This window comes from Paractinoplanes aksuensis (assembly GCF_024137025.1).
GTDB classification, from domain to species: Bacteria; Actinomycetota; Actinomycetes; order Mycobacteriales; family Micromonosporaceae; genus Actinoplanes; species Actinoplanes aksuensis.
On the sequence record NZ_JAMYJR010000001.1, the window covers coordinates 1 to 57671 of the forward strand.

The following is a 57671-nucleotide window of genomic DNA, read 5'->3' on the forward strand; positions in this document are numbered from 1 at the left end:
CGCCGCCGTCGCGCCCGCAGCCACCCCGGCCGACGCCGCCGCCCGGACGCCCCGAGCCGATCGAGCCCGACCCGGTGCCGGCCCCGCCGACGCCCGGCCCGTTCCCGGGGCCCACTCCGGGTCCCTTCCCGACTCCCGGCCCGACGCCGTCGCCCAGCCCCGCGCCGCCCGGCCCGGTGCCGCCCGGTCCCGGCCCCTCGCCCGTACCCCCCGGTCCGGGTCCTTCGCCCGTGCCGCCGGGCCCCGACCCGTTCCCGGTTCCGCCTGGTCCTGGTCCCAGCTCAGTTCCGCCCGGCCCCGGCCCGAGCCCAGTGCCCGGCCCGCCGTCGCCGGTCGTCCCGCCGCCGCCGATGATCGCTACTGGCGGCACCGGGCTACCCTCCTACACCGTGCCGCCTTCCACCTCGGGTCGACCCGCGCCCGCCACCACCCCGTTCGGGGTCGGCGAGCCGCACGGAAACCAGCCGCCGTTCGGCGCGAGATCACCTCAGCCGTTCGGTTCCTCGAGCCCGCAGGCCGAGCCCACCCAGGTCGTCAGCAAGGCCGCCGACGCCACTCAGGTCGTGCCGCCCACCCGGGCGACCGACGTGCCCGCGTACCCACCCGGTTTCGACCCTGAGCCGACGATGGCCGTGCCCACGCAGCGCCCGCAACCAGGCACTGTCTATGGCACCGGTGGTTACGAGACCATCGACGCCACCATGCCCGTGTCGACCAACCCGGTGGAGAATTCCGGGTCGTTAACCGGACACATCCTGGCCCAGGGCTGGCGTGACGAGGTCGTCGACCGGCGCCGCGGCAACCTCAAGGTCGCGGTGGCCATGCTGGTGGTGTTGGGCCTGCTGGTGACCGTCAGCGTGGTGTTCCTGCTGACCGCCGGCAACTCGTTCAGCGACTGGATCGGCGGCGTCTTCTCGTGATGCGCCGGCGACCGGCCGCACCGGTCGCCGGATTTGGCGTCGGGCCTAGCGCGACCTAAGCTGGCTTGGTTTGTGCGCTGGGCTCGGTTCCGTGCGGCCCGCGTGCGCCAGGTCAGGGGTGAGCCTGCCCACTACCAGCGCGGAATGCGGTCGGCGTACCAAACGTTGAGCCGTACACTTATGACAGTTATTGAGCGGCGTGCCCCCCTGGCACGCCACGGGCGTTCTTGCGGGCATTTCAGCGGTCGGCTCTCAGCAGCCGCGGCGGGCCACTTGCGAGCATGCGCCCCCGTAGAGAGGTTCTCTTGACCACTTTCGCTGATCCCAGCACGTTCCCGTCCGTCTTCGAAACCCGTTCCGCCGACGAGCAGCCCACCGTCGAGACCACCGAGACCGTGATCATCGAGGCTCCGGCCGACGAGACCTCCGTCACGGCCGAGCCGGTCGCCGACGAGACCCCGGTCGCCGACGAGGCCCCGGTCGTCGTTCCGAGCTTCGCCGAGCTGGGCCTGCCGGCCGAGCTCGTGCGGGTCCTCACCCGTGAGGGCATCACCACCCCGTTCGAGATCCAGGCCGCGACGATGCCCGACGCCCTGGCCGGCCGGGACGTCCTCGGCCGCGGCCAGACCGGCTCCGGCAAGACCCTGGCCTTCGGCCTGCCGCTGCTGGCCCGGGTCGCCCAGGGCGGCCGCGCCCGCCCCCACCACCCCAAGGCCCTGATCCTGGTGCCGACGCGTGAGCTGGCCATGCAGGTCGCCGACGCGCTGATGCCGCTGGGCCGTTCGGTCGGCGTCTTCCTCAAGACCGCCGTCGGCGGGGTGCCCTACGACCGCCAGATGGACGCGCTGCGCCGCGGCGTCGAGGTCATGGTGGCCACGCCGGGCCGCCTCGGCGACCTGATCGAGCGGGGCGCCTGCAAGCTCGACGACATCGAGATCACCGTTCTCGACGAGGCCGACCAGATGGCCGACATGGGCTTCCTGCCCGAGGTCACCGAGCTGCTGAGCAAGACCCCCGAGAACGCGCAGCGCCTGCTCTTCTCGGCCACTCTCGACGGTGACGTCGACGCGCTGGTCAAGCGGTTCATGCACGACCCGGTCACGCACTCCACGGCTCCGGCCGAGGCCAGCGTGTCCACCATGGACCACCACCTGCTGCTGATCCCGCCGCACGACAAGTTCCCGATCGCCGCGTCGATCGCCAACCGGGCCGGCAAGACCATCGTCTTCGCCCGCACCCAGATGGGCGTCGACCGGCTCCAGGAGCAGCTGCGCCAGGTCGGCGTCCGGGCCGGCGCCCTGCACGGCGGCAAGACGCAGCGGGTCCGCACCCGCACGCTGGCCGACTTCAAGGAGGGCCGCACCAACGTCCTCGTGGCGACGGACGTGGCCGCCCGCGGCATTCACGTCGACGGCATCTCGCTGGTCATGCACGTGGACCCGCCCAAGGACCCGAAGGACTACCTGCACCGCGCGGGTCGCACCGCCCGGGCCGGCGAGTCCGGCGCGGTCGTCACGCTGGTGCTGCCCAAGCAGCGCCGCACCACCCAGGCCATGATGTCGAAGGCCGGTGTCTCGCCGACCGAGACGCGGGTGCGCCTGGGTGACGAGCAGCTGGCCAAGATCACTGGCGCCACCGAGCCCAGCGGCGTTCCCGTGGTCGAGGAGCCGGAGCCCCGTCGCGAGCGCGGCGACCGTCCGCGCGGCCGCTTCGGCGACCGCCCGCAGCGGTCGTACGGTGACCGCCCGCGTGGTGACCGTCCGCAGCGTTCGTATGGTGACCGTCCGCAACGGTCCTACGACGACCGTCCCGGCAGTGACCGTCCGCAACGGTCGTACGGCGACCGGCCGGCCGGCGAGCGCGGCTCGTTCGGCGACCGCCCCCGTGGTGACCGTCCGCAGCGTTCGTACGGCGACCGTCCCGAGCGGGGCGGCTACGGCGAGCGCTCCGGCGGCGACCGTGGCGGCTACGCCGGTGGAGACCGTGGCGGCTACAGCGGCGGCGACCGCGGTGGTTTCAGCGGCGGCGACCGTTCGCGCGGCGAGGGCGGCTACGGCCGCAACGGCGAGCGGGCCGGCAACTTCCGGCGCGACAACAACCAGCGCAACGACCGCCGTGAGGGCCCCGCGGGCCGCTTCGGCAGCCCGCGCCCGGCACGCAGCTACTGAACAACCCCATAAGCACCACCCGTGACGCCCGGCACCTCGATGTGCCGGGCGTCCGGCTTTTCCCGGGCCACCGGGCCGGGTACACAGAAGACATGTCGCTGCTGCCCGCTTCCCTGTTCTGGCACCGCAAGGACACCGCCGGTTCCGAGCACACCCTGCTCGACGCCAAGGACGGCCTCTACGCCCGCGGCACCGCGCTCGCGGTCGATCCCATTCCCTACACCTGCCGCTACGAGCTGCGGACGGATCCCGGCTGGGTCACCGCGCACTTCGACGTGGCCACCGAGGGCGCCGGCTGGGCCCGCACGCTCCGTCTCGAGCTGGCCGCCGGCACGTGGCGGGCCACCACTGCCGAGCAGGGCCACCTCGACGCGGTGCTCTCGGCCGCGGGCCACGCCGGGGCCGGGCTGCCCGGCCTCGAGGACCCGGATCTGCTGTACGGCGCGTTCGACGTCGACCTGACTGGTTCGCCGCTGACCAACACCCTTCCCGTACGCCGCCTCGGGCTGCACCGGCCGGCCGCCGACGACATCGGCGTCGCGCACCGGCTCAGCGTGGCCTGGGTGCTGCTGCCCAGCCTCGAGGTGGTGCAAGCCGATCAGATCTACACCGCGCTGGGCGAGGGCCGGGTCCGCTTCGCGAGCGAGACGTTCAGCGCCGACCTGACCATCGACGAGGACGGCTTTGTCGTCGACTATCCGGGCCTGGCCGGCCGGGCGGGGTGACGCCACCCCAAGCGGGCATCGTGAGCGGCGCAGGCGCGCGCTGAGAGGCCGCGCGAGGGTGGTCAGCCGAGATGCGGCTGGGGCCGGTTCTCCCATTTGGTCGACAGGGCGATGGCCGTACGCGTGGAAGCCACCCCGGGGGTGCGGTTGATCCGCACGATGAGCTGCTCGAGCTCGGCGATCGAGCCGACCCGCACAGTCAGCTGGTACGACTCCACCCCGGCCATGAAGTAGCAGCTCTCGACCTCGGGCATCGCGCGCAGGGCGGCCAGCACGTCGTCGGTGTCGGCCCCCGAGTCCTCGATGATGCCGATCAGCGCGGTCACGCCCAGGCCCAGCGCCTCGTGGTCGACCTCGGCCCGGTAGCCCTGGATCGTGCCCGCCGCCTCGAGCTTGCCGACCCGCTCGTGCACCGCCGGCGCGGACAGCCCGACCTTGCGCGCGAGCTCGGCGTACGACGATCGGGCATTCTCCCGTAGCAGCTCGATCAGGCGCAGGTCGATGGAGTCCATACTGAAGACCCTAAACGGGTGGCACTTCGTCACTCACGCCCGGTAGCAGCGCAAACGGCGGCAGGATAACGATCACTGTCGCAATTAGGGCTTTTTCCGCATTCCAGGGACTCGGTTCCGGGGCAATGCTCTAATGGCTTTACGTCCCGATCGAGCACGCCGACACTCACCGTGATCACGGCCGCTCCAAAAGACCGACGCGAGGAGGGGGCTGTGGACACTGGAGATCGCTTGCTCACACCAGGCGAGGTGGCCGCGCTGTTCCGCGTCGACCCGAAAACGGTGACCCGCTGGGCCGCCGCCGGGCGCATCGGCAGCATTCGTACTCCCGGCGGTCACCGCCGATTCCGTGAATCCGAGGTCCGTGCGTTGCTCGAGGGCGACGGCGTGGTCGAGGAAATGCGTGAGGACGACGCCGCCAATCGACCCCGTAATGCCGGCCCGAGCAATCCGGGTCTGGGTTACGGGCCGCCCAACGGGTTGCGCTGAGCATTCAATTCACCCCTCCACCGGGTCAGGAGCGTGTGGGGTACGCCCAGAGCGTCCAGCGCTTTGCCCGCTACGAAGTCGACCAACTGTTGTGCGGTGGCCTGCGCCCCGGCGCCATAGAAGCCCGGGCTCGCAGGCAGAACGACCGCCCCGGCGTCGTGCAGCGCGATCAGGTGCTCGAGGTGACTGCGTGTCACCGGCGTCTCGCGCGGAACGATTACGGTGCGTCGCCGTTCCTTGAGGTTCACCTCGGCCGCCCGCTGTAACAGGTCTTTCGAGAGACCGATCGCGATGCCCGCGCACGCGGCCGTGCTGGCCGGCACCACGATCATGCCCTTGGCCGGGTACGACCCGCTGCTGGGCCCGGCGGCCAGGTCGCCGGCGGGCCAGTACGTCAGGTCGCCCAGCTCCCGCCCCAGCCAGGCGCCGACGTCGTCCTTCCAGTGCGCGTCCCGCACAGTGGACCCGGTCTCGTCGAGGATCGTCAGCCGGGCCGCCTTCGAGATGACTAGATCGACGGATTCCCCCGCGTCGAACAACGCCGACAGCACCGCCCGGGCGTAGGGCGTCCCCGAAGCGCCGGAAACACCCACGACCCATGGTTCACGCATGCCTCAAGTGTGCCCGCTGGTCCCGTGGCAACTGGGCCGAAGTGGGGAAAGACTCCGTCACCGCTCGACCCAGGCCGAGGTGGGAAAGGCCTCGCGCGCGGTCGGCCAAGTGGCGGGATCGACGGCTGAGCTCACCAGCCGGGCCGCTGTGGCCACTCGCTCGAGGTCGGTCACCGGCACGTCGTAACCGGCCCGGGCCACCACGTTGCTTGTCGCGTCCGGTGCCGCCACGCATTGCCTGACGTGGAACTGCTGGGTGAACTCCGTGCAGTCGGGCTTGGGCTCGGTTCCGGGCACGAAGCCGCGCTGGGCCCCGATCACGATGCCGCCGCTGGGGGCGGTGGCGTTGCCCGGAGTGCTCCGCGGGAACGACAAGCCGATCGGTCGCGGCGCCGAGTTCAGGCCCGGGTCGGACCAGGCGTTGACGAACGCCGCCTGCTCGAAGACCGGTTCGAGCTCGAATCCGATGCCGTCCCGCGCGGGCGTCACCAACGCCGTGGCGGCTTCGGGCCGGCTGACGTCGACCGCGACCAGTCGCATGTCGGGCGGCACCCACGAGATGGCGAAGGGCAGCCGGGCCGGGCGTGGTGCGGTCACGCGGAAGGCGGTGGCCAGCCGCACCATCTCGGCCCGGCTGAGGCGGTTCTCGTGCGAGGCCATCAGGACCATCGAACCGTCGGCATTTTTCCAGGTGAGCAAGCTCGTGCTCTTGACCATCGCGTTGTTCCTCACCGACAGGAAACTCGCCTCGTGCCCGTGGATGGATCCGGCGGGCTCCCGCGGGAGCGTCAACCACATGGTGTACGGGACGGCTCCGGCGGGATAGAGGGCGAGTCGGCCGACCGGCTGGTACTCGCCCGGCGCCACCTCCCGGCCGATCGAGGCGAGTTGGTTAGTGAGGCTCACCCATTCCGGGTCGCCGACCCGCAGGTCGCCGCTCCGGTAGCCCGAGAAGAGCAGGTCGAGGGAGCCGGCCCTGGGCGGGGGCGGGGTGGCCGGCGGAACCGAGGGCCGGGCGACCAGCTGCGGCACCCCGACCGCGGCGAACACGGCCAGCAGGGCCGCGATCGCCCACCCGGTGTTCCGCCGCCGGCGGCGCCGCCGGCCCGCCGCCACGACGTCGTCGACGGTGTAGCGCGCGGCCGGAGCGTCCTCGCGGACCGTCTCCAACAGGTCAGACAACTTCATGACGGGCCTCCAGACGCTCTTCGATGCTCACTTCGGCGCCGAGGATCCGCCGCAGGGTGTCGAGACCACGGGACGTGTACGCCTTGACCGTGCCCTCGGGGCAGCGCAGCGCGGCCGCCGTCTGCGGCACGCTCAGGCCTTCCAGGAAGCGCAGCACGAGCACGGCCCGGTGCTTGACCGGCACTTGCAGCAACGCCTGGCGCAGGTGCACACGGTCGTCGATGGTCAGGATCTCGTCGGGCGCGACCGTCTCGGGCAATGCGTCGCCGTGTGACTGCTCACGGCGCCACCACGGTCTTCGCGTCTCGTCGATGGCGGCCCGCACGACGGCGCTGCGGGCGTACGCCTGAGGGTTCTCGACCCGCCCCCACTTCCCGTAGAGGCGGGCCAGAGCACCGAGCACGGCATCTTCGGCCACCTGCCAGTCGCCGCACGTCAGGTAGGCGAGCCCTCGCAGCGCCTCCATCTGACCGCCGACGAACTCGCGGAACTCGGCCTCTTTGTCGCTCACGGGGGTTAGACGGAAGCCGGGGCTCGAACGGTTACAGCAACAACAGATCGAGGAGGGCGAACAGGAACAGCGCGATGCCGACGAAGCCGTTGGCCGTGAAGAACGCCCGGTTGACCTTCGACAGGTCGGTCGGCGTGACGACGACGTGCTGGTAGATGAACGCGGCCGCGGTGAGGCCCAGCCCGATCCACCACAGCCAGCCCAGCCCGACGACCTGACCGAACCAGACGAACAGCGCGAACGTCACCACGTGGGTCGCGGTCGAGATGTGCAGCGCCGTGCGCACGCCGAACCGGGCCGGGGTGGAGTGCACGCCGATCCGGCGGTCGACCTCGACGTCCTGGCAGGCGTAGATGATGTCGAAGCCGCCGATCCACAGGCCGACCGCGAGGCCGAGCAGCCAGGCCGGGCCGGAGCCGTCGAACGTGCCGGTGATCCCCAGCCAGGCCCCGACCGGCGCGACGGCCTGGGCCAGCGCGAGCACGTAGTGCGGGAAGTTGGTGAAGCGCTTGGCGTACGGATAGACGACCAACGGGATCACCGCGAGCGGGAACAGCACGAGGCACAGCCAGTTGAGCAGCCCGGCCGCGAGCGCCATGACGACCAGCGACACGACGGCCCCGGTCCACGCCGTGCGCAGGGAGACCGCGCCGGTGACGAGCTCACGGTTGCGCGTACGCGGATTGAGCGCATCGATCTTGCGGTCGAGGATGCGGTTGGCGGCCATGGCGAAGGTGCGCCCACTGACCATCGCGATGGTGATCAGCAGCAGGTCGAGCCAGTGGACGCCCGAGTCGAGCCGGTCGAGCGCGACGGCGGCCGAGAGGTAGGCGAACGGGAGCGCGAACACCGAGTGCTCGATGGCGACCAGGCGCAGGAACGCCTTGACCTTGCCCGGTTTCTCTCCGACTGCCGCGACCGCCGTCATAAGCCGTACTCCTTCCAGCGCTTCTCCACCAGGCTGATCACCTCGGGAGACATCGTCATCTCTTCGGGCCAGCCTCGTGAGTAGCCCTCGGACGGCAGCTTACGGGTGGCGTCGATGCCCGCCTTGCCACCCCAGAACTGCTGGTAGGAGGCGTGGTCGAGGTGGTCGACGGGGCCCTCGGTGAGCAACAGGTCGCGGCTGTAGTCGACGTTGCCGAGCGCGCGGAAGGCGACCTCGTTGTAGTCGTGGACGTTGCAGTCCTCATCCACGATCACGATCAGCTTGGTGAAGGCCATCGAGTGCGCGCCCCAGATGGCGTTCATCACCTTTTGCGCGTGCTTGGGGTAGCGCTTGCGGATCGAGACGATGGCGCAGTTGTGGAAGACGCCGGCCGACGGCAGGTCGTAGTCGACGATGTCGGGGATCATCATCTTGAGCAGCGGGCGGAAGATGCGCTCGGTCGCCTTGCCCAGGCCGTGGTCTTCCTGCGGGGGCTGCGACGTGATGATCGAGTGGTAGATCGGCTTCTTGCGCATGGTCATCGTCTCGATGTGCAGCACCGGGAACGGCTCGACCGGGGTGTAGAAGCCGGTGTGGTCGCCGAACGGGCCCTCGGGCAGCCGCTCGCCGGGCTCGAGATAGCCCTCGAGGATGATCTGGGCCTCGGCCGGCACCTGGAGCGGGACGGTCAGGCAGTCGACCATCTCGACCCGCTCGCCCCGCAGGAAGCCGGCGAACAGGTATTCGTCGATGTCGGAGGGCAGCGGCGCGCTGGCCGAGTAGCTGACCACCGGGTCGCAGCCGATCGCGATGGCCACCGGCAGGCGCTGGCCGAGCCGCTCGGCCACCGCGTGGTGGGCGGTCGAATCCTTGTGGATCTGCCAGTGCATGCCGAGCGTGTTCTTGGAGTGCTGTTGCAGGCGGTAGAGCCCCAGGTTGCGCTTGCCCGTCTCGGGGTGCTTGGTGTGGGTGAGCCCGAAGTTGTGGAAGATGCCGCCGTCACCCGGCCAGACCTGCAGGCCGGGCAGCAGGCCGAGGTCGACCTCGTCGCCCTTGAGCACCACCTCTTGGCAAGGGGCGGTCTTGACCTTGCGCGGCGGCAGCGACTTGAGCTGGAGCACCTTGCCGATGCCCTCGCGGATGCCGGACCAGCCGACCGGCAGCTCGGGCTTGATCATCCCCCCGATGCGGTCGCCCACTTCGTCAAGACTTTCGACCCCGAGGGCCATCGCCATGCGCTTCTCGGTGCCGAACAGATTGATGGCCAGGGGCATGGAGCCGCGGGTGGGCCGCTCGAACAGCAGGGCCGGGCCGCCGGCCCGCACCGTGCGGGTCACCACCTCGCTGACCTCTAACGTCGGGTCGACCGGGACGGTCACCCGCCGCAGTTCGCCGGCCGCCTCGAGGGCGTCGAGGAAGCTCTGCAGATCTTGATAGGGGAATCCACGCGGCGCCATGACAACCAGTCTCGCTCACGGGTCCGACAGTTCCGCGCGCGGGCGATCACCGTCACTCACACTGTCCGATACGCGTTGAGTGGGCGATTGGTCCGCGACGACAGGCGAGGTGCGGGTGAAGGTCCGGAAAACGGCGTTGTGGTGCGCCATGGCCGGTCTGGCCGCCGCCCTGGCCGGGGCGACACCGGCCGTTTCCGCCGACCGGACCGCCCAGCCGCAGGCGCGCGGGGCCACGTCGCTACCGGCCTGCCCGCCGGCCCGGGCCTCGAAACGCGCGCCGGTCGGCCCGGCCGGCCCGTCCGCTCCGGGGGCCTGTCGTGCCACCGGTCACATCCTCGAATCGGGCGTACGCCTGCCCCGCCGCGGCGAGCCCGGTTTCACCCCGAGCGGCTACCACCACCTGGGCGCCAACACCAGCGGCCAGTGGTCCGGGGTCTCCGGGCGCATGTCGGTCGTCGACGGTTCGGTGCGTCCTCGCACGTACGACTTCGTAGCCGGCCGCTTCATGGTCAAGCGGAACCTGGGCCGGGGCAGCGTCGTCTGGCTCGAGGCGGGCTGGGCCGAGACCGGCTGGGCCCAACCCGGCCGCCAGCAGATCTACACGTTCAACACCAACACCAAGACCTGGCAGTTCTACAACCAGTACACGCTGCGGCCGGGTGACAAGGCCTGGATCGACCTGCACTCCGACCCGAGCGGCGGGTGGAGCGCCTGGCTGTGGTGGGGCGAGCGGTGGAACCTGCTGACTTCCCAGCTGTTGCCGCTCGGCCCGACCGCGACCATCGAGCAGTACGTCGAGGTGCACGTCGACGTCAACCGGCCGGGCCGGATCGAGGTGCCGCCGGTGACCGTCGACAACGTGCGGCTGCGACCCGGGGAGGGCGGCGAGGCCCGGCTGTGGCGCGAGGACGTGCCCACGCTGACCGGCACCGACCCGGCCCAGCGCCGGCACAACGGCGGATACTGCCTGGACTGGCTGACCCGCTACGACACGTGGACGGCCGGCGGCTGCGGCGGCTGAGAAGTCAGCCCGCGTTGGCGTACGAGTGCAGGCCCTCGAAGAACAGGTTGACGCCGAACAGGTTCATCAGCATGGTCAGGAAGCCGAGCAGCGCGATCCAGGTCGCCACCGTTCGCTTGACGCTGGGCGTGGCCCGGGCGTGCAGGTAGCCGGCATAGACGACCCACGAGATGAACGCCCAGACCTCTTTGGGGTCCCAGCCCCAGTAGCGGCCCCACGACGCCTCGGCCCAGATCGGGCCCGCGATCAGCGCGCCAAAGGTGAACAGCGGGAAGGCGAAGGCGTGCAACCGGAACGTCAGCCGCTCGAGCGTCACCGCGGCCGGCACGTGCTTGCCCAGCGTGTACGGGAACTTGCGCTTGCCCTCTTCGTACCCGTTGCGGATCAGGAACATCACGGCCGGCACGGCGCCGATCAGGAAGATGCCGGAGCCGATGATGATCGTCGAGACGTGGATGATGAACCAGTACGAGTTGAGCGCCGGGACCAGCGGGCCGACCGGCGTGTAGGCGATCATGGTGGCCGCGCCGAGCATCACGACCAGCGCCAGCGAGGCGAACAGGCCGAGGTGGCGGACGGCCGGGCGGGCCAGCACGACGCCGATCCAGACGGCCGACGCGATGAACGTGGTCGACAGGATGTACTCGTACATGTTGCCCCAGGGCATCCGGTCGGCCGCGACCCCGCGGGTGACCAGACCACCGAGGTGCAGCAGCACGGCGAGCACGTTGATGCCGACCGCGATCATGCCGATCAGTTCGCCGCGGCCGCGCTTGACCGGCGGAACCGGGACGTCATCGGGGACAGGCGGAACAGCGGCGACGGGACCCCCGGCGCCGACGAGTTGCTTCGCCTCGACCGGCCGGACGGCGGCGCGGCCGACCCGGCTGCGCTTGCCGAACGCGTACTCCCCGGCGTAGGCGACCATCGCGAACAGGTACGCGAGGACGGCCGCCGCCATCAACTGATTCGACAACTCCGCCATCAGGGTTTCCCTTCTTCGGCGGCCTTCACCAGAGCCTTGAATTCCTCCGGGAAACCCGGATAGTCGGTGCGCGGCAGGCCACCGGCCGTCACCACGCTACCGCCGCCGGCCGGGGGCGAACCCGGCAGGTCGGCCTGCGGGCGGACACGGAACCACACGCGTCGCCGGTGCCCGGCCAGCGAGAGCATCAGACCGAGCAGGCCGAGCACCGCGCCCACCAGCAGCAGCCCCTGAGCGGGGTCGTGCCGGATCGAGAGCGTCGCGAACTCGCGGGTGCCGACGAACTCGAGCTTGGTGCCGTCGTCCAGGGTCCAGGTGTCGCCGAGCTTGAGCGCGTGCGGGCGGGTGCCGCTGACGTTCTTGAGCTCGCCCGAGGCGATCTGGCCCTGATCGAGCGAGTACACCGAGCCCGGCGTGCCGACGTCGAGGCCCAGATCACCACGGTAGGCGGTGAGATAGAGCATCGGGTTGTTCTCGGCCGGGAAGGCCGAGGTCGCGCTGCCGTCGGTGGGCGAGGTCGGCAGGTATCGACCCTCGAAGCCCACCTGGAGCGCCGGGTCCCGTTTGTCGGTCTTGGGGTCGATGTTGGCGTCGGGGAACTGCGCCACGCCCTCGCTGGTCTGCATGCCGTCGATCGGCAGGAACGGCACGACCTTGGTCTGCGAGACGCCGTGCCGGTCGGTGAACTTCAGGATCGGGGCGTAGCCGTGACCGAGCAGATAAACGTTGGCGTCATCGAGCCGCAGCGGGTCGTTGACCGTGAACTTGCGGGTCTCGGCCGGGCCGTTGTCCTGGGTGACCTGCACGGTCGCCATGAACGTCTTGGGCTGGCCGGTGCTCTGGAAGGTGGCGTCGAAGTCGCTCAGTTCGAGGCAGAAGATCGGCAGGTCGGCCGCGTGGACCCGGGGGCCGAGGGTCGAGTCGTCGTACTGCGTGAGCGTGTTGCAGAAGCCCTGGTCGGCCCCGCCGACCAGCAGCCGGTTGGCGTGCCAGCCGTACCAGTGCCCGAAGCCCACCCCGATCAGCACGGCGAGCAGCGAGAAGTGGAAGAGCAGGTTGCCGGTCTCTTTGAGGAAGCCCTTCTCGGCCGAGACCGTCCAGACCCCGTCCTCGCGCTCGCGCACCTTGGTGCGGAACCGGCGGCGGCGCAGATCGGCGGCCAGGCCGGCCGCCACCTCGGCCGGTGCACCCGTACGAGCCAGGTCCTCGGCGTGCTGCGGCAGGCGTTCCATCCGCTTCGGCGCGTCCGGCGGGGCCATCCGCAGCGCGCGCACGTGGTCGATCAGCCGGGGCACCACACAGCCGATCAGCGACGTGAACAGCAGCAGGTAGATAGAGGCGAACCAGGGCGAGGCGTAGACCTCGAAGCCACCCAGGCGTTCGAGCACGGGCGCCAGGTCGGGGTGTTCCTGGTAGTAGCGCGTGACGCGCTCGGCGTTGACCGAGCGCTGCGGGAAGACCGACCCTGGAATGGCCGCGACGGCCAGCAGGAAGAGCAGGACCAACGCCGTACGCATGGAGGTGAGCTGCCGCCACGAGTTGCGCAGCAGGGCCCACACCCGGTTGGTGCGACGCGGCGGCGGCGAAGCCGGCGGCGCGGGACGTTCCTCGACGACGGTCACAGCAGCGTACCCGCGCCGAAGTCGAACGTGGTCATCAGCCACACCAGGAAGTGGTTCCAGCCGCCGGTCACGAGCATGATCCCGACCAGGATGAGCAGCACGCCGCCGATCCGGGTGACCCACTGGCTGTTGCGGCGGATGAACCGGAAGACGCCGAGCAGCTTGCGGAAGAAGAGGCCGAAGACGATGAACGGAATGCCCAGGCCCAGGCTGTAGGCCAGGGCGAGCACCACGGCTCGGTTCGTCTCGCCGCTGGTCGTGGCCAGGGCCAGCACGGCGGCCAGGGTGGGACCGGTGCACGGCAGCCACGAGAAGGCGAAGACCGCGCCGAAGATGGGCGCGCCGACCAGACCGGCCGCGGGCAGCTTGGTGATCCGGGCCTCGCGCTGCAGGCCGGGGATCCAGCCCAGATAGCCCAGGCCCAGCACGATGACCAGCACGCCCAGGCCGATGTTGAGCGCGTCCTTGTGGACCAGCAGGAAACCCAGGTTGGCGACCAGGGTGGCCAGCAGGGTGAAGACCACCGCGAAGCCGAGCACGAAGAGGCTGGTGCCGGCCAGCACCCGGCCGCGGCGGGCGGTGGCCGGGCGGGTGAGGGTGGCGACGCCGCCGCCCTCTTCGGCGGCCGGACGGGAGTCGTCCAGGTCGGAGCCGGCCAGACCGGTGACGTACGAGAGGTAGCCCGGCAGCAGCGGCAGGACGCACGGCGACAGGATGCTCACCAGCCCGGCCAGCGCGGACACCAGCACCGCCAGGACCAGCGGGCCGCCGCTGGCGATCTCGGCGAAGGTCGAGGCCATCAGCCCTGCCCCTCGGCCGCGACCTTTTCGACCAGCGGCTTGAGCTGGGTCTCGGTCGTGGCGCCGCGCAGGGCGACGGCGATGCGGCCTTGGCGGTCGATGACCAGCGTGGCCGGCATGGTCACGTTGGTCACGTCGAACTGGATGCCGACCTTGCCCGGGAAGTCGTAGAGGCTGGGGTAGGTGACCCGGCCCCGCTCGAACTCGCGGGCGGCGTCCCGGTCGTCCCGCGAGTTGACCCCGAGGAAGCTGACGTCTTTGTCCTTCGTGGCCTGGTACGTGTTCTCGAGGTCGTCGGCCTCGGCCCGGCACGGCGCGCACCACGAGCCCCAGAAGTTGACCACGACGACCTTGCCCTTCTGCTGGGCCATGTCGTATGCCGTGCCGTCGAGCAGTTCGCCCGTGATCGGTTCGACCGTCGGCCGCTTGTCGGGCGCGCACTCGACCACTGTGCCGGTGGTGGTGCACTTCTTGGCCCAGTTGCTGTCCTCCCCTCCGCATCCGGCAAGGACACCGGCCGTCACGGCGGCGGTGGCCAGGACTGCGGCGAGGCGGCGCATGGTCAAGCTCCCTTGGCGGTCTTGGCTGTCGCGGAGAGCGCCACCAGGTGCGCGGCGGGCTCGGTGTAGTCGATGCCGACGACCTTCGAGTCTTCGAAGCGGAACGACGTGATGCTGGCCAGCCCGCACTGCCGGCGGCGCGGGTCGTGCCACAGACGCTTCTTTTCTATATAGCGCCGCAGCGTCCAGATCGGAAGCTGGTGCGAGACACAGACCGCCTCGTGCCCCTCGGCGGCCACCCGCGCGGCCTGCACCGCGGCGAACATGCGCTGGGCGATGACCAGGTAGGCCTCGCCCCACGAGGGGGTGATCGGGTCGCGCAGCACCCACCAGTGCCGCGGGTTGGTCAGCGCGCCGTCGCCGACCGAGACCTTCTTGCCCTCGAAGTAGTTCGAGCTCTCGATCAGCCGGCTGTCGCTGGCGATCTCGAGGTCGAACTCGGCCGCGATGGGCACGGCGGTCTCTTGCGCCCGGTCGAGCGGGCTGGCCACGACGTGCGTGACGTCGCGCTTGGCCAGCGACTCGGCCGCCGCCACGGCCATCTGCTTCCCGAGCTCGGACAGGTGGAAGTCGGGCAACCGCCCGTACAGAACCTTGTTGGGGTTGAAGACCTCGCCGTGCCGCATGACGTGGACGGTGGTTTTCGTCGGCTCGCTCATGACTGTGCTCCCCCCGCGGCGGCGGCGCGTGCCGCATACGGCAACGCCGACGCGATCTGCTCCAGCGCTTCCTCGTCGATCGCGGTCGAGACGAACCACGATTCGAAGGCGCTCGGCGGCAGGTAGACGCCGCGCGCCAGCATCTCGTGGAAGAACGCCTTGAACGCACCCGCGTCCTGGGTCTTGGCCGACTCGTAGTCGACCACCTCGGTCGCGGTGAAGAAGATCGAGAACATGTTTCCCGCGTACGCGAGCCGGTGCGGCACCCCGGCCGTGCTCAGGGCGTCCGCCGCGAGCGCGCCCACGGTCGCCGACAGCTCGTCGAGGCGCTTGTAGACCGCGTCGTCGGCCAGCCGCAGCGAGGCCAGACCGGCCGCGCAGGCCAGCGGGTTACCCGACAGCGTGCCGGCCTGATAGACCGGGCCGGCCGGGGCGAGGCGCGACATGATCTCGCGCCGCCCGCCGAACGCGGCCGCGGGCAGGCCGCCGCCCATCACCTTGCCGAAGGTGAACAGGTCGGCGTCGACCGGGTCGAGCCCGGCCCAGCCGCCGGCCGAGACGCGGAAGCCGGTCATCACCTCGTCGACGATCAGCAGTGCCCCGGCCGCGTGGGCGATCTCGGCCAGCCGCTGGTTGAAGCCGTCGCGCGGGGCGATCACGCCCATGTTGCCGGCCGCGGCCTCGGTGATGATCGCGGCGATGTCGGCACCGTCGGCGCGGAAGGCCTCTTCGACCGCGGCCACGTCGTTGTAGGGCAGCACGATCGTCTCGCTCGCGGCGGCGCCGGTGACCCCGGGCGAATCGGGCAGGCCCAGCGTGGCCACCCCGGAGCCGGCCGCGGCCAGCAGCGCGTCGACGTGCCCGTGGTAGCAGCCGGCGAACTTCACGATCTTGGTGCGGCCGGTGAAGCCGCGGGCCAGCCGGATGGCCGACATGGTGGCCTCGGTGCCGGAGTTGACCAGGCGGACCTCGTCGACCGACGTGCGGCGGACGATCTCTTCGGCCAGGTCGACCTCGCCCGCCGTGGGGGTGCCGAAGCTGGTGCCCCGCCTCGCGGCGGCCTGGATGGCCGCGATGACCTCGGGGTGGGCGTGGCCGTGGATGAGCGGGCCCCACGAGCAGACCAGGTCGACGTAGCGCCGGCTATCGGCGTCGGTGAGCCACGGGCCGCTGCCGTGGGCCATGAAGCGGGGCGTGCCACCGACCGCTCGGAACGCACGCACGGGTGAATTGACCCCGCCGGGCACAACGGCCTGGGCGCGGTCGAAAAGGGCCTGGGATACCGGGGCGTCCTCCGGGTAGGGGAGGCCCTCGGGGCGGTATGAGGTGGTCACAGCGGCTCCCATTGTGTCAGCGCGGTTCGGCAAGAATCTCAAGAGGGTTCCTCACATCACCCGAGGATGACCGAATGCGTCATGCCCTGATGTCGGGATCGCCCCGATACGGTCGCGCCCAACAGGCCGAACCAGCGCACAGGCGATAGGCTGGCCCGGTGGAACGACCCGAGCTGTCGATCACGGTTGAGCACGCACCCGACGAGGTCATCTTCCACCTCGCCGGGGAGATCGACGTGCTCACGGTCACCAACCTGTCGACCCTGGTCAACGAGACTTTGGCCGAGCCGCCGGCCCGCATCGTGCTCGACATGGCCGGCGTGACCTTCTGCGATTCCCAGGGGCTCGGCACGCTCGTCGTGCTCAGCCGCAAGGCCCAACATGCCCGTTCTGTCCTGGCTCTCGCGAATGTGGGCGACTTCCTGCTGCGAGTGCTCGATATCACCGGCCTGCGCAGCGCCCTGATGATTTCCAGCACGGCGTAGCCAGCCTTTAGTCCGGTCTTGGGTGGCGGGTGGGGCGGTCGGATGGAGGTTGCCTTGACACCGGCGTGAAGCTTTAGCGTCGGCTTCGACGAGGGGGCATCGGGATGTTGATCGGGGAGCTGGCGACGCGGGCCGGGACGAGCACGCGGACCCTGCGCTACTACGAGGAGCACGGACTCGTGCGGGCCGGCCGGGATGCCAACGGCTACCGCCAGTACGAGGACGGCGAACTGCGCGTGGTGCACGAGATCCGGTCGCTGCTGGCGGCCGGGTTCGGCCTCGAGGACATCCGGCCCTTCGTCGCGTGCCTGCGAGCCGGGAACGAGTCGGGGCACGTCTGCCCCGACTCGGTGCTGGTGCTGCGCCGCAAGCTGGCCGAAGTGGACGGCTTCATCGGGCAGCTGACCGACCTCCGGCAGCAGTTGCGCGCCCAGTTGGACGAGGCCGTCGCACACCGGGAGTCGCCATGTCACACCCAGATCTGCCCGCCCTGACCGATGCCACCATCGGCGCCTACCTGGCCGGGGCCGGGGTTCCGGTCGCCGTCGACGTGTGGGCGCAGTGGTGCCCGCCATGCGGACCCATGGCCCGTACGCTGGCCGAACTCCAACCCGAGTTCGCCGGGCGGCTGGTCGTCACGGCGCTGAACGCCGACGAGAACCCGGAGACTGCCCGCGCGTACGGGATCATGTCGCTGCCGACGCTGCTGATCTTTCAGAACGGAATCGTGACGCAGCGGCTGGTCGGCGCCCGGCCCAAGTCGGTGCTCCGGCCTTGGCTGTCGGGCGCCCTCACCCCGTACGCAAATGTCTAATTGCCCCAGCGGGCCTTTTCGAGCAAAGCCAGCGCCTCGGCCGCCGCATCTTCGCCGCCGCCGCGCAGCACCCGGGCCGCTTCGTCGACCGTGTCGGTGAGCCGCTGCCATTGCGCCTCACGCTCGCGGGTCGCCTCGGCCTGGGCCTTGAGCTGCTGGGTCTTGTTCCACAGATCCACGAAGATCGAGACCTTGGCCCGCAGCACCCATGGGTCGAACGGCTTGGTGAGATAGTCCACCGCGCCGACCGCGTAGCCGCGCAGCGCGAGCTGAGCGTCGCGGTCGGCCGCGGTGAGGAAGAGGATCGGCACGTGCCGGGTGCGTTCGCGCCGCTTGATGTGGCCGGCCGTCTCGAAACCGTCCATGTTGGGCATCTGCGCGTCGAGCAGGATCACCGCGAAGTCGTCGGTGAGCAACTGCTTGAGCGCGGCCTCGCCGCTCTCGACGGCGACCGCGGTCACCGGCAGGCCTTGGAGAATCGCCTCCAGGGCCAGCAGGTTGTCCTTGCGGTCGTCGACCAGCAGGGCCTTCGCGCGCTCGGCCACACCCCATCCTCTCCGTGGGCCTGATCAGCCCAGGTCCGGCTCCGTCGTCTTGTCGGCGTTCACCCAGCGGGCCATCAGTTCGATCAGCTCGTCGAGGTCGACGGGCTTGGTGATGTAGTCGCTGGCGCCGGCCGCGAGGGCCGACTCCCGGTCACCGGGCATGGCCTTCGCCGTGAGAAACACTACCGGCAGATCCTGGAAGCGCTGGTTGCGCCGGATGCCGCGGGTGGTCTCGTAGCCGTCCTGATCGGGCATCATCGCGTCCATCAGCACGATGTCGACCTCCGGGTGCTCGGCCAGCAGACGTACCCCGTCGACCCCGTTGTCGGAGTACAGGACGTTGAGCCCGTGCATCTCGAGCGCGCTGGTCAGCGCGAAGACGTTGCGCACGTCGTCGTCGACGATCAGCACGGTCGCGCCGTCGAGCTGGCGGCTGGCCGGGCTCACCACGTGGCCCTCGAGCACCGGGCCCTGATGCATGACCGGCATCTCCATGAGCGGGATGTCGATCGGCGTCGGGGCCGGCTGCACGACCACCGTGGCCGAGGGCAGCGTGGGCAGGCTCACCGGCGGGATGGCCTCGGCACTCAGCGCGTCGGGCATGTAGAGCGTGAACGTCGATCCCTCACCGGGCCGGGACGAGACCACGATCGTGCCGCCGAGCAGGGCGGCCAGGTCGCGGCTGATCGACAGGCCCAGGCCGGTGCCGCCGTACTTGCGGGTCGTCGTGCCATCGGCCTGCTGGAACGGCTCGAAGATGATCGCCAGCTTCTCGTCGCTGATGCCGATGCCGGTGTCGGTCACCGCGAACGCGATCACCTGCCGGGCCGCGGCCAGGGCCGGGATCTCGAAGTCGGTCTCGGGCGGGGCGCCGAAGATGCTCAGCGTGACCGAGCCGCCGTCGGTGAACTTGACCGCGTTGGACAGCATGTTGCGCAGGATCTGGTGGAGGCGCTGGGCGTCGGTCAGGATCGACTCGGGCAGTCCCGGCTGCAGCCAGACCCGGAACTCCAGGCCCTTCTCGTTGGCCTGCGGCGCGAAGGCCTGCTCGACGTAGCTGCGGACACCCTCGAAGTCGACCTGGTCGGGCTCGACGTCCATCCGCCCGGCCTCGATCTTGGCCAGGTCGAGGATGTCGTCGATCAGCGACAGCAGGTCGGTGCCGGCGCTGTGGATCGTGCGCGCGAACTCGATCTGCTTGTCGGTCAGGTTGGTGTCGGGGTTGTCGGCCAGCAGCCGCGCCAGCAGCAGCAACGAGTTGAGCGGGGTACGCAGCTCGTGGCTCATGTTGGCCAGGAACTCGGACTTGTAGGCGCTGGCCCGGCTGAGCTGCTGCGCCTTCTCCTCCAGGCCGCGGCGGGCCTGTTCGATCTCGCGGTTCTTGGTCTCGATGTTGGCCTTCTGCTCGCTGAGCAGCTGGGCCTTGTCTTCCAGTTCGGCGTTGGTGCGCTGCAGTTCGGCCGACTGGTCCTGCATCTCGCGGGCCAGCCGCTGCGACTGGGAGAGCAGTTCTTCCGTACGCCGGTTGGCCTGGATGGTGTTGAGGGCGACGCCGATGGTCGAGACGAGCCGTTCGAGGAACGTCAGGTGCAGCCCCGAGAAGGTGGCCACCGAGGCGAACTCGATCACGCCGAGCATCTCGCCCTCGAACAGCACCGGCAGCACGACCAGGTCGTTCGGCGGCATCGACATCAGCCCGGAACGCATGGTCAGGATGCCGTCGTGGGTGGCCCGGACCCGGATCGTGCGGCGCGAGACGGCGGCCTGGCCGACCAGCCCCTCGCCGGGGCCGAACGTCACCTCGTGGTTGCGGGCGACATAGCCGTACGACGCCGCGAGCCGCAGCCGCATGACCGCCTGCTCGTTGTCGACCAGGAAGAACGCGCCGAGCTGGGCGTCGACCAGCGGGGTCACCTCGGTCATGATCATGCGGCACACCTCGCCGAGATCACGCTGGCCCTGCAGCAGGCCGCCGATGCGGGCCAGGTTGGAGTCGAGCCAGCCCTGCTCGGCGTTGGCCTTGGTCGTCTCGCGGAGCGTGACGATCATCTGGTTGATGTTGTCCTTGAGCTCGGCCACCTCGCCCTGGGCCTCGACCGCGATGCTCTGGGTGAGGTCACCCCGGGTCACGGCCGTGGACACCTCGGCGATGGCGCGCAGCTGGATGGTCAGCGTCGAGGCGAGCTGGTTGACGTTGTCGGTGAGGTCTTGCCAAGTGCCGGAGACGCCCTTGACCTGGGCCTGACCACCGAGCTTGCCCTCGACGCCGACCTCGCGGCCGACCCGGGTGACCTCGGTGGCGAAGCTGGAGAGCTGGTCGACCATCGTGTTGACGGTGTCCTTGAGCTCCAGGATCTCGCCGCGGGCGTCGACCGTGATCTTCTGCGACAGGTCGCCCTTGGCCACGGCCGTGGTGACGCTCGCGATGTTGCGGACCTGGGCCGTCAGGTTCGAGGCCATGTAGTTCACGTTGTCGGTGAGGTCGCGCCACGTGCCGGCCACCCCGCGCACCTGCGCCTGACCACCCAGCTTGCCCTCGGAACCCACCTCGCGGGCCACGCGCGTGACCTCGTCGGCGAAGCTCGACAGCTGGTCGACCATGGTGTTCACGGTGTTCTTGAGCTCGAGGATCTCGCCCTGGGCGTCGACCGTGATCTTCTGCGACAGGTCACCCTTGGCCACCGCCGTCGACACCTGGGCGATGTTCCGCACCTGGCCGGTCAGGTTGGAGGCCATCGAGTTCACGTTGTCGGTGAGGTCGCGCCACGTGCCGGCCACCCCGCGCACCTGCGCCTGACCACCCAGCTTGCCCTCCGAGCCCACCTCGCGGGCCACGCGGGTCACCTCGTCGGCGAAGCTCGACAACTGGTCGACCATCGTGTTGACCGTCGACTTCAGCTCGAGGATCTCGCCGCGGGCGTCGACCGTGATCTTCTGCGACAGGTCACCCTTGGCCACCGCGGTGGTGACCGAGGAGATGTTGCGGACCTGGCTCGTCAGGTTGGACGCCATGTAGTTCACGTTGTCGGTGAGGTCGCGCCAGGTGCCCGAGACGCCCTTGACCTGCGCCTGACCACCCAGCTTGCCCTCCGAGCCGACCTCGCGGGCCACGCGGGTCACCTCGTCGGCGAAGGACGACAGCTGGTCGACCATCGTGTTCACGGTCGACTTGAGCTCGAAGACCTCGCCCTGGGCGTCGACCGTGATCTTCTGCGACAGGTCGCCCTTGGCCACCGCCGTCGACACCTGGGCGATGTTGCGGACCTGGGCCGTGAGGTTGGCCGCGAGCTGGTTCACGTTCTCGGTGAGGTCACGCCAGGTGCCGGAGACCCCGCGGACCTGGGCCTGACCGCCCAGCTGGCCCTCGGTGCCGACCTCGCGGGCCACGCGGGTGACCTCGTCGGCGAACGACGACAGCTGGTCGACCATCGTGTTGACCGTGTCCTTGAGCTCCAGGATCTCGCCCTGGGCGGCCACCGTGATCTTCTGCGACAGGTCGCCCTTGGCCACCGCCGTCGAGACCTGGGCGATGTTGCGGACCTGGCTGGTCAGGTTGGAGGCCATCGAGTTCACCGAGTCGGTGAGGTCTTTCCAGGTGCCGGCGACGTTGGGTACTTCGGCCTGGCCGCCCAGCTTGCCCTCGGTGCCCACCTCGCGAGCGACCCGGGTCACCTGCTCGGCGAACAGGCGCAGCGTGTCGGTCAGGCCGTTCATGGTGTCGGAGAGCTCCGCCACCTCACCGCGCGCGGAAACCGTGATCTTCTGGGACAGATCACCCCGGGCCATGGCCGTCGCGACCTGTGAAATTGATCGCACCTGGTGGGTCAGGTTGGAGGCCATCGTGTTCACCGAGTCGGTCAGGTCCTTCCAGGTGCCGGCCACGCCGCGGACGTCGGCCTGGCCCCCCAGCTCACCCTCGGTGCCCACCTCGCGGGCGACCCGCGTCACCTCGTCGGCGAACGACGAGAGCTGGTCGACCATCGTGTTGACCGTGCGGCCGATGCGCAGGAATTCACCCCGTAGGGGTCGCCCGTCCATCTCGAGCGCCATGTGCTGAGACAGGTCGCCCTCGGCGACGGCCACGATGACCCGGGAGATCTCCGTGGTCGGGCGGCCCAGATCGTCGATCAGAGCGTTCACTGATCGGACGCTGTCGGCCCAGGCCCCGTCGAGGCCCTCGTCGTCGAGACGCTCGGTGAGCCGGCCGTCGCGGCCGACGATGCGACTGATCCGTCTCAGGTCGAGATTCTGCCGCTCCTGAAGCGAGACCACCTCGTTGAACGCGTCGGCGACCTCGCCCGGTAAACCGCTGCGGCGGGGCAGCCGAACCTTGAGATCGCCACGGCGAACGCGCCGCAGGGCCTCGGCGAGTTCACCGAGCACTGCGGTGTCGTCGGGCATGCCGACGCTGGCTTCTTTGGCCGCGGTCATGCTGTCCTCACTCGCTGTCCATCCTTGGTGGGCCCCCTATCCTCTCTCGCCCGACCGGGTCAATGCGAGAGACGACTTTGTGCACAGGCCCACCGGCAGGAGAGGATGCATGCGTGTCAGTGGAGGCCGATGCGATCTCGGACACCCCGGCGGGTGGGCTGCTCCGGCGTGTCCGGCTGCCCAACGACCGGCGCACACCGGCGGCGGCGCGGGCCCTCGTGCGCTCCGTCCTCGAGGAGGCGGGGCTCGAGTCCCTGCTCAACGAGGCGCTGCTGCTGACCACCGAGCTGTCCACCAACGCGGTGGTGCACGCCAACACCGAGCTCGACATCGAGGTGCGGGCCGACGGCACCGGGCTCACGGTGACCGTCACCGACTTCGCGCCCGGCCCGGTCGAGCAGCTCGCGATCGGCCCGCGCAACGAGAGCGTCGACATCGGCGAGGTGGCCGAACGCGGCCGCGGCCTGCTGCTGGTCGACCATTTCGCCAGCCGCTGGGGCACGGTGCACGAGGGAACGGGCAAGGGTGTCTGGTTCCGCCTCGAGCGCGAGCCGACCGGTGAGGTCACCGCGGTGGTGCCCGCCACGGTCAACACGGCCGAGGCCGGCACCCCGAGCGTCGGCTCGCTCTCCGCGCTGCTCCAGGTCAACCCCGAGCGGCCGTCCGAGGAAGGGGTGGCCGAATTCGCGGCCAACCTGCTGGCCGAGCTGGCCCGGCTGACCGGCGCCGCGGGCGGGGTGATCAGGCTCGACCGCGGTGACGGCGGCGGGCGGCAGCTGCTGGCCCGCTACGGCCGGGCCCCACGCGACGACGCCGACACGATCCGGGTGCCGCTGAGTGTGCAACGGCCCTATTCGGGTGAGCTCGAACTCGACGCCTCCCCCATCGGCTATGCCCAGCCGCTGGCCACGCTGGTCGCCGAGCGCTTCTCGCTGCACCTCGAGAATGACCGCCTGCGCCGGGCCGACCTGCGCCGGCAGACCTGGCTGACCTTCCTGGCCGAGGCCAGCGAGCTGCTCGCCCAGTCGCTCGACGTCAACCTCACGATGGCGCTGATCCCGCAGCTCGTGGTGCCGCGCCTGGGCCAGTGGTGCGCGGTGCACACCACCGACGCCTGGGGCCGGCTCCAACTGGCCGCGGCCACCCACGCCGACGAGAGCATGCTGGCCCAGCTGCACGAGATCCTGGCCGAGACCGGGCCCGACGCGATCCTGACCCGGCTCGAGGAGGCGTCCCGGCTCGGCACCCAGGTCATGCTGGGCGCCCCGACCGAGGGCTTCGCGGTGCCGCTGGTGGCCCGGGGCACCCGCCTGGGCACGCTGGCCGTGGGCCGGCACCACCGGCTGCGGCACGACGCCGACGAGGTGGCCGTGCTCGAGGACGTCGCCCGCCGGGCCGCCCTGGCCATCGACAACGCCCGCATCCACGACGAAAGGCACAAGGTCGCCCGTACGCTGCAGGCCTCGCTCCTGCCCCCGGCGCTCCCCCGCGTCGAGGGCATCGGGTTCGCCGCCGAGTACGTGCCGACCGGCTCCGAGGTCGGCGGCGACTTCTACGACGTGGTGCCCTCCGGCGACGACACGTGGCTGGTCGTGGTGGGCGACGTGTCCGGCAAGGGTGTGCAGGCGGCCACGGTGACCGGCCTGGTCCGCGACGTGATCCGGATCCTGGTCGACGACGGCAAGCCGATGGGCGAGATCCTCTGCCGGGTCAACAAGACGCTGGTCCAGCGGGGTGGCGGGCGCTACTGCACGCTGGCCATGGCCTCGGTCAGCCGCGCGGCCGACAACGTGCTCGCGGTCCAGCTGCACCTGGCCGGGCACGACCGGGCGGTGCTGGTGCACGCGGACGGCAAGACGTCATTCGTGGGCGAGGGCGGCACGGCGCTGGGCCTGCTCGAGTCGATCACCTCGCCCGACGTCGAGGTGCGGCTGCAGCCCGGCGACTCGCTGATCTTCTACACCGACGGCGTGACCGAGCGGCGGCGCGGGCGCGAGTTGTTCGGCACGGCCCGGCTGCGTGACGCGGCGGGCCCGCTGGCCGGGTACCCGGCCGAGGTGATGGCGGCCCGGCTGCGCTCCACCACGATCAACTTCTCGGTCGAGGAGCCGCGGGACGACATCGCGATCCTGGTTCTGCGCAACGACGCCTGACGTCAGACGTTCCTCTGCGCGGCCTGCTCAAGGCCACCGATTCGCCCCTTTTCTGCGTTTATTTCGTGGCATGGTGTTTGTCATGGCGAAAACGCAGTACTACACGGCGACGAGCATCGACGGCTATATCGCCGACGAGAACAACTCGCTGGAGTGGCTCTTCGACGTCGACGGGGGCAACGAGAACCCCTTCGGCGGCTTCTTCGCGGGTGTCGGCGCGTTCGCCATGGGCGCGACCACCTACGAGTGGGTGCTCGCGAACGACAATGTGCTGGCCGAGCCCCAGAACTGGCACGACCTGTACGGCGACGCCCCGTGCTGGGTCTTCGCCAACCGTGAGCTGCCGCTCGTGCCCGACGCCAACATCTTCATGGTCAGCGGCGACGTGAAGCGCGTGCACGAGGCGATGCTGGTCGCGGCCAAGGGCAAGAACGTGTGGCTGGTCGGCGGCGGCGACCTGGTCGGCCAGTTCGTCGACCAGGGCCTGCTCGACGAGATCATCCTCGGCATCGCGCCGGTCGTGCTCGGTGGCGGCGCCCCGCTGCTGCCCCGGCACCTGACCGCGCAGCACCTGGCCCTCACCGGGACGGCACAGATCGGCCGCTTCGCCTACCTGACCTACGCCGTAGGCAGCGAGCCCCTGCCCGAACGTCACGAAGCGGCCGCCGAGCACCGCTACGCCGTCCTGCACTGAGTCACGACTCGATCTTGCCGGAGAGCCACCGCCTCCCCCGCCCACCCAAGGGACATCGGGGGAGACGTTAGCGCCTTGTCAAGCGCTGCCAGCCGAGTTATCCACAGGCGGCGTCAGAAGAAATCGAGGCGGCCGGCCATCTCGAGTTCGGGGGCCAGCTCGGGGGGCGCCGACACGATCGCCGCGCGCCCGCTGCGGGCCAGCAGGACGTGTCGCACGCTCTCGACGATCGTGGTGATCTGGGCCGGCGCCGACCGGCCCGGCAGCACGGCATGCACCCGCCCCAGCCCGGCCGACCCGCGCACCGGCACCGCGAACCCGGCCGCGTCACCCAGCGCATACAGCGTCGCCGGCAGATCGGCCGCCGACACCGAGAGCTGCAGCGCCACATCATCCCGGCGGAACGGATAAGCGCCCCACCACGGCGGCGCGATCGGTGTGACCACAGCCCCGGCACCCCACTCGGCGGCCAGCCGCTCGGCCTGATCGACCACAGCCGCCTCGGAACCCTCGAACAGCACGGCCAGCGCGCCGCCTTGACCACCGGCGGGCAGGTTGACCTCGATCGCGCTCGGCTCGAGCTCGGCGGCCACGCCGACCAGCTGACCCAGCTTCAACGGGGTGGGCACCGCGACACCGGCCCAGCGCCGGGCCGCGGGCAGCGGTTCGAGGCGCAGCGACGCCGCCGTGATGACACCGTTGATCTCGGCCAGGCCGGGTCGGCCGTCCTCACCGTCGGAATCGGCGGCCTCGCCCGCGCGGTCGACGTAGGCCACGCTCGTCACGTACTCGGCCGGGGTGCCGTGGCGGTAGCGCAGCGGGCCCGACTCGTTGACCGCGAGCATGCCGCCGACCGTGGCCGTGCGGGACGGCGGGTCGACCGGCAGCCGTTGACCTTGCAGGGCCAGGGCCGCTTGCAGGGCTCGGACGGGGGTGCCGGTGGCCACCTCGACCGTGGCGCCCTCGACGTGGTGGCTCCACAACCCGCTCAGGCGGCCCGTGTCGATCAGGACGTCGACGTGCTCGCGGGGCGTACCCCAATTGATCTTGGAACCACTGCCTCGGGGCAGGACGCTGAGCCCGCGCCCGGCGGCCAGGCTCAGCACATCGGCGACGGCCTGGGCGGTGGCGGGCACCGCGACGAAGCCGGCCCGGCGGCCACCGACCGTGTCGATCGACCGGGCGACACGGGCGTAGTCGGGACCGCAGATGTCCACAAGCGCGCTCAGCACTTGATCTTCCGGTGGCTCACTCACGTCCCGGTTCCCCACACCCTCGAACCCCATGTCCTCGAAGATCGTCCACTCTGGCATATCGTACACGTGTTCGAATAGCCGCGGTCGCGAGCGCAAGAAGTAAAGAAGACGGGGAAACCGGACCGCCCGGTAACGTAGGGCCGGTGACGAACCCGACTGCCGACAGCCCGCCCACCGCCCACCAGGCGACCCACGAGCGCACCTTTCACGGCGACACCGTCACCGACGAGTACGCGTGGCTGATCGACAAGGAAAACCCGCAGACCGTGGCCTATCTGGAGGCTGAGAACGCCTTCACCGAGCGGGCCACGGCCCACCTGGGCGGGCTGCGGGAAACGATCTTCAACGAGATCAAGGGCCGCACGCAGGAGACCGACCTGTCGGTGCCCGCCCGCAAGGGCGGCTACTGGTATTACACCCGCACCGAAGAGGGCAAGCAGTACGGCATCCAGTGCCGCGTGCCGGTCCAGCCGGGCGAGACCGATCCGCCGTCGGCCACCGGTGAGGTGCCCGGCGAGCAGGTGCTGCTCGACGGCAACGCCCTGGCCGAGGGCAGCGACTTCTTCGCGCTGGGCACCTTCGACGTCAGCGTCGACGGCAACCTGCTCGCCTATTCGACCGACTTCTCCGGCGACGAGCGGTTCACGCTGCGCGTCAAGGATTTGCGTACGGGCGAGGTGCTGGCCGACGAGGTGCCGGGCACCCACTACGGCAGCGCCTGGTCGGCCGACGCCGGCACGCTGTTCTACACCACGGTCGACGAGGCCTGGCGCCCCCACCGCGTGTGGCGCCACACGATCGGCCGCCCGGCGACCGACGACGTGATCGTCTTCGAGGAGCCGGACGAGCGCTTCTGGGTCGGCGTCGGGCTCACCCGCAGCGAGAAGTTCCTGGTCATCGAGGCGTCGAGCAAGATCACATCCGAGGTCCGGGTGCTGCCGGCCGACGCCCCCGAGAGTGAGCCGCTGGTGATCGCCCCGCGCGAGCACGGCGTCGAGTACTCGATCGAGCACCACGGCCACCGCTTCCTCGTGCTGCACAACAAGAACGCGGAAGACTTCGCCCTGTCCTACACCTCGGCCGACGCCCCCGGCGACTGGGTCGACATGATCCCGCACGAGCCCGGCACCCGCCTCGAGTCGGTCGACGCGTTCGCCCGGCACATCGTCATCTCGCAGCGGCGCGACGGGCTGACCGGCCTGCGCGTGATGGGCGACGGCAGCACCGACTTCTACGACATGGAGTTCCCCGAGCCGATCTACAACGTCGGGCTCACGGGCAACCCCGAGTACGACACCACGTCCGTACGCATCAGCTACGCCTCGATGATCACGCCCGACTCGGTGTACGACGTCGACCTGGTCACCCGCTCGATGGTGCTGCGCAAGCGCCGGCCGGTGCTGGGCGGCTACGAGCCCGCCGACTACGAGCAGTTCCGCGAGTGGGCGACCGCGCCCGACGGCACCCGGGTGCCGATCTCGATCGTGGCCCGCAAGGACGCGCCGCGCGACGGCTCCGCGCCCGCGCTGCTGTACGGCTACGGCTCGTACGAGGCCAGCATCGACCCGTACTTCTCGATCGCCCGCCTGTCGCTGCTCGACCGCGGCGTCGTCTACGCCATCGCCCACATCCGTGGCGGCGGCGAGATGGGCCGCCGGTGGTACGAGGAGGGCAAGCTGCTGGCCAAGCGCAACACGTTCACCGACTTCGTGGCGTGTGCCCAGGCCCTGGTGCGCGAGGGGTGGACGTCGCCCGAGCGCCTGGTCGCCCGCGGCGGTTCGGCCGGTGGCCTGCTGATGGGCGCGATCGCCAACCTGGCCCCCGAGGCGTTCGCCGGCATCGTGGCCGAGGTGCCCTTCGTCGACCCGCTCAACACGATCCTCGACCCGTCGCTGCCGCTCACGGTCACCGAGTGGGAGGAGTGGGGCAACCCGATCGAATCGGCCGACGTCTACGCGTACATGAAGTCGTACAGCCCGTACGAGAACGTCGCCAAGCTCGCCTACCCCAAGATCTTGGCCATGAGCAGCCTGAACGACACCCGCGTGCTCTACCACGAGCCGGCCAAGTGGATCGCCCGCCTGCGCGCGGTCGCCCCCGACGGCAACTACCTGCTCAAGACCGAGATGGGCGCCGGCCACGCGGGCCCGAGCGGCCGCTACGACGCCTGGAAGGAAGAGGCCTTCGTCCTCGCCTGGACCCTCGAGGTGCTCGGCCTCGCCTGAGGCCTATCGGCGGCGCAGGGCGACGACGGCGATGTCGTCGGCCTGTTGCCCGGCGTCGCCGAGCTCGGTCATCAGGCGGCGCGAGAACGCGTCCAGGTTGGACTCGACCGTCGACGCGGCCTCGGCCAGCGCGGCCAGGCCGACGTCGATGTCGGCGTCGCGCCGCTCGACCAGGCCGTCGGTATAGAGCACGAGCGTTCCGCCCGGTGGCAGCACGAACTCGAAGTCGTCGGGGCGGGGCGCGTTGATGCCCAGCAGCGGGCCGTGCGGTTCGAGGAACTGCCGGCCGTCGGCCGTGACCAGCAGCGGCGGCAGGTGGCCGGCGCTGGCCATCCGCACCCGGCCGGTCGCCGGCTCGAGGGTGAGCAGGCAGATGGTGGCCGAGTCGGCCGGCAGCACCGCGCGCATGAAGCTGTTGACCAGCCGGAGCACCTCGCCCGGCGGGTGACCTTCGACCGCGTACGCCCGCACCGCGTGCCGCACCTCGGCCATCACCGTGGCCGCGTGCAGCGAGTGACCGGCGACGTCGCCGATGGCCACCAGCAGCCGGCCGTCGAGCATCGTGAGCTCGTAGAAGTCGCCGCCGACCTCGGTCTGCGCAGCCGCCGGCTCGTACCGCATGGTCAGTTCCAGACCGGGCACGTCGGGCAGCCGCGACTGCAGCAGGCTGCGCTGCAGCGTGACCGCGATGCGGTGCTCCTCGTCGTACGAGCGTTGCGCCTCGACCGCCGCCGCGACCGTCTGGGAGAGCTGGCGCAGCACCGGGAAACCGGGGTTCTGGCTGCTCGTGGGCACGGCCAGCCACACCGGCGGGCGGTCGTGGCGCAGGCGGGCGGCGGCCACCGTCACCGATTCACCCTCGGGCCAGCGGACCACGTCCCAGGCGGTGGCGTCGTCGGTGCGGACGACCGATCCGACGGCCACGTCGTCGTCCGGCAGGGCCCAGGGGCGTACGACCGGGGGTGAGCCCACCGCGGCCATGCCCTCGCCGTCCACCCCCTCGGTGAGGACGACCACCGGGCCCCCGAAGATCTCGTGCGCTCCGGCCGCGGCCGCCTCGATCAAGCCGCTCAGCGTGGTCGACGTGTTGATCGCCAGCGTGGCCTCGGCCAGTCGCACCATGCGCTCGGCCAGCGACTCGGCGCGCCGCCGGGCCGAGTAGTAGCGCAGCACGGCCTGGGCGGTGGCGATCAGCTCGTCGGGTTCGATCGGCTCGACCAGGTAGGCGTCGGCCCCCCGGTTCAGGCCCTGGGTGCGGTCTACGACGTCGACCGCGTGGGCCGACACGTGGATGACGGGCATGGTCCCGTACGCCGGATCGGTCTTGATCTTTTCGCAGACGTCGAACCCGCTCATGTCGGGCAGCTTGACGTCGAGCACCACCAGATCGACGTCGGAGCCGGGCAGCACCCGGAGCGCTTCGCCCCCGGTCTCGGCCTGGCGGACCGTGAAGCCGGCCCGGGTCAGCCAGCTGACCAGCAGATAGCGCTTGGGTGCGCTGTCATCGACGACGAGGACGGTGGTCGGCTTCATGACGCCGGCAGCCGTAACGTGAAGGTGCTCCCCTCGCCCGGCGTGGAGTCGGCCCGCAAGCCGCCACCGAGGATTCCGGCCAGCCGGCGGGCGTAGGGCAGGCCCAGACCGGTGCCCTTGCCGCTGAGCGCCTTGCTGCCGGGCACCTGATAGAACTCTTCGAAGATGCGTTCGTGCAGCTCGGGCGGGATTCCGGTGCCCGTGTCGGTGACCGTGAACTCGAGGTCACCGCCGGTTTCGCGTACGGCCAGGCGCACCTCGCCCTCGGCCGTGAACTTGAGCGCGTTGGTGAGCAGGTTGCGCAGCACCCGGGTCAGCAGGACCTCGTCGGTGCGCATCGACCCCACGGCCGGCTCGTCGATGCGGAAATCGACCTCGGGCCGGGTCGCCAGCGGCCGCAGCGTGCCGCGGAGCTGGCCGAACATCGTCCGCAGGTCGACCTGTTCCCAGTTCGGCTCGAGCCGGCCGGCTTCGGCCTTGGCCAGGTCGAGCAGGTCGTTGACCAGCGTGAGCAGGTCGCCGGCGGTGGTGCGGATCAGCCCGACCTGCTCGCCCTGCTCGTCGGTGAGCGGGTCGGAGGCGCCGTCGGCCAGCAGCCGGCTGAGCCCGATGACCGCGGTGACCGGGGCCCGCAGCTCGTGGCTGACGTTGGCCAGGAACCGGCTCTTGGCCTCGCTGGCCGCGGCCAGCTGCTCGGACTTCTCGTCGAGCTCGGCATACAGCGCCACCACGCCGCGGTTGGTCTCTTCCAGCTCTTCGGAGAGCTGGTGATAGAGCGCCATCACGCCGCGGTTGGTCTCTTCCAGTTCGGCGTTGAGCCGGGCCAGGTCGTCACGCTGCGAACGCACCTCGTCGAGGGCGGCGATGAGCTGCTGGTTCTGCACGTGCAGCTCGTCGATCGGGCTGCTCGGGACGTGCCGGCTCAGCCCGGCGCGGATCTCGTCCATCCGATCCGGGGTCAACGGCGGCGCACTGGCCGGGAGACGTCGGGCCATCCACACGACCGTACCGGTCTCACCGTGCTCGACCTCCAATTTGTCCACCAGGCGGCCGACATGGGCCAGCTCTTCGGAGAGCCTGGGCCCGCGGTCGGACAACGGTCGGGTGACCGCCACCTGGATGGCGGTGCTTACCCCGTCCAGCCGCACGTCGAACGTCACATCGGCATCGGATCCATCAGCCATGACCACGCGCCCCACCTCGCTCAGCGCGGTGGCCAGCCGGGTCTGGTCCTGCTGGTCGAGGCCGACCTCGCGGGCCACCTCGCGGCCGAGCTGGCGGACCACGAAGATGTCCTGCTCCACGCGCAGCCGCATGCGCATCAGCGGCTCCGGGCCGACAGTCATGGCAGCCGGGCCACGAGCACGCCGGCGTCGTCCCGGCGCGTCCCGGCGTCCCGCAGCACGGTCGCCGCGATCACCAACGGCGAGCGGGTGAACAGACCGGGGTACTCGGCCGTGTTCCAGCGGTCGACCACGCCGTCGGAGTGCATCAGCACTATCGCGTCGGGGGTGATCGGGTAGTCGTACTCCCGGACCTGGCGACGCTGGTGACCGGCGATGCCGGGCAGAGAGATCATGCCCCGGCGCGGGCCTACCGGGGGAATGATGGTGCCGGAGATGTTGCCGAGGCCGGCGTAGCGGACCAGGCCGGCGTCCGGATCGAGCTCGGCGATGGCCACGGCCGCGCCCCGGGTGTGGTTCATCCGGCGGTGCAAGTGCTCCAGCACGGTGGCCGGCGGCGCGACGGGGGCATCGTGGAACGCCCGGATCGCCTCGTGCGAGGCGGCCGCGGCCAACCCGCCGTGACCCAGACCGTCACACATCATCACCTGGCGGCGGCCCTCCGCGTCGCGCACGGCGAAGGCGTCGCCGCTGACCGGCTCCCCGGTCAGCGGGCGGGTCAGCCCGGCCGCCCAGGCATCCCGCGGCGGATCTGCGGACCAGACCTGCGCGGTGAGAACAGTGCCCTTCCCCGGTACGGAGTGCACGTCGTACCAGGAGGCTTGGCGCACGATCGCTCCGAGCCCGATGCCGAGCGTCCCGGACGTGGAATGTCCGTCGCCGACGGAGTGGACCAGGTCGGCCATGCCCGGCCCGCGGTCGACCGCGACCAGCTCGACGCCGGCCTCCTCAGCCGTGCGTACCGCGCGTACCAGCAGGACACCCTCGTCGGCGTGCTTGACCAGGTTACCGGCCAGTTCGGCGGCCACTATCGAAAGGTCAGCGACCCGGCGCTCGGGCAGGCCCAGCTCGACGGCGAGTCGCTCGGCCGATCGGCGTACGGCGGCGGCGGTCGGGGCGGCCTCGACCCGGAACCAGACTCCCCCGTCGAGAAGTCCCTCGGGTAACGACGCCACCGCGTCTCCGCTCATCGGCACCACTTGGTCACAGTAATAGTCGTGCCTTCACCCGCCGCGGTGACGATGTCGAATTCGTCGACGAGTCGCCGCGCACCGCTCAGACCGAGACCGAGGCCGCCGCCGGAGGTGTACCCGTCGGTGAAAGCCAGGTCGAGGTCGGCGATACCCGGCCCCTGGTCGCTGAAAACAATGCGAATGCCCTTGCGCCGGCCGTTGTCGGTCTGGGCCACCTCGACCCAGCCGCCCCCGCCGTAGACCAGCGTGTTGCGGGCCAGTTCACTGGCCGCGGTGACGAGCTTGGTCTGGTCGACCAGCGACAGCTTCACCGCCACGGCGAGCGTTCGGACGAGCTGGCGGACCCGGACGACATCCTGGTCGGAGGCGACCTCGATCCGCTGGGCCGGCTCGTTCACGGTGCCGGAACCACAGGTGTCTCGGCGTTGTCGGGACCGTCCTCGTCCTCGTCCTCGTCCTGGAAACGCTCGCGGGCCAGCAGGTCCATGCCGAGCTCGACGTTGAGCGCCGTCCGGATGCCGGGCAGCGACAGGCCCAGCTCGACCAGTGTGATCGCGACCGCGGGCCGCATGCCGACCACCACGGTGTCGGCGTCGAGCACCTTGGAGATCCCGGCGATCGTGGCCAGGGTGCGGCCCACGAACGAATCGACGATGTCCAGGGCGCTGATGTCGATGATCACGCCGTGGCAGCCGGTGGCGACGATCCGGTCGGCCAGGTCCTCCTGCAACTGGAGGGCGACCTGGTCCTCCATGTCGATCTGGATCGAGACGAGAAGGATGGCGCCGATCTTGAGGATCGGAACACGCTCCACGTCAGCGGCCCTTCTTGCTGGTCTGGGCCAGCACGTACCGCAGCGCGTCGGCCAGCGTCGCCTTGGTCGCGATGTCGCCGAACTCGATACCGAGCGCGACGATCGTCTGCGCGATCTGCGGGCGGATGCCGGAGATGATGCAGTCGGCGCCCATCAGCCGGGCCGCCACCACGGTCTTCAGGATGTGCTGGGCGACCTGGGTGTCGACGGCGGGCACGCCGGTGATGTCGATGATCGCGTACGGCGAGCTGGTGTCGACCAGGGTCTGCAGCAGCCGTTCCATGACCACCTGGGCGCGTGCCGAGTCGAGCGTGCCGACCAGCGGGACTGCGACCACACCCTCCCACAGCTTCACCACAGGGGTGGAGAGCTCGAGCAACTGCTCGGTCTGGTCGGCGATCAGCTCCTCGCGCACCCGCACATAGCTGTCGAAGGTGAACAGCGCCGCCTCGTCGACAAGGGCCGAGAGGGCCACATAGTCACGCAGGGTGGAGGCGTTCGTGCTGTCCTGCGCGTCGAGGGTGGCCAGCACTGCCTCTTTGAAGGCGAAGATGCTGACGGCCGTCTCGGTGGCGCTGAAACCCTGCCGGGCCCGGGTCGACGAGAGCTCGGACAGCTGGGCCCGCAGCTCGGCCGCCGACTCACCGCTCAGGTCTTGGGCCGCGCCGGCCAGCGCCTGCTGGAAGCCACGGCGCAGCTCGGTGTTCTGCCGCTGGAGCTCGGCCTGACTCAGCCGGCCGCGCAGGGTGGACGCCACCCGTTCGGTCCAGACCGTGACCAGAGCTTCCTGGTGGTCCTCCAGCACAACGGCGAAGCGGGCCGCCTCATCCGCACTCAGCGCCACGCTGCCTCCCGACTCGAGTCCTGCCTGCAACGGGCGGGACTTTACCATCGCCGGGACTGATGCTTGCTGTCAGCCAAATAAACCCCGTTCTGCGCGCGGCATACCTCTTGGAGTACCGTTCAGCCCATAACTGGAGGTCCTGAATGTCTCTGACGGTACAAACGGAACAACGCGCCGACATGGTCGTCGTGTCGGTCGCGGGCGAGCTGGACATGGCGACCGCGCCCCAGCTTCAGGACCAGATCAGCGACCTGCTGGAGAAGGGGCGCACCCGTCTGGTCTTCGACTTGGCCGAGGTGTCGTTCTGCGACTCCACCGGCCTGTCGGTCTTCGTCCGGGCCAAGAACAGCACCGACGACGCCGGCGGCACGGTCCGCCTGGCCGCCCCCCAGCGCGGGGTGCTGCGCATCCTCGAGGTCAGCGGCCTGGTCGAGGTGCTGCGCACCTATCCCACGGTCGACGAGGCGGTCACCGCTCAAGAGCCGGCTCTCGACTGATCAAGGCCCTTCCCGGGTCGTCCAGTTCGGCGATAGTTTGTCGCCGAGCGGTCGTGGGAACCTGCGGCCGGACTGATACTTCGGCGCGCGGGAGAGCTTCGTGGGCAAGATGCTTCAAGGCTTCAAAGACTTCATCATGCGGGGCAACGTCGTCGACCTCGCGGTCGGCGTCGTCATCGGCGCCGCGTTCACCGGGGTCGTCACCGGCTTCACCAACGGCTTCATCAAGCCGCTGATCCAGCTCATGGGCGGCGGCAAGGGCTTGGACGCCGGCAAGTTCAAGGTCAACGGCGTCGAGTTCGACTACGCCACGTTCATCAACTCGCTGATCACGTTCCTGATCACCGCGGCCGTGCTGTACTTCTTCGTCGTTCTGCCGCTCAACATCCTGGCCGAGCGCCGGCGCCGTGGCGAGGAGCCGCCGCCGAAGGCCCCCGCCGAGGACATCGTGCTGCTCACCCAGATCCGCGACGCTCTCGTGTCATCGTCGTCGCAGACGCGTGGTTACGGCGACACTCCGGGCCGTCACCAGCAGGAACCGCCCCGCTGACTTCCGTCAAAAAGATCATCCCCACTCGGCGCGTATCGAACAGATGTTCGATACGCTGCCGGAATGGAGCAGCGCAAACACTGGTGGAACGGTAAGTGGGGCCGCGCCGCCCGCAAAGATGTCTACCTGCGGGTGAGTGGCGACCAGTGGTATGTCGAGCAGCGCGCGGGCGGCACCGACGGCGTCTCCCACTTCTTCGAGTACGAGTCGGAAGAGGCGGCGCTGGACACCGTCCGCGCGCTTCTAGCTGCTCCGGGTGACTGGCGGGAGCTCTCCGTCCGCCCACCCACCCGCTGACCCACCCTCACCGGCCCGCTCCAGGCCGATCGCCACCACCGTACGAACGACCCGCTCGCGACCAGGCCGAGCGCTGCCTCAATCCCCAGCGTCGGCGAACCGCTCAGCCAACCCGGCACCCGGGGACCGCTCTCCAGTTCAGCACCCTAGGAACCGCTCTCGCAGTTCAGCGCCCGGGGACAGCTCAGGCGATCTGGCGTTCCGGGGATGGCTCGGCGCACCGGCAGCCGGGGCTGCAGGTTGCCTGCACCACGGTGAGCTGGGCGGTCATCGGCCCCGGCGGCACCAGGCGCAGCCCGGGCCGGAACGGCTCGGCGATCGACTCGTCCTCGCCGCTGTCGCCATCACCGAAGCGGGCACGCCACGCACCCCCGCCGGTGGCCCGCGCGCCGGGCGGCGAGGTGACGAACCCACCCGGGATCCGCGACAGCGCGACGATCAAAAGGTAGCCCAGGATCACGAAGCCGTGGCTGACCAACCGGGCCAGATCCACCCGGGCCGCGGTGAGGTCGTTGATCGACAGCAGCAGCAACGTCCCGACGAAGGCCGTCAACATGGGCACCAACCCCGACGGCCGCGTACGCCGGAGCGCGATGAACAGGTAGCCGGCTCCCACCGCCACGTTCCAGGCCGCCGACTCATGCCACAGATGCCCCGGCGTCGCGTCGAGCCCGGTGTGCACGTGCGCCCCGACAACCCCGCCACCGATCTGGTTGAGCCCGAGGATCAGCTGCACCGCCCCCACCACGGCCAGCGCCACGATCAGCGCCCCGGCAATCGGGAGACGCCCCATCGCGGACAGCCACCGTCCCTTCCCCGAGACCGCCACCGACTCGCTCGCGGCCACACCACCCCGCGCCGAGGGAAGCGCAGTCAGACCGCCTCGCGTCAACGGCGGCGCAGCCGGGTCGCCCCGCGTCGGAGAGGGCGCGGCCAGGTCGCCCAGCCTCGGGGGTAGCGCGCTCGAGTCGCCGCGCGTCGTGGGCAGCGCAGCCAGGATGGCCGCGGTCAGGTCGGGTGGCGTGGCCATGCTGGTGCTGGTCAGGCGGTTGACCGTGGCCGCCCGGTCGAGCCATTCCCGGCACCCGGCACAGCCGGCCAGGTGCGCGTCGACCGCGGGCCGGTCGGCCGGGTCGTCCTCGCCGTCCAGCTGCGCCGAAAGCATCTCGCGCCACCGCTCACAAGCCATACCCCATAGTCGCCCAGCGACGGCCCAAAGTTCCCAGCGGGAACCTCACACATCGCCGGAACTGTGATCGCCCCCGCCGCAAACGACAAATCCAACGATCTTCCGGGGTGCCACCGCCTCCCCCGCCCACCCAAGGGACGGGACGAAACTACCCGCTCGTCAAGCGAAACGAGCCCGCGCCGTCCACAGGCCCGCATGCTGGCTGCGCGACCGGGGTCGGCTTGTCCACAGCGCTCGGCGTGGCGCTGTGGGCGGGCGCGCCACAGAATCCGCGCGCGGGCGCATTCGTGCTGCGGCAGACGTCGTCGACCGGACTGGGCCCGTCAGATCAGGCTGGGCGGGCCCTGAACCGTGGGGCGTGGGGGCAGAGCGCCGCTGCCACCGGACAGGCGGCGGCGCTCGCGGAAGGCGCGCAGATTGGCCGTGTTGCCGCAGGTGCTGACGTCGTGCCAGACGCCGCTGTTGTTGCGGGAGGTGTCGAAGAAGGCGGCCCGGCACTCGATGTTGTTGCACAGCTTCAGCCGCGGCCACAGCCCGGCCTGCTGGGCCAGCAGCGCCTCGGCCCACAGCGCCGACGCCAGCCACCGTGTGCCGCGCCCCGCGGGCACGATGCGCACCCAGCCGTCGGCGTCGGGCACCAGGCTGACCGGCACGTCGGCCGGGGGCAGCGCCCCGGCCGGACCGCTCGTGCCGCCGGCCAGGATCACGTTTTCGAAGGTGCTGCGCAGCCGGCGTAGTGAGCGCAGGTCGGACGACGACAGCAGCAGCGTCGGCGCCGGCAGCCCGGACACGCGGGACCAGGTGGCCAGCGCCTCGGTCAGCCAGCGCTGGGCGTCATCGGGCTCCATCAAGAGGTCGGTGCCGTACGACATGGGCGGGCGAGTGTTCAGCAGCTCTTGCAGGAGCGCTAAACCGGCAGGGGCCTCTCGCACACCGTGCCTGGCACTGGCCATCCATGACATAGCCGTAGCGTACTTGATTCTTTTTCATGGCTACCTCTCCCAAAGGTTTGGTTCCCCTTAAGAGAACAGCCGAAGGGTGGCCGCCTTGTCCGTTTTGTTGGCAAGAGACAGAGGAGAAGGCGGCCCGTAACGGAAATCGACGGTCAGGAGCGTCTCAGAAGTGCGTTATCCGTCGATCCGGGTGATGTTGCGAATCTTGTTGGCGGCATCGAGCGCGGCCACTTTGTACGCCTCGGACAGCGTCGGATAGTTGAAGACCGCGTCGACCAGATACTCGACAGTGCCGCCGCAGCCCATCACCGCCTGGCCGATGTGGACGATGTCGGTGGCCCCGGTGCCGAAGACGTGCACGCCGAGCAGCTTGCCGTCGTCGGGGGCGACCAGCAGCTTGAGCATGCCGTAGGAGTCGCCGACGATCTGGCCGCGGGCCAGTTCGCGATAGCGGGCGATGCCCACCTCGAACGGCGTGTTGGCGTCGGTCAGCTCGTCCTCGGTCTTCCCGACGAAGCTGATCTCGGGAATCGTGTAGATGCCGATCGGCTGCAGCTGGTGCATCTCGCGGGCCGGCTCACCGCAGGCGTGGTGCGCGGCCAGGCGGCCCTGCTCCATCGACGTCGAGGCCAGCGCCGGGAAGCCGATCACATCGCCCACGGCATAGATGTTGTCGACCGCCGTACGGTAATTGACGTCGACCTCGATGCGGCCGCGCCGGTCGGCTTCGAGCCCGGCCGCCTCGAGCGCCAGGTCGTCGGTCTGACCCTGGCGGCCGGCCGAGTACATGACGGTGTCGGCAACGATCTTCTTGCCGCTCTTCAGGATGCAGAGCGCGGCCGTCTGGTGGCGTTCGACCGCGGCCACCTCTTCGCCGAAGCGGAACGTGACGCTGAGATCGCGCAGATGGTACTTCAGCGATTCGATGATCTCGTCGTCGCAGAAGTCGAGCATCTTCTCGCGCCGCTCGACCACGGTGACCTTGGTGCCGAGCGCGGCGAACATCGACGCGTACTCCATGCCGATGACGCCGGCGCCGACCACGACCATGCTGCGCGGCACGGCCTGCAGGTTGATCACGCCGTCGGAGTCGACGATCGTCCGGTCGTCGAAGTCGACGCTGTCGGGCCGGGCCGGCCGCGTGCCCGCGGCAATAATGATCTTGTCGGCGCTGACCTTGTTCTCGCGGCCGCTGCCGCCGTCGACCCAGATCGAGTTGGCGTCGGCGAACCGGCCGACCCCGGTGATCATGGTGATCTTGTTGCGGGCCAACTGGTTGCGGATCACGTCGGTCTGCCGGCTGATCACGTGCTGGGTGCGGGCGGCGAGGTCACTCACGGTGATCTCGTCCTTGACCCGGTAGCTGCTGCCGTACAGGTCGCGCTGGCTCAGGCCGGTGAGATAGAGGACGGCCTCACGCAACGTCTTCGACGGGACGGTGCCCGTGTTGATGCAGACGCCGCCGATCATGTCCCGCCGGTCGACGATGCCGACCCGGCGTCCGAGCTTGGAGGCGGCGATGGCGGCCTTCTGACCGCTGGGCCCGGAGCCCAGCACCAACACGTCGTAGTCATACACAATGCTTAGCGTCGCAGTGAGCGGGCCCTCGGTCCACCGAGTCCGTCAGATTTTTCATGGTCTATTTACCCGGCGACACATCAAGCCGCCGGGCCGTGAGCGGCGCGAACGCCTGCGCCGCTACCGGCTGACCCCGCCGAGGACCGCCAGCGGGACGACCTCGGTGGCGTCGCGGCGGGAGGCGTCGGCGCTCTCGTCGTCGGGCTGCTGCTGGGCCGCCAGCTCGGCCGCCACCCGCGACTCGTACGCCGCCAGTTCGCGCGCGGTGTCGGCCGGGCTCCAGCCGAGCGGCCCGGCCAGCAGCCCGGCCGCGTCCCGGGCGGCGGCGAGCCCGCGGTCCGGGGTCTCGATCGAGATCCGGGTGCGCCGGGTGAGCACGTCCTCCAGGTGCCGCGCGCCCTCGTGGGTCGCCGCGTAGACCAGTTCGGCCCGCAGGTAGTCGGGCGCGCCCGCGACCGGCCGGGCCAGGCTCGGGTCGGTCGCGGCCAGGGTCAGCACCTCGCCGGTCAGCGTGCCGTAGCGGCGCAGCAGGTGTTCGACCTGCGCCACCTGCAGTCCGGCCTGGCGGGCCAGCGTCGCCCGCCGGTTCCAGGTGGCCGCGAAGCCCTCGGCGCCCAGCAGCGGCACCTGGTCGGTGCACGACGCCGGCACCTGCGAGCCGAGCTCGCGGGCGGCCATGTCCACGGCGTCCTTGGCCATCACGCGATAGGTCGTGTACTTGCCGCCGGCCACCACGACGAGGCCGGGCATGGGCGAGCCGACGGCGTGCTCGCGCGACAGCTTGGCCGTGCTCGAGGCCGCGGCCGACAGCAGCGGGCGCAGACCGGCGTACACACCCTGCACGTCGTCCCTGGTCAGTGGTGTTTCGAGAACCTTGTTGACCTCGGCCAGCAGATAGTCGACGTCACCGGCCGAGGCCGACGGGTGGGCCTTGTCGAGCGCCCAGGCCGTGTCGGTCGTCCCGATGATCCAGTGGCGGTCCCACGGGATGACGAACAGCACGCTGGTCGCGGTGCGCAGGATCATGCCGGTGCCGCCGGAGATCCGGTCGCGCGGCACGACCAGGTGGATGCCCTTGCTGGCGGTGACCTTGAACTGGTCGTCGGCGCCGAAACCGGCCAGCAGGGCCTGGCTGTCGCCGGTCCAGACGCCGGTCGCGTTGATCACGACCTTGGCCCGGATCTCGAACTCGCGGCCGGTCTCGGCGTCCCGGACCCGGGCCCCGACGACCCGGCGGTCCTCGCGCAGGAAGCCGACGACCTCGGTCCGGGCGGCGACCTTGGCCCCGTACGCGGCCGCCGTGCGCACCAGGAACATCGTGTGCCGGGCGTCGTCGACCTGGGCGTCGTAGTAGCGGATGGCCCCGACCAGCGAGTCCGGCCGCAGCGACGGGAACGCCTTCATCGCCTCGGTCTTGCTCAGGTGCCGGTGCCGCGGCAGCCCGGCGCCCCACCCGGAGAGGGCGAGCACGTCGTACAGCGCCACGCCGGCCCCGACGTACAGCCGCTCCCACGCGCGGTGCTGCAAGGGATAAAGGAAAGGCACCGGGCGTACGAGGTGCGGGGCGAGCCGCTGAATCAGCAGCCCCCGCTCCCGTAGCGCCTCGCGGACCAGCGAGAAGTCGAGCATCTCGAGGTAGCGCAGCCCGCCGTGGATCAGCTTGCTGGACCGGCTCGACGTGCCGCTGGCGAAGTCGCGCGCCTCGACCAGGCCGACGTTCAGCCCGCGGGTGGCGGCGTCGAGGGCGGACCCTGCGCCGACCACGCCGGCCCCGACGACCAGCACGTCCAGCTCGTCGCCGGACGACAGGGCGGTCAGCGCCTCGGCGCGTGCCTGCGGCGAGATCTCGGGTGTGTTCATGAAGATCCCCATCTCAGATGACCCAGTCGAGGGTTCGGTCGATGGCGGCTCGCCATCGGGTGGTGCCTTCCGCGCGTCGTTCCGCGGTCCAGGTCGGTTGCCAGCGCCGGTCTTCCCGCCAGTTGGCCCGCAAGTCGTCGACCGACGACCAGAAACCGACGGCCAGGCCCGCGGCATAGGCGGCGCCGAGCGCGGTGGTCTCGGCGACGGCGGGCCGGCTGACCGGCACGCCGAGAATGTCGGCTTGCAGTTGCATGCACAGGTCATTGGCGGTGACGCCGCCGTCGACCTTGAGGATGTCGAGCGTCGTGCCGCTGTCTTGTGCCATCGCCTCGACGACGTCGCGGGTCTGGTAGCCGATGGCCTCGAGCGCGGCCCGGGTGATGTGGGCGGCGGTGTGGAAGCGGGACAGCCCGACGATCGCGCCGCGCGCGTCCGGCCGCCAGTAGGGCGCGAACAGCCCCGAGAAGGCCGGCACGAAGCACACGCCGGCGCTGTCGTCGACCGTGGCCGCCAGGGTCTCGCTCGTCGCGGCCGAGTCGAGGATGCCGAGCTGGTCGCGCAGCCACTGCACGGCCGCGCCGGCCGCGGCGATCGACCCTTCCAGGGCGTACGCCGGCTCTTGCTCGCCGAATCGGTAGGCCACCGTGGTGAGCAGGCCATGGCTGGAGCGGATCGGCGTGGTGCCGGTGTTCATCAGCAGGAAGCCGCCGGTCCCGTACGTGCATTTGGCCTCACCCGGAGACAGACAGGTCTGTCCGAAGAGCGCCGCCTGCTGATCGCCGATAGCCGCCGCGATCGGCACCCCGTCCAGGGCCGTCCCATAGACCTCGCCCGACGACCGGATCTGCGGCAGCATCGCCCGCGGGATGTCGAACAGGCTGAGGAGCTCGTCGTCCCATTCGAGCTTGGCCAGATCCATCAGCATCGTGCGGCTGGCGTTCGTGACGTCGGTGATGTGCAGGCCACCGGTCAGGTTCCAGATCAGCCAGCTGTCGATCGTCCCGAACAGGATCTCGCCGCGTTCGGCGCGGGCGCGCAGACCGTTGTCGAGCAGCCACTGGAGCTTGGTCGCCGAGAAGTAGGTGGCCGGGGTCAGCCCGGTCCGGGAGCGGATCAGCTCCGCGTCGAGCTTCTCGACCAGCGCCGAGGTGCGGGTGTCCTGCCAGACGATGGCCGGCGCGACCGGCGTGCCCGTGGCCTTGTCCCAGAGGACGACGGTCTCGCGCTGGTTGGTGATGCCGATCGCGGCCAGGTCGGACGGTCCGAGGCCGGCGTGGCCGAGCGCGACGTCGATCGTCTTGCGGGTGTTCTCCCAGATCTCGGTGGCGTCGTGCTCGACCCACCCCGAGGCCGGGAAGATCTGACGGTGTTCGAGCTGGTGCCGGGCGATCTCGGCGCCGGACCGGTCGAAGATCATGAAGCGCGTGCTCGTCGTGCCCTGATCGATCGCGCCCACGTACTGGGTCAAGGTCCCTCCCAAGCTCTACAAGGGCAAAGGTAGGAAGCAGGCCACCCGGCGGCAACGGCCACCGTGCGACAATGTCGCACGTGCCCGGCCTGATCCAGTCCATCGAGCGGTCGTCGGCCGTGCTGCGGCTGCTCGCCGCCGGGCCGGGCCGCCTGCGGGTCAAAGAGGTGGCCGACGCGCTGGCCCTGCCCAAGTCGACGGCGCACAGCATCCTGCGCACGCTCGAACACGTCGGCTTCGTCGAGCAAGACCCGAACACGGCCCGCTACCGGCTCGGCCGCGGCCTGCTCGACCTGGGCGCCGACGGCCAGGACGGTCTCATCGACCTCAACGAACTGCGCGGCCGCGCGCTCAACTGGGCCGACGCGCTGGCCGCCCGCAGCGGCGAAGAGGTGCGCATCGGCGCCCTGCGGGACGACCGGGTGGTGGTCGTCCACCACGTGTTCCGGCCCGACGACTCGGCCCAGTCGCTCGACACCGGCCGCCTGCTGCCGACCCACGCCACCGCGCTTGGCCAGGTGCTGCTCGCCTACAACGCGCCGGCGGTCGAGGCGGCCGTCCGGTCGGGTCTGGAGGCGTACACCCGGGGGACCCTGACCGCCCCGGCCGCCCTGGCCCGGTCACTCAGCGCGACCCGCGAACGGGGTTGGGCCCTCTCGGTCGAGGAGTGGGAGGCCGGGCGGGCCGGCCTGGCGGCCCCGGTCCGCAGCTTCGGCGGGCTGGTGGTGGGGGCGATCGGCATCTCGGGGCCGGTCGAGCGGCTCTGCGACACCCGGCGGCAGGCCCGCCCGGCCCAGGTCGAACACGTGTTGACGACCGCGCGAGCCATCTCGCGCGACCTGGCGGCGTCGTGACCGACCGTTACGTGCTGGCCATCGATCAGGGAACGACGTCGACCCGGTGCATCCTGTTCGACCGGCGTGCGACCGTGGTGGCGGTGGCTCAGGGCGAGCACCCGCAGTCCTACCCGAAGCCGGGGTGGGTCGAACACGACGCGGCCCGCATCTGGCGCGACGTGCAGCGGCTGATCAAGCGGGCGCTGCGCGAGGCCGGCATCGGATCGTCACAGGTGGCGGCCATCGGCATCGCCAATCAGCGCGAGACCGTGGTCGTCTGGGACAAGGCCACGGGTACGCCGGTGGCCCCGGCCATCGTCTGGCAGGACACCCGCACGTCGTCGTTGGTGGAACGGCTCGACGGCGACCTGATCCGTTCCCGCACGGGTTTGCCGGCGGCCACCTATTTCTCCGCGACCAAAGTGCAATGGCTGCTCGACAACGGTCTGCGCGCGCGGGCCGAACGCGGCGAATTGCTGTTCGGCACCATGGACAGCTGGCTGATCTGGAACCTGACCGGCGGCCTGCACATCACCGACGTCACGAACGCCAGCCGCACGATGCTGATGGATCTGACCACGCTCGAATGGGACGACGAGTTGCTCGGCCTGTTCGACATTCCGCGGGCGATGCTGCCCGAGATCCGGTCGTCGGCCGAGGTCTACGGGACGGCTCTGGACGGGGTGCCGATCGCGGCCGCCATCGGCGATCAGCAGGCGGCGTTGTTCGGGCAGACCTGCTTCTCTCCGGGTGAGGCCAAATGCACGTACGGGACCGGCGGTTTTCTGCTGTTGAACACGGGCACCGCACCGGTCCGGTCGAGCCACGGGCTGATCACCACGGTCGGTTATCGGATCGGGTCGGGCGAGGTCGCGTACGCGCTGGAGGGCTCGATCGCCATCGCCGGCTCGCTGGTGCAGTGGGTACGCGACGGGCTCGGCCTGATCACGACCGCCTCCGAGATCGAGACGCTGGCGGCCACGGTCGACGACAACGGCGGCTGCTACATCGTGCCGGCCTTCTCGGGACTGTTCGCGCCGTACTGGAAAAGCGAGGCCCGCGGCGTCATCGTGGGGCTCACCTCGTACATAAATAAAGGTCATATCGCCCGCGCCGTGCTCGAGGCCACCGGATGGCAGACACGCGACGTCGTCGAGGCGATGAACGCCGACTCCGGCCTGACGCTGACCGCCCTGAACGTCGACGGTGGAATGACGGCCGACAATCTGCTGATGCAGACCATCGCCAATTTCCTGCAAGTTCCCGTCGTACGCCCGATGGTCGCCGAAACCGTCTCGCTGGGCGCCGCCTACGCGGCCGGCCTGGCCGTCGGCTACTGGTCCGACCTGCGCGACCTGCGCAACAACCGCCACCGCGCCGGCCGCTGGCTGCCCGCTATGGACGAACAGCGGCGCGCCTCCGAATACGCGAACTGGAAACGCGCCGTGGAAAGCGCCGTCGTCTTCAGCTCTTGACGACAGCCACCGGGCAATCCGCGTGCCGCAACAGCGCCTGACTGGTCGACCCGAGCAACATCCCGGCCAGCCGCCCCCGCCCGCGCGACCCGGCGACCACCAGCCCCGCCCCCGCCGTCTCGTGCGTGACCACACCCTCGGCCGGCCCCTCGATCAGCCGCTCGTGGATCGCGACCTCGGGGAAAGCGGACCGCCAGGGCGCGACGGCCTCACTCAGCGACCGCCGGGCCGCGTCGGCCCAGTCCTGCCGATCGACCACGCCCGTCGACCCGGCGACGGCCAGCGCCCCCGCCCCCGACGGCACCAGCGGCTGCTGCCACGCATGCACGGCGAACAGGGCGACCCCGCGACGAGCCGCCTCCCGCACGGCGAACCCCATGGCCGCCTCACTACCGTCATCGACCGCCACCACGATCGGCGCCGCCCAGTCGTCGTCACCCCGCACCACGACAACCGGGCATTCCGCCTCGGCCACGATCTGCACCGCCAGCCCGCTGCGACGATGGCTCTCCCCCAGAACAAGCAGGTCAGCCTCGGCCGTGGCCGCCGTAAGCGTACGAACCGCGGCCCCCCGCACGAGCACGACATCCGCCTCATAGGGAGCGGCGGCCGCCGCCGCCGTGCTGAGCACCCGATCCCGCAGCCGCTCGGCCAGCTCGACCTCGCCCGTACTGACCCCGATCACCCCGGTCGGATGCCCCGCGGCGAACATGAGGTGCAGCGGACTACCGGTCTCGCTCGCATAGCGAGCCCCCCACCGCACCGCCGAGTCCGCCCCCTCGGACCCGTCCACCCCCACGACAACCGGCCGTCCCACCTTCTCCACAGTCACGTCATCTCCCCTCAGGCACCTACTTCCTGAATGCCTGACGGGTGTCTCAGACCTTCCGCAGCCAGATGACAGTTCCTTGTCTTCACCGATCGCGCCACCTCTAGCGACCGGGCGGCGGTGCACGATGGCCGAACAGATAGAAACATGACCCAAGTACACCCATTTGCGGGTTTTTGACGCAGAGCCAGGGGGATCATCGTTGATCGGTCACCCGCGAAGACTTTCGGATTCCATGATCCATATTGGATACTTTCCGGGTGAGTGACTCGGCGCGAGTATCCGCTGAGGCCGGCCGCGACGCTCTGGCGCGCCTGTTGGCCGTTGTTTCGGCAGGGCAACTCGCGGCGGTGGCGCGAGACATCTTCCCTTTTCTGCCTCTTCCCGAGGCCTTCGACTGGAATGACGGGCGCCGCGTCGTCGACAAGATCGCGACGCTCGACTCGCCGGTCCCCGACGTGCCACCCCTGGTGGTCTACGCCACTCGCCTGTCCCACGAGGTCGGGCCGGCACACTCGGTCGAGCTGGGTCGCTGGGCCGATGTCGCCGGCCAGGGCGCCGGCCTCAGCGAGGGACGACTGCGCCGCCTGCTCGTCGAGATCGGTCCCGCGGGTCGGGACCTCAATCTCCCCCCGCCACCACACGCTGCGCACTATGCTGACAAAAGCCGTGTACCGGACACTGATGCGCAGAGCGAGGATTCGTTGTCATCCCTCAGCACGCTGCCGGGCTCTCCCGCGTTGGCCGGGTCGACCGACTCCGGCCGGATCTGGGGCAATGTTCCGCCCCGAAATCCGGACTTCACCGGCCGCGAGGGCCTACTGCTGAATTTGCAACGCTCACTCGAGGCCAAGAACAAGGCGTCGGTGCTTCCGCACGCTTTGCACGGCTCGGGCGGCGTAGGCAAGACTCAGCTGGCGGTCGAGTTCGCCTACCGGTTCGGCGAGCGTTACGACCTGGTGTGGTGGGTCCCGGCCGAGCAGCAAACGCTGGTGCTCCAGTCGCTGGCCGAGCTCGGTCAGAAACTCGGCATCCCCGGCACTCAAGAGTTCACCCAGGCGGCGTCGCTGGTGATCGAGGCGCTGGCCCGCACCGACAAGCGCTGGCTGCTGGTCTTCGACAACGCCAACGATCCGACCGACCTCGACCACCTGATCCCGTCCTCCGGTGGCCACGTCATCCTGACCTCGCGCAACCCGGCCTGGCTGGACGTCTGGGACGCGGTGAAGGTCGACGTCTTCGACCGGCCGGAAAGCATCGAGCTGGTGCAGCGGCGCGGCACGAACATCACCGAGGTCGAGGCCGACCGGCTGGCCGCCAAGCTGGGCGACCTCCCGCTCGCGCTCGACCAGGCGGCCTCGTGGCAGACCGCCACCGCCATGACGATCACCGAATACCTGAGCCTGTTCGACCAGCATTTCGACGAGTTGTCGGCCCGCGACCGGGATGTGAACTACCCGCTCAGCATCGCCGCTCTGGTCAAACTCGCGCTCGAACGCCTCCAGCGGGACGCGCCGGCCGTCGCCCAGCTGCTCGAAATGTTCGCGGTGTTCGGGGCCGAGCCCATCTCGGTCGGCCTGCTGCGCCGCGGTCGGCTCGGCACGATCTCCCAGCCGCTGGCCCGGGCCCTGCGTGACTCCACCGCGCCCGACCGGATGGCGCGCGACCTGCGAAAATACGGCCTGGCCAAGGTCGATGTGGAAAACCGGATCCAGGTCCACCGCTTGCTCCAGGTGGCACTGCGCGACATCCTGGACGAGGAACTGCTCGATCGCGGGCGCACCAACGTCCACCGGCTCCTCGGCGCGGCCAACCCCGGCGAACCGGACGACGACGGCACCCGCGAGCTGCACGCCGAGATCGCACCGCACGTCAATCCCTCCGGCTTGATCAACTCAGCCGAGGAGGACGGGCGACGCACGGTCCTCGACCAGATCCGCTACCTGTGGAACATCGGTGACTACGACGGCTCCCGCCGGCTCGGCCAGGCGGCGGTCGACGCCTGGGTCGAGCGCACGGACCAGCCCGACCTCGGACCCGACGGTGAGCTGACGCTGCTGGCCTCCCGCCACCTCAGCAACGCCCTGCTCTCGCTCGGCATCAACGGCCGGGCGCGCGAGCTGGCCGAGTCGACGTTGGCCCGGCTGCGCAAGAGCCCCGAGTTCGGCCCCGACCACGAGCACACGCTCTGGACGGCAGCGACGGTCGCGGTGGCCCTGCGCGTGGCCGGCGAGTTCAAGCAGGCGCTCGCACTCGAGCAAGAGAACGTCGACCGATATGTTCGCGTCTTCGGCGCCGAGGACGCGACCACGCTGCGCAACCAGGGAAACCTCGCCGTCAACCTGCGCATGCTGAGCGACTTCCCAGGCGCGTTCAAGATTGACGACAGCATCGTGCTCCGTCTCGACGAGACCCTGACGGAAGATCACCGGCGCCTGCTCTTCGCCCAGTCGAACCTGGTCCGTGATCTCTACGGCCTGGGCAAGTATGAGGAGGCTCTGCAACTGCAGGGCCGCATCCTGCCGATCTTCCGCCGGACCATGAACGACGCTCGGCACCCCATGGTGCTGCTGGCCAGTCGCACCCTGGCGATGGCGCTGCGCAAGACCGGCCGCTACGACGAGGCGCTCCAGGTCGCCCGCGAGAACTACCACGACTGCGTGGCCCGCTACGGCGAAGCGCACGAGCACGCGCTGGCCGCGACCATGACCTACGCCAACACTCTGCGGGTCGGTGGCAGCCTCAGCGAGGCGCGCGGGCTGGCCGTCGACGCGGTGGCCCGATACCGGCGAACCTTCGGCGACCTGCACCCGCTGACCCTGGTGGCGCAGGTCAACGAGGCGGTCATCCAGCGCAGCATCAAGAACCTCGACGAGGCCCACCGGCTCGACGTGGCCGCCCACCGGGCAATGATCGACATCCTCGGCGCCGACCACGGCTATACGTTGTGCGCGGCCAGCGGCTTGGCCAACGACCTGGCCCTTCTGGGTGACGACCAGGCCGCCCATCGGTTGTCGAGCGAGACGCTGGCCATCTCTCAGCGGTCACGCGGTCCGGAGCATCCCTACACGTTGCTCTGCGCGGTCAATGCGACCTTCGACCGGATCGCGGTCGGCGAGACCACCCAGGGCGAGGAAGAGCTGGCGTCCGTCGTCGGCGCGCTCTCGGAACTGCTCGGGACGGCCCACCCCGAGACGCTGGGGGCCCGGCTGGGCCGCCGGGCGGAATGCGACATCGAGCCGCCGCCCACCTGACCTGCCCACGGTCGTGAAAGGCCGCCTACCTCGTGCTACGAGAATAGGCGGCCTTCGCCTTTCCGAGACCGCGAACTCAGATCAGGGCGTGTTGCCGAACGCGGCGAATTTCTCGCTGTTCCGAGCCTCATCCCGCACACGTCTCATGGCGTTTTCGAGGACATCGCCCCGGCCGTTCAGCAAATCCGCCACCGACTGGCGGGAAACGTTCAGGAGTCCTTCGGATTCGGGCGTTTCCGGCGCTAGCCGAGATTCTTCGGACATGCTGCCTCCAGTGGTCCCGCGGCGACCGGCGGCTCCGCATCCGACGGCCATGGCGGACAGGCCGGCGCGATCAGCCCCTGAATTGCGACGCAACCGCCGCCCGGAGACCTGGCGGCACCCACATCAGCGCGGCGACCCGTCCGACTCCGAACCCCACGATACTTTGACGTCCGACTCTTTCCCACCCCCCGCCAGAGCCGGGGGCTCCGTCGGATCCATGACCGGACTGCTACTGTGCGCCGCATAGCTCTGCGCACCGTACAAGGCCTCTCGCCGAACCCGCTCGATCGCCCTGTTCAGCACGGTGTCGTCGCTCTTGATAAGACTTTCCAGGGCGACGCCCAGAAGTCGCGGGGTTACGGTCTCCTCATCGTCGAGGGGACGTTCCGAAGATGGCACGATGATCCTTTCCGAGCTCGGCGGTCACCGCGGCGACCGGGCATCGAGGTCGTATGAAGACGTCCGGTTCGAGGAGCCGGAAACGCTCAATGTTCAGCTACGCAAAAGTCGACTTACTAGATCACCAGGATGACGTATCATCCGCGCTCGCGGTGCTCCCTTGCGTAACGAGTCAACGCGCCCGAGGTGCAGGCTCGTCGAAGAGGCGGTCGACTGCCGCCCCGAGGACGGCGACGAACTCGGCGCCGGCCGGGGTCAGCTCTCGTGAAGCCGCCAACGACCGATAACCGACGCGCACCTGATCACGCAGATCGGTGAACTGGGCGCGTGCCACTTCCGCCAGCGCGGGCTCGGCGGCCAGACAGCGCCACGCGTCGGCCACTTGCTGGAACGCGAAAACTCCTTGTAGAAGGCCTGAGGTGGGACGCTTGTCCTTCTTCCACGGTGCGCGGTGCAATTCCGTACCGCCGGGGCGGTAGAGCGGAACTATATCGATGACGCCACTCAATTTCGAATGAGCAAATTCGTGCACGATCGTGACCGCGAAGTCCTCAGCCGAGGTGGGCCGGCTCGCGCCCAGGGCGCCCACCGACTCCCGGGCCGTCGCACTCCGTGACGAACCGTCGCCAGAGTCGATCAGGGGCACCACGGCCCGCAGGCCGAGGGCGATCTCGGTGGCCCGATCGGGCAGGTGCCGGCCGATCAGGCTCCAAGCCTTGGCGAAACGGCTCTGCCACACGGCCGCCTCGTCGTCGTCCAACCGGTCGCTCGGCGCGGCGTGGTATCCGCCCCGAAACGGGCTCGCGTCCTCGATGCGCACTGCGCGTTCCAGCCCGTCCCAGCGAGCCCGCAACTGCCGCAGTGGCCACCAGTTCCGGCCCTCGACCAGGGTCGTGCCGACACCGGAGGAACCGATCAGAGTCACGGCGCCGCCCGAGACGTCGATGCGGACCGGCGCCGACGCGTCGTCGCCGAGGACGGCCGTGCCCATCGTGGGAATCACCAAGCGGCCCTCGCGGGCCCACCCGGTCACCCGGCAGTCCCGTCCGGCCCGGAGGGCGGCGGCCGCGGCGAAGTTGCCCAACTCGAGAAAATCCCCCGTACGGGTTCGCTCCCGGCTGGTCCGACTCAGCCAGGCACCAACCATCGGGTCCCCGATCAGCCAGGTGAAGACCTGGGGATCAGCCTCTTGGACCGCCTCGAGAACGGATACCGCGGTGTCCCGTTCGCCCTCGTCGCCGACCCACCCGCGGATCAGCGGCAGCAGGAGCAGCAGGTGACGGCTGACCCGGCTCTCGCCCAACTCGGCCAGAGCCGCCATGTCGGTGGCGCCGGCGGCCAACGCGGCCAGCTGGGCCGAGGTCAGGTGGTGATAGCCGTTCACGCCGGATCGTGCGTGGACCGTCGTTCCAGATCGGTGAGGACGCACGCGCGTACGTGCCGAATCAGCTCGAGCATGTCAGCACAGTAGACGGACGGGTTCAGGAAGCCTCGGCCGCCTCGGTACCTGTGCGCATAGTGTCCGCCACCACAGACGTCGCGGACGGGGCAGGCGAGGCAGGTCTCGCTCAGTGCCCGCAGCCCGATCTGGCGGGCCACGATTCCGGGGTGGTCCAAGGCCGCGTGCAGGGGGTCGGTCAGCACGTTCAGCCCGGTGTCGCACGCGCCCGGATAGGCGGACTTCAACGAGTCGACCTGCTCGATCGCCCCGTCGCTCTCGACCACGACGACGGCGACGGGGCTCAGGCCGATCTGCTCCGACCGGCTCGAGCCGCCGAGCAGCAGAGCCAGCACGTCCTCGAAGAGGCGGATGCTGACCTCTTGCACAGGGGCGCGGTACCAGCGGTCGAACACCGCGATCAGCCAGTCGGCGTACGGCGTCGGCCCGGCACCCTCCGGGCGGTCGGGCGGAATATCCCAGTTCGCGTGCGGCAACAGCAGATCGATCGTCGGAGGTCGATATTTCAGCAACGCCTCATAGGTGGCGACCGGGTCTGTCGTCGGGTCGACGATGCACAGCAGACCGGCGAACGATTCGCGGTAGTCATCGGTCATCAGCAGCCGGAGGGCCTTCTCGACCGCGCCGAAACTGCCCCGGCCGTTCGCGTGCCGGCGTCGCCGGTCATGATCGGCCTGGGCGCCGTCGACGCTGACCCCGATCTCGACGCCGTGGGCTTGCAACGCCTCGAGCTTGGCTCGGTCGAGAAGGACGCCATTGGTCTGCATCTGCACGCGCAGGGTGGTGCCGGCGCAGGCTCGGCGGAACTCGGTGATCAGGTCGCTCAGCCGGTCGATCCCGGCCAGCAGCGGCTCGCCGCCGTGCAGCACCAGGCGCATCCGGTCGAGCTCGTTGTCGCGGGCGAACGCGGCCATCCGGTCGGCGGCCGCCCGCCATACCGTCTCGGACATGAAAATCGGACGGGACCGCCAGGACTGGTCGGCCATCTCGTACACGTAGCAGTAGTCGCAGGCCAGGTTGCAGCGCTGATGCACCTTGAGCACCACGTCGCGAAACGGCACCGGCCGGTGGCCCTCAGCCCGCAGACGCTTCACGTCGAGCCCCCGGACCGGCCACTCGGCAGCCCTGGTGATCAGGGGTAGCACCGAGGAACGTTCGGTGGGCATGAAATCCCTTTCCGGCCGGCTGCGTCCGAGGGAAGCTTACGGGGCGGTCAGAACGGCGGCGGCTCGATGTCGCACTCCCCGCGCTCGCCGTCGGCCGCCGCGCGCACCTGCGGATGGTCGGGGCCGAGCAGCTCACGCAGTGCGGTGAGCGCCGGTCCGATGAGCGTGGCTGCGCCCGCCGGGTCCCGCTCGCGGGTGATGATGCCCAGGTTGACGGCGCAGATCAACATGTCGGGGTGCCGCTCCCGCTTGGCCGCCCGCGCGCTCTCAAGCGTTGTCCGCAGCAGGCGCCCGGCCGCCTCGATGTCGTTGTTGACCACAAGGTCGTTGGCCAGCCCGACGGCGGCCGCGTGCACGTACGGGTGAGCGGCCCCGACCTGGTCCTGCAGCTGCCGGTAGGCCGACTCGCAGGTGCGGCGGGCCGTGTTCCGATCGCCCATGAGGCGCAGGATGATCGCGTGGTTGACCGCGGCCGCCAAGGCCACCGGGTTCGTCTCGCCGAAACGGGCACGATACGTGTTCACCGTGCGCAGGCTGGTGGTGTATGTCAGCGACGGCGCACCGGGCAGCCGGGCCGCCACCGCGACGCGCACCGCGTTGGCATAGGTCATCGCCGCGGCCAGCGTGTTGCCGTTCTCGGACCCCCACTCGCCCTGGCAGATCAGGTGGTGCTGCTGGCTGGCGCGCAACGCCTCGGCCACTCGGCCGGTCTTGCGCAGCGCGATGGCCGTCGTGCGGGCGGCCAGCATGACGCTCGGATGCCGGTCGCCGAGCCGGTCGCGCATCGCCGGCAGGATCTCTTCCTGGAGCCGCAACACCTCCTCGTACCGGCCGAGACCGTAGAGGTCGCGGGCGAGGTTGGAGACGGCGAACTGGGTGCGGTAGTCGTTGTCACCGTGCGCCTGCCGCCAGAGCCGCACCAGGTCCTCGTCGATCTCGCGGGCCTTCTCGAACTCGCCGATCGCCCGGTGGCACAGGGCCATGTTGCTCCGGGCCCGCAGCAACTCGACGTTGTTGTCGCCCCGGGTCCGCTGGTAGTACTCCATGCGGTAACGCTCGAGGTTCGCGGCTTTGCCGTAGCTGCCGAGGATTCGGCTCACCATGGCCACGCCGTTGGCCGTACGGGCCGTACGGTCGTGGTTGGCGCCGAACTGCTCGTGGTTGTTCAGACGTTTCCAAGCCAGGTCGTAGAGCTTGTCGGCCTCGTTGTACCGGCCGAGCGCGACCAGGTTCAGCGCGTACCGGTCGATGCAGGCGAAGGTCTCGTCGTCGTCCCACACATCGCCCGGTCCGGCCCACGCCTGGCGGGCCTTGTCGGTCAGCCGCAGGCTGCCGTCGAAGTCGCCGAGCAAGTAGAGGTAGCGGATCTGGTCGAGCACTACTCGGCGCATGGGCGGGGCGACGCTGTCGATCAGCCCGGTCAGGCCGATGTGGTGGCCGATCTGGGCGTGCATCTCCCACGTCAGCGGGTCGTCCGGGTCGTGCGGGTTGGCCGCCACCAGAAGGCGCCGGGCGTTGTCAAAGGCGCCGTCGAGGTCATCGTCGGACAGCGAGTCGCGCACCACCAGCTGCACCAACCGATGCACCTGGACCTTTTGACCGCCGTCGGCCGCGGTGATCAAGCCGTACCGCTCCAGCAGGCGCAGGGCCGCGTCGAGCTGGTTGTCCTGCGCCAGCACCCGGCCCAGCGGGGGCGGAATGGAATGCTCGGTGGCGGTCCGTAGCAGGGCCGGCGAGATCGGTTCCGCGCTCATGCACGAGAGCATGGCCAGCAGTTGACCGGCGCCGACCGAGACCCGTTTGACCTCGTCGAACGCCAGGCCGAAGGCACCGGCCACCGTTTCCGGGTAGTCACGCGGGCGGCCCAGGCTGAGCACCGCCGTGGCCTGGCGATCGAGGCGGCGCAGGTATTCCGCGACCGAGATCCCGACCACGGACCGCATGGCCGACGCCTGCTCCAGCGCGAGCGGCAGATCGCCCAACCGGTGCGCGAGCAGATCGGCGTCGTCGAAGCTGATCCGCCCGCTGCGCTGGAGCAGGGCGATGCTGTCCTGGCGGGGCATCACGCCCACCGGCACGGTGCGGCCGTGCTCGTTCCAGCGGCCGTCGCGGGTCGTGACGATCACCGTTCCGCGGCCGGCCGTCGGCAGCAGCTCGCGGATGTGCTCGGGCCCGATGGCGTTGTCATAGACCAGCAACCAGGTATAGGTGGCCCGTTCGAGCGCACCCAGCAGGTTGAGAACGGTCTGGCCGACATCGGACTGGCTGATCTCGACCTGTTCCGGCAGGCGGTCGGCCAGTTGGGCCAGCGCGGCCCGGGTCGGCGCCACCTGCTCGGCCACGATCCACCAGACGACGTCGTAGTGCGCCCGCTCGCGATGCACGAACTCGGTCGCGAGGCTGGTCTTGCCGACGCCACTGAGCCCGTGCAGGATCATCGGCCGCCACGGTCCGGCGTCGGCGCCGACCGGCTGTTTCATGAGTTCCAGCAGGTCTTCGCGGCCGGTGAAGCCCGGCTTGCGTGGGGGCACCGAGCCGTGCGGGAGCTCGACCGACGGCGGCTCGACCTCGACGGGCCCGGCCGGTGGCGACATCCCGGACTTGTTGTCGGTGCGGGCGTTCCACAACGCCAGGAACCGCTGAACCTCGGCCTGCGGGTCGGGCCGGTGGGCAGCCGTCTCGGCCAGCACCCGCACCACGGGTTCGACCTTGCTCCACTTCGGGATCACGGCGTTGTTCAGCAACGCGTTCACCGTCTCGTGACTGACCTTCTCGGTCATCTCGTCACGGTCACGAATCTCGCCGCTGATACGGCGGGACGACGGCTGTCCGGCGGCGCGGTAGAGGATCCGAAGTTGCGTAAATAGATCTTCATGCTGCACCTGTCACGCTCCCATGCCCGCCCGCCCCGTCGGACCACCGCTCGTCAGCGGTTACGAGAGGTCAACCATCCACTCTCGCTGTCCCGTGCCAGAAACTGTCAAGTTCTGTAAGGCAGCATTCCACACCGGAGTATTGCGACAACAGCCCGTAAAGTCGCGGCAGGAACAGATCCGGACGCCCGCGGATGCCGATGATAGATCCGCTACGACGGCCGACCCGGCCCGCATTCCCGTCACCATCAGTCTTTTCACGTTCCCGACGGTCGCTTCACGGATGGCGCGCAGATCGTGCGGAGTCCGCATCCCGAATCCTGACCTGCGCACTCTCAGTGCGACTCGGCGACACCCGTTGGGCTGACGGCAGTGGTGATCAGATCGGCCGTCAGCCGCACCCGAGCCCGGCCGAGCGCGCTTCGCTTCTCTGATACTGGGTATTCGGGCAATACATCGCGCCTGTCAGGCAACGACAAGTGGCGGCGACCCACCGTGCCGCATGGACAGTCGTCGGTACGGTTGACGGGTGACTGATGATCGCGGGTCAGTATCCCGATCCGGGCAGGATATCCAGGCCGTCGCCGAAGGCCGGTCGGACACGCTCGATCTCGGTCGCGGCTATCACCACGGCGCCCCCCGCGAGCTGCCGGCCGCAGTGCGTCAGCTGACCGGCCTGCGAACGCTGCGGCTCACCGGCACCGGGGTGACCGAGCTCCCCGGCTGGCTGGCCGACCTGCCGGTCGAGACCATCGACGCGCGCGGCTGCCCGCTCGAGGTCATGCCCCCGTTGCCCTGGGTGCGCTGGGCGCTCGACGCCGGCAAGCTCCACGCCTTCCGCCGCATGATCGCCCCGGGCCGGGTCTACGGCGCCACGATCAGCACGGGCGATGACGCCGCTGCCATCGCCCACCTCGCTCAGCTGATCGACCAACGTCAGCTCAGCCTGACCGAACTGGTGATCGAGCCGCAGCGCATGCTGCTGTCCTCGACGTGGAGCAACCTGGCCGACGTCGACCGGCACCTCGACGCGCTGATCGGTGGCTCGCCCCGGCTGCGGACGCTGCGGATCGTGGACTGCCCCCTGGGTCGCGTGCCCGAGCCGATCCGGCGGCTGCGGCACCTCACCGAGCTGTCGCTGTCCGGGGTCCTCCCCGACGAACTGCCCGACTGGCTCTTCGAGGTGCCCGCGCTGGCCGTCCTCGACCTGAGCCACAACCGGCTCTCCCGACTGCCGGCCGCGCTGGGGCAAGCGGAGCGGCTGAGCCGCCTGACGCTGAGCTCCAATCCGCTGCGGGAGATCCCCGACAAGGTCTGGGAGCTGGAACGGCTCACCTTTCTCGACCTGTGGGGCTGCCCGATCCAGCGCATCCCGGCCGAGATCCTGCGGCTGCCCGCGCTCACCCGGCTGCGGGTCGACGAGACCCGGCCGGAACTCACCGTGCCCCCGCCCGAGGTCACCGCGCGCGGCTTGGACGCGATCAGGAGCTACTGGCGGCAAGAGAGAGCCTCCGGCACCGACTATCTGTCCGAGGCCAAGCTCCTGATCGTCGGGGAGGCGGGCGCCGGCAAGACCACCTTGGCCAAGAAGATCCTCCGGCCCGACTACGCCCTGAACGTCGGTGAGGGCTCGACCCAGGGCATCGCGGTGTCCTCGTGGCGCTTCCCGTCCGCGGTCCGTGTTGTCGAAGCCGACGGCGAACGGGTGCTCGAGCGCGACTTCCGCGTGCACATCTGGGATTTCGGCGGGCAAGAGATCTACCACTCGACCCACCAGTTCTTCCTGACCAAACGCTCCGTCTATGTGCTGGTCTCGGACGAACGCAAGGAGGACACGGACTTCCGGTACTGGCTCGACGTGGTCAACCTGCTCAGCGACGGCAGCCCGCTGATCATCGTGCAGAACCGCAAGCAGGGCCGCAGCCACGACCTCGACCTGCGGATGCTGCGGCAGGAATACCCGAACCTGGTGGCCGCGCTCAGTGTGGATCTCTCCGACAACAGCGGCCTGGCCGAGACAGTGGCCCGGGTCCGCCGCGAACTCGAGTTGCTGCCCCACA

At 70.0% G+C, this 57671-nt stretch carries 50 protein-coding genes (1 of these 50 running past the window's edge); 18 read left to right on the forward strand and 32 right to left on the reverse strand.

What is annotated here, in order from left to right; genetic code table 11:
* Positions 1–389 precede the first annotated feature (389 nt).
* From M1L60_RS00010 to M1L60_RS00020, 3 genes are all read left to right on the forward strand, one after another.
* Positions 390–920 (forward strand): hypothetical protein, encoded by a 531-nt coding sequence (locus tag M1L60_RS00010; protein WP_253235493.1) that lies wholly within the window; start codon positions 390–392, stop codon positions 918–920.
* A 305-nt stretch (positions 921–1225) separates the two neighbouring features.
* Complete coding sequence (locus M1L60_RS00015) at positions 1226–3088, forward strand: DEAD/DEAH box helicase (protein ID WP_253235115.1); 1863 nt, start codon at positions 1226–1228, stop codon at positions 3086–3088.
* A 92-nt stretch (positions 3089–3180) separates the two neighbouring features.
* Positions 3181–3813: a putative glycolipid-binding domain-containing protein gene (locus M1L60_RS00020; RefSeq protein WP_253235116.1), complete on the forward strand. Its 633-nt coding sequence runs from the start codon at positions 3181–3183 to the stop codon at positions 3811–3813.
* A gap of 62 nt (positions 3814–3875) precedes the next feature.
* On the opposite strand, the gene M1L60_RS00025 is transcribed toward M1L60_RS00020, so the two are convergent.
* Positions 3876–4325 (reverse strand): Lrp/AsnC family transcriptional regulator, encoded by a 450-nt coding sequence (locus M1L60_RS00025; RefSeq protein WP_253235117.1) that lies wholly within the window; start codon positions 4323–4325, stop codon positions 3876–3878.
* A gap of 213 nt (positions 4326–4538) precedes the next feature.
* Between M1L60_RS00025 and M1L60_RS00030 the strand changes: the two genes are divergently transcribed.
* Entirely contained in the window at positions 4539–4814 is a 276-nt protein-coding gene (locus tag M1L60_RS00030) for a BldC family transcriptional regulator (RefSeq protein ID WP_221379846.1), read from the forward strand.
* Here the strand turns inward: M1L60_RS00030 and M1L60_RS00035 are convergent.
* The 5 genes from M1L60_RS00035 to M1L60_RS00055 are packed head-to-tail and all read right to left on the reverse strand — an operon-like array spanning position 4787 to position 9509.
* Positions 4787–5425 (reverse strand): UbiX family flavin prenyltransferase, encoded by a 639-nt coding sequence (locus M1L60_RS00035; protein ID WP_253235118.1) that lies wholly within the window; start codon positions 5423–5425, stop codon positions 4787–4789. The two genes, M1L60_RS00030 and M1L60_RS00035, sit on opposite strands and share 28 nt — an antisense overlap.
* Positions 5426–5482: 57 nt before the next feature.
* Positions 5483–6613 carry a hypothetical protein gene (locus tag M1L60_RS00040; protein WP_253235119.1) on the reverse strand — a complete coding sequence of 377 codons (1131 nt, stop codon included), beginning with the start codon at positions 6611–6613 and terminating at the stop codon, positions 5483–5485.
* The gene (locus tag M1L60_RS00045) at positions 6600–7124 is read right to left on the reverse strand and encodes a SigE family RNA polymerase sigma factor (protein WP_253235120.1); all 525 of its coding nucleotides are present in this window, start codon (positions 7122–7124) and stop codon (positions 6600–6602) included. Before M1L60_RS00045 ends, M1L60_RS00040 begins: the two co-directional genes overlap by 14 nt.
* Positions 7125–7155: 31 nt before the next feature.
* A complete protein-coding gene (gene mqnP, locus M1L60_RS00050; protein WP_253235121.1) occupies positions 7156–8052 on the reverse strand; it encodes a menaquinone biosynthesis prenyltransferase MqnP in 897 nt (298 codons plus the stop codon).
* Positions 8049–9509 carry a menaquinone biosynthesis decarboxylase gene (locus tag M1L60_RS00055; RefSeq protein ID WP_253235122.1) on the reverse strand — a complete coding sequence of 487 codons (1461 nt, stop codon included), beginning with the start codon at positions 9507–9509 and terminating at the stop codon, positions 8049–8051. Before M1L60_RS00055 ends, mqnP begins: the two co-directional genes overlap by 4 nt.
* 115 nt (positions 9510–9624) lie before the next feature.
* Here M1L60_RS00055 and M1L60_RS00060 point away from each other — a divergent pair, with 115 nt between their 5' ends.
* The gene (locus tag M1L60_RS00060) at positions 9625–10530 is read left to right on the forward strand and encodes a hypothetical protein (RefSeq protein WP_253235123.1); all 906 of its coding nucleotides are present in this window, start codon (positions 9625–9627) and stop codon (positions 10528–10530) included.
* Positions 10531–10534: 4 nt separating this feature from the next.
* Here the strand turns inward: M1L60_RS00060 and ccsB are convergent, their stop codons facing one another.
* Genes ccsB through hemL form a run of 6 tightly spaced genes read right to left on the reverse strand, consistent with a single transcriptional unit; the run spans position 10535 to position 16502 of the window.
* Positions 10535–11515, reverse strand: coding sequence for a c-type cytochrome biogenesis protein CcsB (ccsB, locus tag M1L60_RS00065; protein WP_253235124.1), 981 nt, complete (start codon positions 11513–11515; stop codon positions 10535–10537).
* Positions 11515–13137: a cytochrome c biogenesis protein ResB gene (resB, locus tag M1L60_RS00070; protein WP_253235125.1), complete on the reverse strand. Its 1623-nt coding sequence runs from the start codon at positions 13135–13137 to the stop codon at positions 11515–11517. The genes ccsB and resB overlap by 1 nt, the downstream gene beginning before the upstream one ends.
* The gene (locus tag M1L60_RS00075; protein ID WP_253235126.1) at positions 13134–13937 is read right to left on the reverse strand and encodes a cytochrome c biogenesis CcdA family protein; all 804 of its coding nucleotides are present in this window, start codon (positions 13935–13937) and stop codon (positions 13134–13136) included. Before M1L60_RS00075 ends, resB begins: the two co-directional genes overlap by 4 nt.
* Entirely contained in the window at positions 13937–14497 is a 561-nt protein-coding gene (locus M1L60_RS00080) for a TlpA family protein disulfide reductase (protein ID WP_253235127.1), read from the reverse strand. The genes M1L60_RS00075 and M1L60_RS00080 overlap by 1 nt, the downstream gene beginning before the upstream one ends.
* A 2-nt stretch (positions 14498–14499) precedes the next feature.
* A complete protein-coding gene (locus M1L60_RS00085) occupies positions 14500–15156 on the reverse strand; it encodes a histidine phosphatase family protein (protein WP_253235128.1) in 657 nt (218 codons plus the stop codon).
* The gene (gene hemL, locus M1L60_RS00090; RefSeq protein WP_253235129.1) at positions 15153–16502 is read right to left on the reverse strand and encodes a glutamate-1-semialdehyde 2,1-aminomutase; all 1350 of its coding nucleotides are present in this window, start codon (positions 16500–16502) and stop codon (positions 15153–15155) included. Before hemL ends, M1L60_RS00085 begins: the two co-directional genes overlap by 4 nt.
* Positions 16503–16648: 146 nt before the next feature.
* Between hemL and M1L60_RS00095 the strand changes: the two genes are divergently transcribed.
* The 3 genes from M1L60_RS00095 to M1L60_RS00105 all read left to right on the forward strand — a co-directional run bounded on the left by M1L60_RS00095 (position 16649) and on the right by M1L60_RS00105 (position 17789).
* The gene (locus M1L60_RS00095; RefSeq protein WP_253235130.1) at positions 16649–16975 is read left to right on the forward strand and encodes an STAS domain-containing protein; all 327 of its coding nucleotides are present in this window, start codon (positions 16649–16651) and stop codon (positions 16973–16975) included.
* 104 nt (positions 16976–17079) lie between these two features.
* The gene (locus M1L60_RS00100; protein ID WP_253235131.1) at positions 17080–17469 is read left to right on the forward strand and encodes a MerR family transcriptional regulator; all 390 of its coding nucleotides are present in this window, start codon (positions 17080–17082) and stop codon (positions 17467–17469) included.
* Entirely contained in the window at positions 17442–17789 is a 348-nt protein-coding gene (locus M1L60_RS00105) for a thioredoxin family protein (protein WP_253235132.1), read from the forward strand. The genes M1L60_RS00100 and M1L60_RS00105 overlap by 28 nt, the downstream gene beginning before the upstream one ends.
* Here M1L60_RS00105 and M1L60_RS00110 read toward each other — a convergent pair.
* Together M1L60_RS00110 and M1L60_RS00115 are read right to left on the reverse strand one after the other, a co-directional pair.
* Positions 17786–18334: a response regulator gene (locus M1L60_RS00110; protein ID WP_253235133.1), complete on the reverse strand. Its 549-nt coding sequence runs from the start codon at positions 18332–18334 to the stop codon at positions 17786–17788. The genes M1L60_RS00105 and M1L60_RS00110 overlap by 4 nt on opposite strands.
* A 24-nt stretch (positions 18335–18358) precedes the next feature.
* The gene (locus M1L60_RS00115) at positions 18359–22765 is read right to left on the reverse strand and encodes a HAMP domain-containing protein (RefSeq protein WP_253235134.1); all 4407 of its coding nucleotides are present in this window, start codon (positions 22763–22765) and stop codon (positions 18359–18361) included.
* Between the two features lie 113 nt (positions 22766–22878).
* Here M1L60_RS00115 and M1L60_RS00120 point away from each other — a divergent pair, with 113 nt between their 5' ends.
* Positions 22879–24918 (forward strand): SpoIIE family protein phosphatase, encoded by a 2040-nt coding sequence (locus tag M1L60_RS00120; protein WP_438862060.1) that lies wholly within the window; start codon positions 22879–22881, stop codon positions 24916–24918.
* An 82-nt stretch (positions 24919–25000) separates the two neighbouring features.
* Positions 25001–25612, forward strand: a complete 612-nt coding sequence (locus M1L60_RS00125) for a dihydrofolate reductase family protein (protein WP_253235136.1) — start codon at positions 25001–25003, stop codon at positions 25610–25612.
* 113 nt (positions 25613–25725) lie between these two features.
* On the opposite strand, the gene M1L60_RS00130 is transcribed toward M1L60_RS00125, so the two are convergent.
* Positions 25726–26868, reverse strand: coding sequence for an FAD-binding oxidoreductase (locus M1L60_RS00130; protein ID WP_253235137.1), 1143 nt, complete (start codon positions 26866–26868; stop codon positions 25726–25728).
* 143 nt (positions 26869–27011) lie between these two features.
* Between M1L60_RS00130 and M1L60_RS00135 the strand changes: the two genes are divergently transcribed.
* On the forward strand, positions 27012–29093 hold the full coding sequence (locus M1L60_RS00135) for a S9 family peptidase (protein WP_253235138.1): 2082 nt from the start codon (positions 27012–27014) through the stop codon (positions 29091–29093).
* A gap of 3 nt (positions 29094–29096) precedes the next feature.
* Here the strand turns inward: M1L60_RS00135 and M1L60_RS00140 are convergent, their stop codons facing one another.
* From M1L60_RS00140 to M1L60_RS00165, 6 genes are read right to left on the reverse strand one after another with little or no spacing between them, the layout of a single operon-like run.
* Positions 29097–30626, reverse strand: coding sequence for a SpoIIE family protein phosphatase (locus M1L60_RS00140; RefSeq protein ID WP_253235139.1), 1530 nt, complete (start codon positions 30624–30626; stop codon positions 29097–29099).
* The gene (locus M1L60_RS00145) at positions 30623–31972 is read right to left on the reverse strand and encodes a sensor histidine kinase (RefSeq protein ID WP_253235140.1); all 1350 of its coding nucleotides are present in this window, start codon (positions 31970–31972) and stop codon (positions 30623–30625) included. Before M1L60_RS00145 ends, M1L60_RS00140 begins: the two co-directional genes overlap by 4 nt.
* Entirely contained in the window at positions 31969–33000 is a 1032-nt protein-coding gene (locus M1L60_RS00150) for an ATP-binding SpoIIE family protein phosphatase (protein ID WP_253235141.1), read from the reverse strand. Before M1L60_RS00150 ends, M1L60_RS00145 begins: the two co-directional genes overlap by 4 nt.
* Entirely contained in the window at positions 32997–33401 is a 405-nt protein-coding gene (locus tag M1L60_RS00155) for an anti-sigma regulatory factor (RefSeq protein ID WP_253235142.1), read from the reverse strand. Before M1L60_RS00155 ends, M1L60_RS00150 begins: the two co-directional genes overlap by 4 nt.
* Positions 33398–33817: an STAS domain-containing protein gene (locus tag M1L60_RS00160; RefSeq protein WP_253235143.1), complete on the reverse strand. Its 420-nt coding sequence runs from the start codon at positions 33815–33817 to the stop codon at positions 33398–33400. Before M1L60_RS00160 ends, M1L60_RS00155 begins: the two co-directional genes overlap by 4 nt.
* 1 nt (position 33818) lies before the next feature.
* Positions 33819–34661 carry an STAS domain-containing protein gene (locus M1L60_RS00165; protein WP_253235144.1) on the reverse strand — a complete coding sequence of 281 codons (843 nt, stop codon included), beginning with the start codon at positions 34659–34661 and terminating at the stop codon, positions 33819–33821.
* Between the two features lie 143 nt (positions 34662–34804).
* Between M1L60_RS00165 and M1L60_RS00170 the strand changes: the two genes are divergently transcribed.
* The 3 genes from M1L60_RS00170 (at position 34805) to M1L60_RS00180 (ending at position 36005) form a co-directional block, all read left to right on the forward strand.
* Positions 34805–35158 carry an STAS domain-containing protein gene (locus M1L60_RS00170; RefSeq protein WP_127500198.1) on the forward strand — a complete coding sequence of 118 codons (354 nt, stop codon included), beginning with the start codon at positions 34805–34807 and terminating at the stop codon, positions 35156–35158.
* Between the two features lie 109 nt (positions 35159–35267).
* Positions 35268–35708 (forward strand): large conductance mechanosensitive channel protein MscL, encoded by a 441-nt coding sequence (mscL, locus tag M1L60_RS00175; RefSeq protein WP_253235482.1) that lies wholly within the window; start codon positions 35268–35270, stop codon positions 35706–35708.
* Between the two features lie 63 nt (positions 35709–35771).
* Complete coding sequence (locus M1L60_RS00180) at positions 35772–36005, forward strand: hypothetical protein (protein ID WP_253235145.1); 234 nt, start codon at positions 35772–35774, stop codon at positions 36003–36005.
* Between the two features lie 184 nt (positions 36006–36189).
* Here the strand turns inward: M1L60_RS00180 and M1L60_RS00185 are convergent, their stop codons facing one another.
* From M1L60_RS00185 to glpK (M1L60_RS00205), 5 genes are all read right to left on the reverse strand, one after another.
* Entirely contained in the window at positions 36190–37194 is a 1005-nt protein-coding gene (locus tag M1L60_RS00185; RefSeq protein WP_256515810.1) for a zf-HC2 domain-containing protein, read from the reverse strand.
* Between the two features lie 323 nt (positions 37195–37517).
* Positions 37518–38156 (reverse strand): CGNR zinc finger domain-containing protein, encoded by a 639-nt coding sequence (locus M1L60_RS00190; protein ID WP_369077197.1) that lies wholly within the window; start codon positions 38154–38156, stop codon positions 37518–37520.
* 165 nt (positions 38157–38321) lie between these two features.
* Positions 38322–39725, reverse strand: a complete 1404-nt coding sequence (gene sthA / locus M1L60_RS00195; RefSeq protein WP_253235148.1) for a Si-specific NAD(P)(+) transhydrogenase — start codon at positions 39723–39725, stop codon at positions 38322–38324.
* A 120-nt stretch (positions 39726–39845) separates the two neighbouring features.
* Entirely contained in the window at positions 39846–41585 is a 1740-nt protein-coding gene (locus M1L60_RS00200; RefSeq protein WP_253235149.1) for a glycerol-3-phosphate dehydrogenase/oxidase, read from the reverse strand.
* Positions 41586–41598: 13 nt separating this feature from the next.
* Positions 41599–43056: a glycerol kinase GlpK gene (gene glpK, locus M1L60_RS00205; RefSeq protein WP_253235150.1), complete on the reverse strand. Its 1458-nt coding sequence runs from the start codon at positions 43054–43056 to the stop codon at positions 41599–41601.
* An 80-nt stretch (positions 43057–43136) separates the two neighbouring features.
* Between glpK (M1L60_RS00205) and M1L60_RS00210 the strand changes: the two genes are divergently transcribed.
* Together M1L60_RS00210 and glpK (M1L60_RS00215) are read left to right on the forward strand one after the other, a co-directional pair.
* Complete coding sequence (locus M1L60_RS00210; protein WP_253235483.1) at positions 43137–43910, forward strand: IclR family transcriptional regulator; 774 nt, start codon at positions 43137–43139, stop codon at positions 43908–43910.
* Positions 43907–45367, forward strand: coding sequence for a glycerol kinase GlpK (glpK, locus tag M1L60_RS00215; RefSeq protein ID WP_253235151.1), 1461 nt, complete (start codon positions 43907–43909; stop codon positions 45365–45367). Before M1L60_RS00210 ends, glpK (M1L60_RS00215) begins: the two co-directional genes overlap by 4 nt.
* Here glpK (M1L60_RS00215) and M1L60_RS00220 read toward each other — a convergent pair.
* Entirely contained in the window at positions 45357–46199 is an 843-nt protein-coding gene (locus tag M1L60_RS00220) for a universal stress protein (protein WP_253235152.1), read from the reverse strand. The genes glpK (M1L60_RS00215) and M1L60_RS00220 overlap by 11 nt on opposite strands.
* A gap of 257 nt (positions 46200–46456) precedes the next feature.
* Between M1L60_RS00220 and fxsT (M1L60_RS00225) the strand changes: the two genes are divergently transcribed.
* Complete coding sequence (gene fxsT / locus M1L60_RS00225; protein WP_369077198.1) at positions 46457–49450, forward strand: FxSxx-COOH system tetratricopeptide repeat protein; 2994 nt, start codon at positions 46457–46459, stop codon at positions 49448–49450.
* Between the two features lie 81 nt (positions 49451–49531).
* Here the strand turns inward: fxsT (M1L60_RS00225) and M1L60_RS00230 are convergent, their stop codons facing one another.
* The 5 genes from M1L60_RS00230 to fxsT (M1L60_RS00245) all read right to left on the reverse strand — a co-directional run bounded on the left by M1L60_RS00230 (position 49532) and on the right by fxsT (M1L60_RS00245) (position 55518).
* The gene (locus M1L60_RS00230) at positions 49532–49714 is read right to left on the reverse strand and encodes a hypothetical protein (protein WP_253235154.1); all 183 of its coding nucleotides are present in this window, start codon (positions 49712–49714) and stop codon (positions 49532–49534) included.
* A gap of 123 nt (positions 49715–49837) precedes the next feature.
* Positions 49838–50113 carry an FxSxx-COOH-like cyclophane-containing RiPP peptide gene (locus M1L60_RS48625; RefSeq protein WP_498370520.1) on the reverse strand — a complete coding sequence of 92 codons (276 nt, stop codon included), beginning with the start codon at positions 50111–50113 and terminating at the stop codon, positions 49838–49840.
* 172 nt (positions 50114–50285) lie between these two features.
* Positions 50286–51497 carry an HEXXH motif domain-containing protein gene (locus M1L60_RS00235; protein ID WP_253235155.1) on the reverse strand — a complete coding sequence of 404 codons (1212 nt, stop codon included), beginning with the start codon at positions 51495–51497 and terminating at the stop codon, positions 50286–50288.
* Positions 51494–52738 carry an FxsB family cyclophane-forming radical SAM/SPASM peptide maturase gene (locus M1L60_RS00240; RefSeq protein WP_253235156.1) on the reverse strand — a complete coding sequence of 415 codons (1245 nt, stop codon included), beginning with the start codon at positions 52736–52738 and terminating at the stop codon, positions 51494–51496. The genes M1L60_RS00235 and M1L60_RS00240 overlap by 4 nt, the downstream gene beginning before the upstream one ends.
* 47 nt (positions 52739–52785) lie before the next feature.
* Complete coding sequence (fxsT, locus tag M1L60_RS00245; RefSeq protein WP_253235157.1) at positions 52786–55518, reverse strand: FxSxx-COOH system tetratricopeptide repeat protein; 2733 nt, start codon at positions 55516–55518, stop codon at positions 52786–52788.
* A gap of 622 nt (positions 55519–56140) precedes the next feature.
* Here fxsT (M1L60_RS00245) and M1L60_RS00250 point away from each other — a divergent pair.
* Positions 56141–57671, forward strand: the 5' portion of a protein-coding gene (locus tag M1L60_RS00250) for a COR domain-containing protein (protein ID WP_253235158.1). The gene runs 1499 nt beyond the window's last position; only the first 1531 of its 3030 coding nucleotides appear in the window; the start codon lies at positions 56141–56143; its stop codon lies off the right edge, out of view.

What these genes read in the sequence shown, in the direction of transcription:
- M1L60_RS00020 (WP_253235116.1), top strand. Translation starts at nt 3,181, where the DNA reads ATGTCGCTGCTGCCCGCTTCCCTGTTCTGGCACCGCAAGGACACCGCC.
- M1L60_RS00025 (WP_253235117.1), bottom strand. Translation starts at nt 4,325, where the DNA reads ATGGACTCCATCGACCTGCGCCTGATCGAGCTGCTACGGGAGAATGCC.
- M1L60_RS00035 (WP_253235118.1), bottom strand. Translation starts at nt 5,425, where the DNA reads ATGCGTGAACCATGGGTCGTGGGTGTTTCCGGCGCTTCGGGGACGCCC.
- M1L60_RS00040 (WP_253235119.1), bottom strand. Translation starts at nt 6,613, where the DNA reads ATGAAGTTGTCTGACCTGTTGGAGACGGTCCGCGAGGACGCTCCGGCC.
- mqnP (WP_253235121.1), bottom strand. Translation starts at nt 8,052, where the DNA reads ATGACGGCGGTCGCGGCAGTCGGAGAGAAACCGGGCAAGGTCAAGGCG.
- M1L60_RS00055 (WP_253235122.1), bottom strand. Translation starts at nt 9,509, where the DNA reads ATGGCGCCGCGTGGATTCCCCTATCAAGATCTGCAGAGCTTCCTCGAC.
- ccsB (WP_253235124.1), bottom strand. Translation starts at nt 11,515, where the DNA reads ATGGCGGAGTTGTCGAATCAGTTGATGGCGGCGGCCGTCCTCGCGTAC.
- M1L60_RS00075 (WP_253235126.1), bottom strand. Translation starts at nt 13,937, where the DNA reads ATGGCCTCGACCTTCGCCGAGATCGCCAGCGGCGGCCCGCTGGTCCTG.
- M1L60_RS00080 (WP_253235127.1), bottom strand. Translation starts at nt 14,497, where the DNA reads ATGCGCCGCCTCGCCGCAGTCCTGGCCACCGCCGCCGTGACGGCCGGT.
- M1L60_RS00085 (WP_253235128.1), bottom strand. Translation starts at nt 15,156, where the DNA reads ATGAGCGAGCCGACGAAAACCACCGTCCACGTCATGCGGCACGGCGAG.
- hemL (WP_253235129.1), bottom strand. Translation starts at nt 16,502, where the DNA reads ATGGGAGCCGCTGTGACCACCTCATACCGCCCCGAGGGCCTCCCCTAC.
- M1L60_RS00100 (WP_253235131.1), top strand. Translation starts at nt 17,080, where the DNA reads ATGTTGATCGGGGAGCTGGCGACGCGGGCCGGGACGAGCACGCGGACC.
- M1L60_RS00105 (WP_253235132.1), top strand. Translation starts at nt 17,442, where the DNA reads ATGTCACACCCAGATCTGCCCGCCCTGACCGATGCCACCATCGGCGCC.
- M1L60_RS00115 (WP_253235134.1), bottom strand. Translation starts at nt 22,765, where the DNA reads ATGACCGCGGCCAAAGAAGCCAGCGTCGGCATGCCCGACGACACCGCA.
- M1L60_RS00125 (WP_253235136.1), top strand. Translation starts at nt 25,001, where the DNA reads ATGGCGAAAACGCAGTACTACACGGCGACGAGCATCGACGGCTATATC.
- M1L60_RS00140 (WP_253235139.1), bottom strand. Translation starts at nt 30,626, where the DNA reads ATGAAGCCGACCACCGTCCTCGTCGTCGATGACAGCGCACCCAAGCGC.
- M1L60_RS00145 (WP_253235140.1), bottom strand. Translation starts at nt 31,972, where the DNA reads ATGACTGTCGGCCCGGAGCCGCTGATGCGCATGCGGCTGCGCGTGGAG.
- M1L60_RS00150 (WP_253235141.1), bottom strand. Translation starts at nt 33,000, where the DNA reads ATGAGCGGAGACGCGGTGGCGTCGTTACCCGAGGGACTTCTCGACGGG.
- M1L60_RS00170 (WP_127500198.1), top strand. Translation starts at nt 34,805, where the DNA reads ATGTCTCTGACGGTACAAACGGAACAACGCGCCGACATGGTCGTCGTG.
- mscL (WP_253235482.1), top strand. Translation starts at nt 35,268, where the DNA reads ATGCTTCAAGGCTTCAAAGACTTCATCATGCGGGGCAACGTCGTCGAC.
- M1L60_RS00180 (WP_253235145.1), top strand. Translation starts at nt 35,772, where the DNA reads ATGGAGCAGCGCAAACACTGGTGGAACGGTAAGTGGGGCCGCGCCGCC.
- M1L60_RS00185 (WP_256515810.1), bottom strand. Translation starts at nt 37,194, where the DNA reads ATGGCTTGTGAGCGGTGGCGCGAGATGCTTTCGGCGCAGCTGGACGGC.
- M1L60_RS00190 (WP_369077197.1), bottom strand. Translation starts at nt 38,156, where the DNA reads ATGTCATGGATGGCCAGTGCCAGGCACGGTGTGCGAGAGGCCCCTGCC.
- M1L60_RS00200 (WP_253235149.1), bottom strand. Translation starts at nt 41,585, where the DNA reads ATGAACACACCCGAGATCTCGCCGCAGGCACGCGCCGAGGCGCTGACC.
- M1L60_RS00230 (WP_253235154.1), bottom strand. Translation starts at nt 49,714, where the DNA reads ATGTCCGAAGAATCTCGGCTAGCGCCGGAAACGCCCGAATCCGAAGGA.
- M1L60_RS00240 (WP_253235156.1), bottom strand. Translation starts at nt 52,738, where the DNA reads ATGCCCACCGAACGTTCCTCGGTGCTACCCCTGATCACCAGGGCTGCC.
- fxsT (WP_253235157.1), bottom strand. Translation starts at nt 55,518, where the DNA reads ATGACCGAGAAGGTCAGTCACGAGACGGTGAACGCGTTGCTGAACAAC.